Annotated in this window: 48 protein-coding genes and 2 pseudogenes (2 of these 50 cut by a window edge); 13 read left to right on the top strand and 37 right to left on the bottom strand. The window is 61.2% G+C overall.

Translation table 11 applies throughout. From position 1 onward, the window contains the following. Positions 1-4,069 carry the 3' portion of an RHS repeat domain-containing protein gene (locus tag POF45_RS29445; protein ID WP_282317400.1) on the top strand. 755 nt of this gene lie to the left of the window's left edge, so 4,069 of the gene's 4,824 nt are visible here — the last part of the coding sequence; its start codon lies off the left edge, out of view; its stop codon occupies positions 4,067-4,069. A 44-nt stretch (positions 4,070-4,113) separates the two neighbouring features. Here POF45_RS29445 and POF45_RS29450 read toward each other — a convergent pair whose 3' ends face one another. Beyond that, the gene (locus POF45_RS29450; RefSeq protein ID WP_282317401.1) at positions 4,114-4,791 is read right to left on the bottom strand and encodes a response regulator; all 678 of its coding nucleotides are present in this window, start codon (positions 4,789-4,791) and stop codon (positions 4,114-4,116) included. Positions 4,792-4,915: 124 nt separating this feature from the next. Continuing rightward, positions 4,916-5,200 carry a LuxR family transcriptional regulator gene (locus POF45_RS29455; RefSeq protein WP_259494526.1) on the bottom strand — a complete coding sequence of 95 codons (285 nt, stop codon included), beginning with the start codon at positions 5,198-5,200 and terminating at the stop codon, positions 4,916-4,918. Positions 5,201-5,707: 507 nt separating this feature from the next. Here POF45_RS29455 and POF45_RS29460 point away from each other — a divergent pair. Both POF45_RS29460 and POF45_RS29465 read left to right on the top strand, forming a co-directional pair. Further along, entirely contained in the window at positions 5,708-6,901 is a 1,194-nt protein-coding gene (locus POF45_RS29460; RefSeq protein WP_259494525.1) for a pyridoxal phosphate-dependent aminotransferase, read from the top strand. Between the two features lie 150 nt (positions 6,902-7,051). Beyond that, on the top strand, positions 7,052-8,818 hold the full coding sequence (locus POF45_RS29465) for a fibronectin type III domain-containing protein (RefSeq protein WP_282317402.1): 1,767 nt from the start codon (positions 7,052-7,054) through the stop codon (positions 8,816-8,818). A 29-nt stretch (positions 8,819-8,847) separates the two neighbouring features. On the opposite strand, the gene POF45_RS29470 is transcribed toward POF45_RS29465, so the two are convergent. The 10 genes from POF45_RS29470 to POF45_RS29515 all read right to left on the bottom strand — a co-directional run bounded on the left by POF45_RS29470 (position 8,848) and on the right by POF45_RS29515 (position 20,932). Continuing rightward, on the bottom strand, positions 8,848-9,822 hold the full coding sequence (locus tag POF45_RS29470; RefSeq protein ID WP_282317403.1) for a 2-hydroxyacid dehydrogenase: 975 nt from the start codon (positions 9,820-9,822) through the stop codon (positions 8,848-8,850). Between the two features lie 21 nt (positions 9,823-9,843). Beyond that, on the bottom strand, positions 9,844-11,142 hold the full coding sequence (locus POF45_RS29475) for an MFS transporter (RefSeq protein ID WP_282317404.1): 1,299 nt from the start codon (positions 11,140-11,142) through the stop codon (positions 9,844-9,846). Between the two features lie 45 nt (positions 11,143-11,187). After that, positions 11,188-12,162 (bottom strand): sugar kinase, encoded by a 975-nt coding sequence (locus POF45_RS29480; protein ID WP_282317405.1) that lies wholly within the window; start codon positions 12,160-12,162, stop codon positions 11,188-11,190. Continuing rightward, on the bottom strand, positions 12,155-12,937 hold the full coding sequence (locus POF45_RS29485) for a sugar phosphate isomerase/epimerase family protein (protein WP_282317406.1): 783 nt from the start codon (positions 12,935-12,937) through the stop codon (positions 12,155-12,157). The genes POF45_RS29480 and POF45_RS29485 overlap by 8 nt, the downstream gene beginning before the upstream one ends. Before the next feature lie 155 nt (positions 12,938-13,092). Next, complete coding sequence (locus POF45_RS29490) at positions 13,093-14,118, bottom strand: LacI family DNA-binding transcriptional regulator (RefSeq protein ID WP_282317407.1); 1,026 nt, start codon at positions 14,116-14,118, stop codon at positions 13,093-13,095. A 139-nt stretch (positions 14,119-14,257) separates the two neighbouring features. Continuing rightward, positions 14,258-14,866 (bottom strand): LysE family translocator, encoded by a 609-nt coding sequence (locus POF45_RS29495; protein ID WP_282317408.1) that lies wholly within the window; start codon positions 14,864-14,866, stop codon positions 14,258-14,260. 52 nt (positions 14,867-14,918) lie between these two features. Further along, a complete protein-coding gene (locus POF45_RS29500) occupies positions 14,919-15,758 on the bottom strand; it encodes an AraC family transcriptional regulator (RefSeq protein ID WP_282317409.1) in 840 nt (279 codons plus the stop codon). A 76-nt stretch (positions 15,759-15,834) separates the two neighbouring features. Next, positions 15,835-16,476 (bottom strand): DUF1345 domain-containing protein, encoded by a 642-nt coding sequence (locus POF45_RS29505; RefSeq protein WP_282317410.1) that lies wholly within the window; start codon positions 16,474-16,476, stop codon positions 15,835-15,837. Positions 16,477-16,660: 184 nt separating this feature from the next. Then, the gene (locus POF45_RS29510) at positions 16,661-19,759 is read right to left on the bottom strand and encodes an efflux RND transporter permease subunit (RefSeq protein WP_259494516.1); all 3,099 of its coding nucleotides are present in this window, start codon (positions 19,757-19,759) and stop codon (positions 16,661-16,663) included. A gap of 15 nt (positions 19,760-19,774) precedes the next feature. Next, on the bottom strand, positions 19,775-20,932 hold the full coding sequence (locus POF45_RS29515; RefSeq protein ID WP_259494515.1) for an efflux RND transporter periplasmic adaptor subunit: 1,158 nt from the start codon (positions 20,930-20,932) through the stop codon (positions 19,775-19,777). A 293-nt stretch (positions 20,933-21,225) separates the two neighbouring features. On the opposite strand from POF45_RS29515, the gene POF45_RS29520 reads away from it, so the two are divergent. The 3 genes from POF45_RS29520 (at position 21,226) to POF45_RS29530 (ending at position 23,809) form a co-directional block, all read left to right on the top strand. After that, entirely contained in the window at positions 21,226-21,927 is a 702-nt protein-coding gene (locus POF45_RS29520) for a response regulator (protein ID WP_052964682.1), read from the top strand. A 4-nt stretch (positions 21,928-21,931) separates the two neighbouring features. Beyond that, positions 21,932-23,233, top strand: coding sequence for an ATP-binding protein (locus POF45_RS29525; protein WP_282317411.1), 1,302 nt, complete (start codon positions 21,932-21,934; stop codon positions 23,231-23,233). A gap of 66 nt (positions 23,234-23,299) precedes the next feature. Beyond that, complete coding sequence (locus POF45_RS29530; RefSeq protein ID WP_259494513.1) at positions 23,300-23,809, top strand: GNAT family N-acetyltransferase; 510 nt, start codon at positions 23,300-23,302, stop codon at positions 23,807-23,809. 34 nt (positions 23,810-23,843) lie between these two features. Here POF45_RS29530 and POF45_RS29535 read toward each other — a convergent pair whose 3' ends face one another. Further along, positions 23,844-24,536 (bottom strand): aspartate/glutamate racemase family protein, encoded by a 693-nt coding sequence (locus tag POF45_RS29535; RefSeq protein WP_259494512.1) that lies wholly within the window; start codon positions 24,534-24,536, stop codon positions 23,844-23,846. A gap of 77 nt (positions 24,537-24,613) precedes the next feature. Between POF45_RS29535 and POF45_RS29540 the strand changes: the two genes are divergently transcribed. Then, complete coding sequence (locus tag POF45_RS29540) at positions 24,614-25,381, top strand: AraC family transcriptional regulator (protein ID WP_282317412.1); 768 nt, start codon at positions 24,614-24,616, stop codon at positions 25,379-25,381. Positions 25,382-25,451: 70 nt separating this feature from the next. Then, on the top strand, positions 25,452-25,946 hold the full coding sequence (locus tag POF45_RS29545; protein ID WP_259494510.1) for a hypothetical protein: 495 nt from the start codon (positions 25,452-25,454) through the stop codon (positions 25,944-25,946). Positions 25,947-26,027: 81 nt separating this feature from the next. On the opposite strand, the gene POF45_RS29550 is transcribed toward POF45_RS29545, so the two are convergent. Further along, positions 26,028-26,249: a cbb3-type cytochrome c oxidase subunit 3 gene (locus POF45_RS29550; RefSeq protein WP_259494509.1), complete on the bottom strand. Its 222-nt coding sequence runs from the start codon at positions 26,247-26,249 to the stop codon at positions 26,028-26,030. Between the two features lie 14 nt (positions 26,250-26,263). Continuing rightward, positions 26,264-27,691, bottom strand: a complete 1,428-nt coding sequence (gene ccoN, locus POF45_RS29555) for a cytochrome-c oxidase, cbb3-type subunit I (RefSeq protein WP_282317413.1) — start codon at positions 27,689-27,691, stop codon at positions 26,264-26,266. Between the two features lie 409 nt (positions 27,692-28,100). On the opposite strand from ccoN, the gene POF45_RS29560 reads away from it, so the two are divergent. From POF45_RS29560 to POF45_RS29570, 3 genes are all read left to right on the top strand, one after another. Next, positions 28,101-29,774 (top strand): nitrite/sulfite reductase, encoded by a 1,674-nt coding sequence (locus POF45_RS29560; protein WP_282317414.1) that lies wholly within the window; start codon positions 28,101-28,103, stop codon positions 29,772-29,774. Further along, on the top strand, positions 29,771-30,265 hold the full coding sequence (locus POF45_RS29565) for a DUF934 domain-containing protein (RefSeq protein WP_259494505.1): 495 nt from the start codon (positions 29,771-29,773) through the stop codon (positions 30,263-30,265). Before POF45_RS29560 ends, POF45_RS29565 begins: the two co-directional genes overlap by 4 nt. Positions 30,266-30,533: 268 nt before the next feature. Beyond that, positions 30,534-31,502, top strand: a complete 969-nt coding sequence (locus POF45_RS29570; RefSeq protein WP_282317415.1) for a hypothetical protein — start codon at positions 30,534-30,536, stop codon at positions 31,500-31,502. 134 nt (positions 31,503-31,636) lie between these two features. Here the strand turns inward: POF45_RS29570 and POF45_RS29575 are convergent, their stop codons facing one another. Beyond that, positions 31,637-33,997: a tetratricopeptide repeat protein gene (locus POF45_RS29575; protein ID WP_282317416.1), complete on the bottom strand. Its 2,361-nt coding sequence runs from the start codon at positions 33,995-33,997 to the stop codon at positions 31,637-31,639. Between the two features lie 227 nt (positions 33,998-34,224). Here POF45_RS29575 and POF45_RS29580 point away from each other — a divergent pair, with 227 nt between their 5' ends. Further along, positions 34,225-34,890, top strand: coding sequence for a DUF3313 domain-containing protein (locus tag POF45_RS29580; RefSeq protein WP_259494502.1), 666 nt, complete (start codon positions 34,225-34,227; stop codon positions 34,888-34,890). A 60-nt stretch (positions 34,891-34,950) separates the two neighbouring features. On the opposite strand, the gene POF45_RS29585 is transcribed toward POF45_RS29580, so the two are convergent. The 20 genes and pseudogenes from POF45_RS29585 to POF45_RS29680 all read right to left on the bottom strand — a co-directional run bounded on the left by POF45_RS29585 (position 34,951) and on the right by POF45_RS29680 (position 56,105). Next, entirely contained in the window at positions 34,951-37,467 is a 2,517-nt protein-coding gene (locus POF45_RS29585; protein ID WP_282317417.1) for a fused MFS/spermidine synthase, read from the bottom strand. 212 nt (positions 37,468-37,679) lie between these two features. Beyond that, complete coding sequence (locus POF45_RS29590; protein WP_259494500.1) at positions 37,680-39,269, bottom strand: arylsulfatase; 1,590 nt, start codon at positions 39,267-39,269, stop codon at positions 37,680-37,682. A gap of 73 nt (positions 39,270-39,342) precedes the next feature. Next, positions 39,343-40,365, bottom strand: coding sequence for an HAD family hydrolase (locus POF45_RS29595; protein ID WP_259494499.1), 1,023 nt, complete (start codon positions 40,363-40,365; stop codon positions 39,343-39,345). Beyond that, complete coding sequence (locus POF45_RS29600; RefSeq protein WP_282317418.1) at positions 40,362-41,807, bottom strand: hypothetical protein; 1,446 nt, start codon at positions 41,805-41,807, stop codon at positions 40,362-40,364. Before POF45_RS29600 ends, POF45_RS29595 begins: the two co-directional genes overlap by 4 nt. After that, complete coding sequence (locus POF45_RS29605) at positions 41,804-43,384, bottom strand: VWA domain-containing protein (protein ID WP_282317419.1); 1,581 nt, start codon at positions 43,382-43,384, stop codon at positions 41,804-41,806. Before POF45_RS29605 ends, POF45_RS29600 begins: the two co-directional genes overlap by 4 nt. Position 43,385: 1 nt before the next feature. Beyond that, positions 43,386-44,378 (bottom strand): vWA domain-containing protein, encoded by a 993-nt coding sequence (locus POF45_RS29610; RefSeq protein WP_282317420.1) that lies wholly within the window; start codon positions 44,376-44,378, stop codon positions 43,386-43,388. Next, positions 44,365-44,940, bottom strand: a complete 576-nt coding sequence (locus POF45_RS29615; RefSeq protein ID WP_282317421.1) for a DUF4381 domain-containing protein — start codon at positions 44,938-44,940, stop codon at positions 44,365-44,367. Before POF45_RS29615 ends, POF45_RS29610 begins: the two co-directional genes overlap by 14 nt. Next, the gene (locus tag POF45_RS29620) at positions 44,937-45,875 is read right to left on the bottom strand and encodes a DUF58 domain-containing protein (RefSeq protein WP_259494494.1); all 939 of its coding nucleotides are present in this window, start codon (positions 45,873-45,875) and stop codon (positions 44,937-44,939) included. The genes POF45_RS29615 and POF45_RS29620 overlap by 4 nt, the downstream gene beginning before the upstream one ends. An 8-nt stretch (positions 45,876-45,883) precedes the next feature. Then, positions 45,884-46,864 carry an AAA family ATPase gene (locus tag POF45_RS29625; RefSeq protein WP_259494493.1) on the bottom strand — a complete coding sequence of 327 codons (981 nt, stop codon included), beginning with the start codon at positions 46,862-46,864 and terminating at the stop codon, positions 45,884-45,886. 27 nt (positions 46,865-46,891) lie between these two features. Continuing rightward, positions 46,892-47,929: a hypothetical protein gene (locus POF45_RS29630; RefSeq protein WP_282317422.1), complete on the bottom strand. Its 1,038-nt coding sequence runs from the start codon at positions 47,927-47,929 to the stop codon at positions 46,892-46,894. Between the two features lie 15 nt (positions 47,930-47,944). After that, positions 47,945-48,898: a SphA family protein gene (locus POF45_RS29635; protein WP_259494491.1), complete on the bottom strand. Its 954-nt coding sequence runs from the start codon at positions 48,896-48,898 to the stop codon at positions 47,945-47,947. A gap of 40 nt (positions 48,899-48,938) precedes the next feature. After that, a complete protein-coding gene (locus POF45_RS29640; protein ID WP_259494490.1) occupies positions 48,939-50,345 on the bottom strand; it encodes a DUF1254 domain-containing protein in 1,407 nt (468 codons plus the stop codon). A 159-nt stretch (positions 50,346-50,504) separates the two neighbouring features. Continuing rightward, positions 50,505-51,200, bottom strand: a pseudogene (locus POF45_RS29645) (DUF1214 domain-containing protein); the annotation flags it as partial. A gap of 88 nt (positions 51,201-51,288) precedes the next feature. Further along, positions 51,289-52,392 (bottom strand): phage integrase Arm DNA-binding domain-containing protein, encoded by a 1,104-nt coding sequence (locus tag POF45_RS29650; RefSeq protein ID WP_282317424.1) that lies wholly within the window; start codon positions 52,390-52,392, stop codon positions 51,289-51,291. After that, positions 52,373-52,615, bottom strand: coding sequence for an excisionase (locus POF45_RS29655; RefSeq protein ID WP_259494486.1), 243 nt, complete (start codon positions 52,613-52,615; stop codon positions 52,373-52,375). The genes POF45_RS29650 and POF45_RS29655 overlap by 20 nt, the downstream gene beginning before the upstream one ends. A 482-nt stretch (positions 52,616-53,097) precedes the next feature. Next, positions 53,098-53,763, bottom strand: coding sequence for a hypothetical protein (locus POF45_RS29660; RefSeq protein WP_282317425.1), 666 nt, complete (start codon positions 53,761-53,763; stop codon positions 53,098-53,100). 4 nt (positions 53,764-53,767) lie between these two features. Further along, complete coding sequence (locus POF45_RS29665; protein WP_259494484.1) at positions 53,768-54,079, bottom strand: hypothetical protein; 312 nt, start codon at positions 54,077-54,079, stop codon at positions 53,768-53,770. 208 nt (positions 54,080-54,287) lie between these two features. Beyond that, complete coding sequence (locus POF45_RS29670) at positions 54,288-54,440, bottom strand: hypothetical protein (protein ID WP_282317426.1); 153 nt, start codon at positions 54,438-54,440, stop codon at positions 54,288-54,290. Positions 54,441-54,557: 117 nt separating this feature from the next. Beyond that, positions 54,558-55,148 carry a phiTE_072 family protein gene (locus tag POF45_RS29675; RefSeq protein ID WP_282317428.1) on the bottom strand — a complete coding sequence of 197 codons (591 nt, stop codon included), beginning with the start codon at positions 55,146-55,148 and terminating at the stop codon, positions 54,558-54,560. 369 nt (positions 55,149-55,517) lie between these two features. Next, entirely contained in the window at positions 55,518-56,105 is a 588-nt protein-coding gene (locus tag POF45_RS29680) for a hypothetical protein (protein ID WP_282317429.1), read from the bottom strand. Between the two features lie 106 nt (positions 56,106-56,211). Between POF45_RS29680 and POF45_RS29685 the strand changes: the two genes are divergently transcribed. Further along, positions 56,212-56,544, top strand: coding sequence for a hypothetical protein (locus tag POF45_RS29685; protein ID WP_282317430.1), 333 nt, complete (start codon positions 56,212-56,214; stop codon positions 56,542-56,544). On the opposite strand, the pseudogene POF45_RS29690 reads toward POF45_RS29685, so the two are convergent. Then, positions 56,528-57,671, bottom strand: a pseudogene (locus POF45_RS29690) (DNA cytosine methyltransferase); its annotated part runs 599 nt beyond the window's last position; the annotation flags it as partial. The gene POF45_RS29685 and the pseudogene POF45_RS29690 overlap by 17 nt on opposite strands.

The raw sequence follows: 57,671 nt of genomic DNA on the forward strand, positions 1-57,671 counted from the left end.
CAAGAACGTCTGGACGCCGCTGGGCGCTCACGAAACGATCCAGTACAACGATGCAGGCCATGGTTTTCCCGGCAATACTGACTATCTGAAGGTGCCCCGGGTCACGGACCATATCACCGACCCGGGCGATGGCCAGTCACCGATCGTGGTGACATACCAATACAGCAACAACGGCAATAACTTCCTGGGCTGCAACGCCGCGATCAATTGGGATGAATCGGGTGAGGATAACCTCTACAAGGTCATCGGTGCTTACACCTATGGCTCCACCGAAATCCTGATGGTGAATAACGCGCCGGTGCGTTCGGTCAACCGCACCTTCAACCGGTTCCACCTGCTGACATCGGAAATCACCACCCAGGGCACGCATCGCCAGGCGGTAACGACCACCTATCATGCCAACGACACCGACACGTTCGACAAGCAGGTCCCGCAATGCCAGTTGCCGGCAAAAGTCGTGACGCTCTGGGACCTGGTCGGCGATCCGCGGCAGCCACGTGAAGACACGGAGTTCAGCGAATTCGACATTCACGGCAATCAGACCCTGAGCGTTCAAGCCAGCGGTACCCGCGAAGTCACCACCTGGTACCCGGCGGACGACATCAATGACGAGAAGGACGACGATAAACAGATCGAAGGCCTGAAAGACCCCTACGGTTTCGTCCGGCATATGCGCGACAAAACCGTAGTGCCAACCTCGGACACGACACTGGTGCCCGACGTGCAACCCGGCGCGCCGACCTTGCGCACCCATTATCGTTATATACAACAGGATCCACTCAGCACGGGCACCAAGCCCTGGATTGCGCTGGCGGAGGAAAGCTTGCTGCAAGTCACAGGCGAAACCGAAAAACCGCTGGAGCGCACCGTCTACAGTTACTTCGATGTTCCGGGGACGGCCTTTCTGCACGGGCAACCCAAACGCCTGGCGGTGACGCTCGGCGTGGCACCGGGTTACACCACATTCACCAAATATGAATACACCAAGCCCGACGCCACCTTTGCCAGCTTTGCGGGTGAGGCGGTGTTGCGCACCACGCAGACCTTGAGCACCGATTTTGATGCGGTCACCAAGGACATCACCGAGGAGCGTTCGCTCATCAACGGTGAACCGGTGCTGACCAGCGACAAGGACGTCAAGATCCGTTACACCTATGACGCCCTGGGCCGGGTGCTGACCGAAACGGTTTCCCCGGACAAGCCCGAAAGCCTGGCGACTCGCACTTACACCTACGGCCTCATTCGTCCGGCAGGCCAAGGCGAAGAGCCTGTCAAGGGGCGCGCCAGCCAGGAACAGGAAAACGTCAAGGGGGTGAAAACCCGCACATGGCTGGACGGCCTGGGGCGTGCGGTAGAGGAGGAGCGCCAGGACATCGACAATGGTAGAGACGCCTATCGAAGCCTCTACAAGGCCAGTTATGACGCCTTGGGTCAGATGAGCACTGAAACCGAAATCGACTGGCTGGAAACAAAGGATCTGCCACTCACCAGCCGCTTCACTTATGACCTCTGGGGCCAGCAATACAGCGTCACCGGCCCGGACGGGGTCACCCGCTACACCGATAACAATCCGTTGACCTTCACCACCGATGAGTGGACCGAAGGCATGGGCAAGACCAGAACCGTGACCAACCGGCTGGAGAAACCGGTCACTGTCGAGCGTTTTGCCTTGAACGGCAGCACACGAATCAGTTTGCACAGTTACAAGTATGACGGGTTGGCGCGTACGGTTTCGGAGAGAAATGCCGGCAACTTTGAAACCGCCTACCTCTACGATGCATACGACCGTCTGGTTGAAACCACATTGCCTGATCGCAACAAGGTGGTACGCGAATTTGCACCGCACAGTCGTGGTGATCTGCCGACGCTGATTCGTGTCAACAGCACTGTGTTGGGTACGCAGGCCTTCGACGGTCTGGAGCGGATGATCGAGTCGGTCACCGGTGGCCGTCTGACCCGTTATGAGTTTGAAGCCAGCCAAAGCCAGCCGGACCGGGTGGTGCGGCCTAGCGGTGATGTTATCGCTTACAAATACCTGCCCGAGTTGACTGAAGAGCCGATCAAACGTACCACGCAGCCCAAGGCCGGTGCCCTGGCCGTCATCGACGCGACTTACGTGTATGACAAAAAAAACGCGAGGCTGCTCGAGTCTTCAGAGCAGGGGCTGGCGCTCAGCCGTACCTACAACAGCAACGGCGAGGTGAGCAGCGAAACGCGAATTCACGACGATGTGACTTACCAGATGGCATACGTGTACAGCCGGATGAGCCGGTTGATTCGTTACACCGACGTCCTCGGCCAGGTGCAACGCTATGAGTACGACAACAAAGGCCGACTTGAGTGGACGGCCCTTGGTGAAACAGGAAAGCCGGGCTATATCAAGACTGACTTTACCTACACGCCTCAAGGCCAGACAGCGAGCATTGATACGAGCGATGCGACAGCCGGGCAGAACCTGAAAATCACCCTGGAATACGACGTATTGGGGCGTGAGACCGGCCGCGTCTTCGACTTCGGTGCGTCGAAGACGCGCTTGAGCCAGACCTGGAATGGCCTTGACCAGGTGACGGGCCGTCTGCTGAGTGAAGGCGCCGACAAGGGCGGTCCGACGCTGCGTGACGAAGAGTACGAATACGAGTCTCGTGGCCGTCTTGAGTTCTACGCGTGCAGCGGGCCGCAGTCGCCGGTGGATCCGTACGACAAGACGCTCACTCAGCAGATGTTCTTCTTTGACGCGCTGGATAACCTTGAGGAAGTCCAGACCCGCTTTGTCGGAGGCACCAACACGGCGTTGTTCTACTATGAAAATGACGACCCGGCGCAGTTGAGCCGCATCAGAAATAGCCATGCCGACTATCCGGCCATGGCATTCAGTTACGACGAAAATGGCAACCTGCTTGAGGACGAAGCAGGACGCAGGCTGGCTTACGACAGCCTCGGCCGGCTGGAAAGTGTCAGTGAAATGAATGGCGGTTCGCCTAAAGGTTACCAGTACGACAGTGAAGACATCTTGTCGACCGTGCGCGGCTCGAGCAGCGACGAGCAGCGTTTTTACAAAGGCGATAACCTGGTAAACCGGATCGACGGTGATCAGCAAAGTACCTTCCTGCGTGCCGGTGGAGTCGTGCTCGCCGAGCACCAGGAAGGTGCAGTCCCAAAGTCCCTGTTGCTGGCCGTTGATCATAAAAATACGGTGATGAGCGAGTCCGCCAAAGGCGCGACCAACCCTGTCGCGTATACCGCCTACGGACACCCCAGCGCAGGCCAGCCGGTCAGTTCACGCCTGGGCTACAACGGCGAATTCACCGAAGCGCAAACGGGGTGGCAGCTGTTGGGTAAGGGCTATCGGGCTTATAACCCGGTACAGATGAGATTTCACAGCCCCGATAGTTTGAGCCCGTTTGGGGAAGGGGGGGTGAATGCTTATTCGTATGTGTCGGGGGATCCGGTGGGGTATTCGGATCCGAGCGGGAATGTACCTTTTTGGAAAGTCATGGGGATGTTGATGTTTAGCAGCGGCTCTTCTCGTTCTGCTTCCGGTGGGGCGACTTCCTCACTGGCACGCACAACATTTGCTCCGGATGACCTCCTCGCGAATTACACAATGAGCACTGCAGCGCGACCGTCTGCTTCGGGTCCAAATGTATCTGCTGGTGGTTTGCAGGGAGCGCCAACGCCGCGTGCAGGTGCTGCTGGAGACGTCGGCCTGCAGAGTAGTTCGCGTCTGGGTGCAGTCGGTTCATCCAACAAACCCAAAGTGAAAGTTAAATTCGATGAAAGAGTGAACCTCAGGGACGGCTACGAACAATACCCGACTGATTTTTGGACGAAAAACGATGTGGCTCTTGCTTCAAGTGAATACAAGGAATCAGGTGGAATGGCAGCAATGGATCAATTTTTATATAACGGTGCTCCGCCATTTCCTCCAAAAAACCTTGCTGTAGAAGGCGATGCAATAAGAAAACAACTTCAGCTCTCAAAACGAGTTGAAAAAGCCAGGACGCCAGTTCCAAAGCAACCAAAAAAATCCAGTGTATTATCGCAAGCCAACGCAAGACGATCCCAGTAATCCGTATGTAACACCCCTCAACACCCACCCAGAGCAAGCGCGGGTTAACCCTTCAACCCACTGACCCGCGCAAACTCCACCAACCCACCGTCATGGCCAAGTCCCAACTTGTCCATGGCGGTGCGTTTTTGCCGGCTGATGGTTTTTTCGCTGCGGTTGAGTTGCGCCGCGATCTGCCGGCCGGACATGCCCTGGACAAACATTCGTACCACTTCCAACTCTCGATCCGATAGCTTGACCAGTGCCGCACCGGTGCTTGAAGCCGACGGGTTGTGTGCATCCAGAATCCCGGCAAACGCAGGACACAGGTGCCGACGTCCCTTGATAACCGTACGCACCGCCCGTTCCAGCCCGTCAAAGGGACTGCGCTTGTCGAACAGGCCGCTCACGCCGGTATTGAGCAACGCCTGCAACAGCGAAGGGTTGTTCAACATGGTCATCACGATCAGCGGTATGTGCTCGAAGTTGCGCCGCAGATAACCCATCAATGCCAGACCATCGGGGAAGCGCCCGCAAGGCATCGAGTAGTCGCTGATCAGCAAGTCGCAAGGGGTGCTTTCCAGGTGGGCGAGCAGCTCATCGGCGTTTTGCGCCTGCGCGACAATCGAGATGGCCGAGCCGGCATGCTGACGCAAGGCCATTTCGGCACCGATCAGCACCACAGGATGGTCATCGGCGAGGATGATGCGCAACGCTGTGCCCGGGCGGTGCCCGTACGACACAGGCGTGTCGTCACAGGCACATGGGGGGGAAGAGGCAAGCAGTGTGGGACGGGGCGTCGTTTGCGGGTTCATCAGGTGTCTCTCAGTGCGCTATGACACGCGGACCACTGAGCTGGGGGCTGGCTCAAGGCAATTGAATCAAGCCTTGTTCCAGCGCCATCATCACGGCGACCCAGCGCGACCTCACGCCGAATTTTCGGCGGATATTGGTGAAGTGGTAATTCACTCCTGCCTCGGTACAGCTGACGATCTGGCCGATCTCCCACGAGGACTTGCCCGCGGCGCTCCACTGCAAGACTTCCTTTTCTCGGGTGGTGAGTGTTATGGCCGGGGACTGTTTGCTTTCCTGAGGCTGAAAATTGACCAGAGCGGGGGATGACCGAACTGAAGTGTTAGTGGCGCGGTACATAATCGAGTCTCCCATTCATCATCATTGACGGCGTGGGCGCGGCAGAATCTTCCTACATCAAAATGGCATGGTTCTCGCGACCGTCCTTCAGACACCAGTGTCGGAGCTGTAGGCACGGTTCGTTATATCGCTAATCAACGTCCTTGGAACCTGTCAGAAATTACAGGTAGGGCACTTTAATTAGATTTTATGGAAAAGACTGTCGGTAGAATCGTGACTGTACGTAGGACAAATCCCGTACTCCGGCGGTTGGCCGTCACAGGGCATAAGTTTATGATTCAGCGTATTTTTCATCAGCCGCATGTTCATGGGCCAAGCAAAAAAAACGCGGGCAGGGGCCGGCGCCACGGCCACTTATCCGCCCTTCATGCCAGCGCATCAACGGATGAACGGACAAGGTCATGCGGCCATGGCGGCGCCTGGGCACTATCGATTTGAATGCCGCGCTGGCGCCTTTGCCGATTTGAGATAGGGTTGAGGCTGGAGCCCGCGCAACTGGAGAGACACATGCGCTATTCAGCCATGACCCAACGCATCGCCGGCGACGGAGCGGCGGCCTGGCAGATTCATGATCGAGCGCTGCAAATGCGCGAGCAGGGTGTTGACGTGCTGTTGCTGTCGGTCGGCGACCCGGACTTCGATACCCCGCCGCCTATCGTCCAGGCCGCCATTGACAGTCTGTTGGCTGGCGATACCCATTACTCGGACGTTCGCGGCGACCGCGCATTGCGCAACAGCATCGCCAGCCGGCATCGGCGGCGCAGCGGCCAGGTGGTGGACGCCGATCATGTGATCGTGCTGCCGGGCGCGCAGTGCGCGGTGTATTCGGTCGCGCAGTGCCTGCTCGACCCGGGTGACGAGGTGATCATCGCCGAACCGATGTACGTGACGTATGAAGGCGTGTTCGGCGCCTGCGGGGCCAAAGTCGTGCCGGTGCAGGTGCGTCCGGAAAACGGTTTCCGGGTCGACCCGGCGGACGTCGCCGCACTGATCACCCCGAAGACCCGCGCCCTGCTGATCAACAGCCCGAACAATCCTTCAGGCGCCAGCCTGTCGTTGATGATCTGGGTGGAACTGGCGGCGCTGTGCATCCGCCACGACTTGTGGCTGATCAGCGACGAGGTCTATAGCGAGCTGCTGTATGAAGGCGAGCACATCAGCCCGGCCAGCCTGCCCGGTATGGCCGAGCGCACGGCGACCATCAACAGCCTCTCCAAATCCCATGCCATGAGCGGTTGGCGCGTGGGGTGGGTGATCGGGCCCAAACCGCTGGCCGAGCATCTGGTGCACCTGTCGTTGTGCATGCTGTTCGGCATTCCGGATTTTGTTCAGCGCGCCGCGCAGTTGGCGCTGGATCAGGACTTGCCGCAAGTGGCGTTGATGCGCGAGCAATACCGCCAGCGTCGCGACCTGGTGTGCGCGAGCCTGAGCCATTGCCCGGGAATTCGCCCCGTTCGCCCCGATGGCGGGATGTTCGTGATGGTTGATATCCGCCAGACCGGTCTCGGCGCCCAAGACTTTGCCGAGCGTTTGCTGGACGGTTATGGCGTCTCGGTGTTGGCCGGCGAGGCATTCGGGCCGAGCGCGGCAGGGCATATTCGCATTGGCCTGGTGGTGGATCAGCCACAACTGGCGGATGCGTGCCGACGAATTGCGTCTTGTGCGGCAGACCTGCTGCAACCTCGGGCGGTTTTTGGCTAGATGTGCGGTGCGCAGCTGCAACGTTCATGGGCACCTGGCGCCAGTAGCATTGAATTCGCCCGGCCGCCACTAACAGTTCTGTCAGGTGGTGCAAGCGGGTTGAACGGCTTTAAATGGAAGGTATAAGTCCCTTGTCCGAGACCTTCTGAAATGAGCGAGCATGACGCACCATCGCCTGAAATCCTGAGGGTCGTTCCTCCGGCCGCTTTCGTTGTCATGTCCAAGACCGAGACGTCTATCCGGGTCCAATGGGCATACTCCGCAGGCCCTGTCACCCAGACCCGGCTGAAGTGGCAGATCGGTGACACGATGATTGACCAGGTCGATCTACCGATCGGAACGGCTTCGTACATCGTCAGCAATCTTAATCCGGGGACCCGATACCGCATCCGTGCATACGGGCTTGAGAATGATGAAGAGTCTGCTTCAGGCCCGTACGTGGATGAAACGACCAAGCCCGCGACAGCACTGCCGGCGAGCCCGACACAGCTGGTCGCCACGCCTGCCAGCGATGCCATGGTCCTGACCTGGACTGGCGTCGCCAATGCTTCCAGCTACAAGCTCGTTTATGGACTGGCCCCCAGCGGGCCGGTGATCAAGACCGACGTTTCGCTCAGTACCCGCCACGCCTTCACTCACCTGGCGCCCGATACCAACTATTACTTTGAAGTTTGTTCATCAAACGATATTGGCGACTCGGCACCCGTGCGGGTGGTCAAGCAAACCCTGCGGCCACCGGCAGCACCTGCGAGCGTTCGCGCAACGCCAGCAGTCACCACGATGGACCTTCAATGGTCCGCCTCGCCGGACGCGTTGGACTATGTCATCCGTTTCGGAGTCGAGCCTGGCGGTGCGGTCAATACGGTCATTACAGAGCTTTTACGAGCAACACTGAAAGACTTGAGCAAAAACACCCTCTACTTTGCCGAGGTGAGTGCGCGCAATCACAATGGAGAATCAGCGCCGGCCCGCGTGATAGAGAAAACCCTCGACGGCCCGCCGATACCCTCGCGCCCGGGCCCTTTGCACACGGTCACTACTCACCACACTATTCGTGTCGTCTGGGCATCGTACCCAGAGCCGCCCTACAAAGTCAGTTACGGTCTGGACGATGGGCGACATGAAATCATTGCCACCGAAACAACGGAGTACTTGACTCATCTGATTCAGCATCTGCGACCTGAAACCCGGTATTTCATCGAGGTCCGGGCGTTCAACGCCAGTGGTGAATCCGCGCCGTCCACGATCAGCGCCACGACAGCGGTTTTTGACGCACCATCCAGTCTGACGCTGGATGAGCTGACGGACGAATCAGCCTCTTTCAGTTGGTGGGCGCCGGCAAATCATCCGGGCGGCAGCCTGTATGAAATTTATCTGGACGACCGTCACTTGGCGACGCAGGCCGAGAAAAAATTCCAGGTAACCGGACTCAAGGAAAGGACCGGGCACGTTTTCAAAGTTCGCGCCAAAGGGACAAGCCGGCAGGGTGGCGATTATTTTTCGCCTTATGTCTCGACGCCGTTCACCACCCGCGCCTACACGGGAGACCGCATCTGCGCTCCGGGCTATCTGAGATCCGGTCGGCCTGTTCCTACTTCAATCGTGCTCTACTGGGACGAACCTTATGCGGCCTGTCTTTTTTGCCCGGATGCATCGGGTTACGAAATATCCGGCGAGGGTATCGGGCTCATTGAAATAGCACGGCCGCCTTGCGTGATAACCGGGCTCAGTGCCGAGCGCGAATACAGATTTGCAGTGCGAGCGAAAGCCACTGGCAACAATATATCGAAGGCAAGCGAGATACTGGTTGGTCCGGCGTTGCCTGATAAAAAACCCGCTCCACCGCAAAACCTTCGTGCCACGGTCAATGAAAATCGAACCGTGACCATCGCCTGGGACGCACCGCCAGGACCGTGATCGCTGGGCTGGCGGTGGGTATCGACGACTTAGCTCCAGGCCTGCGAATTCACCAGATTCGCCGGCCGTTCACCTGCCAGCGCCGCCAACAGGTTTTCCACCGCACAGCGCGCCATCGCTTCGCGTGTCTCATGGGTCGCCGAACCGATGTGCGGTGTGGCGACCACGTTATTCAACTGCAACAACGGTGATTCAGCGCTCAGCGGCTCACGCTCGAACACATCTAGCCCGGCGGCGCGGATCTGGCCTTTGCGCAGGGCTTCGATCAGCGCGGCTTCGTCGACCACTTTGCCTCGGGAAATGTTGATGAAGATCGTCTCGGGCCGCATTAGCGCGAACTGTTCCGTGCCGATCAGACCTTCGGTTTGCGCGGTCAATGGCAGCGTCAGACAAACGAAATCGGCTTGCTGCAACAGCTGCGGCAGGCTGCGGTATTGCGCATCGAATCGTTTTTCCACCGCTGGCTTCGGCGAATGGCTGTGGTAGATCACCGGCATGCCGAAACCGAAATGCCCGCGCTGGGCCAGCGCCTCGCCGATGCGGCCCATGCCGATGATGCCCAGGGTCTTGCCGTGAACGTCGGTGCCGAACTGCGCGGGACCGATGTTGCGCTTCCATTGCCCGTCACGAACCATGTTCGCCAGCTCTACCACGCGCCGAGCGCTCGCCAGAATCAGCGCGAAGCCGGTATCGGCGGTGGTTTCGGTGAGGACGTCCGGGGTGTTGCTCAGCAGGATTTTCCGCTGGGTCAAATAGTCGATGTCGTAGTTGTCGACGCCCACTGACACGCTGGCGATGGCCTGCAGATTCGGCGCCAGGTCGAGCAACGTTGCGTCCAGTTTCAGGCTGGCGCCGAGCAGGCCCTGGGCGCGGGGCAGGGCGGCGCGCAGCTGTGCCAGGCCCTCGGCGTCGAGGCTTTCGACCAGCGTCACCTCGGTTTTCTCATGCAGGCGAGCCATGAGTGCTGGCGAGAGTTTCTTGTACAACACGACCTGCTTTTTCATCGCTTTGATCTCAATATCGATTCAGGAATGGGCAACGATTGGCCGCTTCGGTGCGGCCTCGGTCTGCACCCGGTCACTGGCGCCGGGCTTGAGGAAAATCGTCAGCACCACCGACACCAGCAACGCGCCACTCATCAACAGATAGGAGGCGCCGGGCGAACCGGTGGAGCTGTTCAGGTAGCCGACCAGATAAGAACCGCCAAACGAACCGAGGGCGCCCATGCTGTTGATCAGCGCCATGGCACCCCCGGCGACGTTGGCCGGCAGGATCTCCGGGACGATGGCGAAAAACGGACCGTAGGGTGCGTACATGCAGGCCCCGGCGAGCACCAGCAAGCTGTAGGACCACCAGAAATGTTCGGCGCCCAACGCGTAGGAGCCGTAGAACGCAAACGAGGCGATCAGCAGCGGCGGCCAGACGAAGCGTTTGCGCTTTTGCAGTTTGTCCGAGCCCCAGGACACCGCGAGCATGCCGATCACCGCCGCCAGATACGGCAACGCCGACAGCCAGCCGGCCTCGACCATGTCCATCTTCAGGCCGGCCTTGAGGATCGACGGCAGCCACAGCACAAAGCCGTAGACGCCGATGCTCCAGCAGAAAAACTGCAAGGCCAGGATGATCACCTTGGGCGAGCGAAACGCCTCGGCGTAGTTCTTCACCGCCTTGATGCCGACCTGCTCGGCGGCCAGGGCGCTTTCCAGGTCCTGCTTCTCCTGCTCGCTCAGCCACTTGGCCTGGGCCGGACGCTCGTCCGCCAGGCGCCACCAGATAAACGCCCAGATGATCGCTGGCATGCCTTCGATGATGAACATCCAGCGCCAGCTGAAATGCTGCACCAGATACCCCGAGACCACCGACATCCACAGCATGGTCACCGGGTTGCCGAGGATCAGGAAGGTGTTGGCCCGCGAACGTTCGGCACGGGTGAACCAGTAGCACAGGTACACCAGCATCGCCGGCATGACTGCCGCTTCGACCACGCCGAGCATGAAGCGAATGACGATCAGCCAGTAGGCGTTGGAGACGATCCCGGTCAGGGTGGCCAGGCCGCCCCAGAAGATCAGGCTGACGAAAATCAGCTTCTTGACGCTGTGTTTCTGCGCGTAGATCGCCCCTGGCACCTGGAAGAAAAAGTAGCCGAGAAAGAACAGCGCGCCGAGCAGCGACGACAGGCCGGGGGTGAGCATCAGGTCTTCGGCCATGCCCGAGGCGGTGGCGAAGCCGTAGTTGGCCCGGTCCAGGTACGCCAGGCTGTAGGTGATGAACACGATGGGCATGATGTACCACCAGCGGCGGGTGGCGAGTGAGGCAGTTGTCATGATGGTGCTCCTGAGCTTGTTGTTTTTGTCGCAGCAGGTAACGGTTTAGAAATCTTCAGTGATTGGATTACCGACGATGACGGCCTCAAGTTCGACAGTCATTTCAAGGCGGGTCGGCAACCCTTCCATATCCCCTCGACTCTGCACCGCTCGGCTACCAATCCAGTTGCCGCGCTGTACCGCCTCGGCAAAGCAGTGGTTCTCCAGCAGCGCGCTGATCATGCCGACGGCAAAACCATCGCCGGCGCCGACCGTGTCGACCACGGTCTGCACCGCGAAGCCCGGCACAAAACCCTGATGCAACTGCGTGCGGTAATAGGCACCGTGCGGCCCGAGCTTGATCGCCACGGCCTCGACGCCCTGATCCAGATAAAACGCCGCAATGTCCGCCGGGTCTTCGAAACCGGTCAGCAAGCGGCCTTCGCTCAAGCCCGGCAGCACCCAGTGGGCGAGGGCGGCGAGGCGGTTGATCTCGCCGATCATCTGCTGCTCGCTGGCCCACAGGCTCGGGCGCAGGTTGGGGTCGAAGGACACACTGCGTCCGGCCTCGCGCATGCGGGTCATCAATTCGAAAGACATTTGCCGAGCGGTCGGCGACAGCGCCGGGGGAATGCCGGTGGCATGCAGGTGCCGCGCAGTCAGTAGTGGCGGCGCGATTGACTGCGGCGACAAGTGACTGGCCGCCGAACCTCGACGGAAATACTCGACCACCGGGTCGCTGCCATCGTCGGCACGCGACTTGAGTTGAAAGCCGGTCGGGTGCGCGGCGTCGACGGCCACATTGCTGCAATCCAGGCCTTCGTTTTCCAGCGTGTCGACCACGAAACGACCGAGGGAATCGGCACCCACCCGGCTCAGCCACGCCACGTTGAACCCGAGCCGCGAAAGACCAATGGCGACATTGCTGTCGGCCCCGGCAATGCGCTTGTGAAACTGACCCACGTCAGCCAGATCACCGCTTTGCTCGGCCACGAACATGGCCATGGTTTCGCCAAACGACAGAACATCGATCTCAGACATGGGCACTCTCCAGGCGGGACTGACCGAGGTGGGCGAGGGTGGCGACGGTGTCGGTCGTCAGTTGCAGCAGATCCTCGGCTTGCAGCGGGTACTCCGCCGCCCGCATGACACCTTGGGCCATGTGCCGAAGCAGTTGTTCCCACTCATGCAGGTCCGTGGCGCCCGGCGGTATCGCCACCCGCTTGCCGTCAGCGCGACGGGTCACGGCTTTGCAGTGCACGTAACCGACATGGCGCCCCAGCAAACGTGCGGCGCTGGCGGCGCACTGGTCCTGCCACTGCCAGTTGCCGATGTCGAAAGTCATCCTGACTGGCAGGTTGTGGTGTTCGATGGCGCTGAAGAAACGCTGGAACGGCTCGAGACGGCCGCCGTGCAAGGTCTGGTCGTTTTCTACCAGCAACTGGACCGGGCTCTGGCTCAATTGGCGGGCCAAGGCCTGGAGGTCGTTGTTGTCGGTGAAATAGCCGAGCGAGACTTTCAGCCATTTCGCCCCGAACGCCTGGGCGTGTTGCAGGGCGTCGGCCAGCTCCGGGTTGGGCCTGGACTGGCCGGCCAGCCACAGCTCGGTGGGCGAGGAATAGATGCTTTCCAGGCCTTGGGCCTGAGTGTCGGCGGCCAGCTGCGCCGGGTCTTCGGTGGTCAGCAACTCTTCGCGCCATTCGATACGTGTGGCGCCGGCGGCGGCAAGGAGTTCGATGAAACTGCCTTGGCCGCGCTGGCGAACCAGATCGGCGCCGTAGCTGGACAGGCTGATGGAAACGGGTGGTTTATTCATTGTTATCTACCTCTGAAACCGGTTTCATTTTTGTTCAAAAAAATAGTTTGGTGGGCTTGCCGGCCCCATCGCGAGCAAGCTCGCTCCCACAGGGGATTTATGTGCGCTGAAAATCCCCTGTGGGAGCGAGCTTGCTCGCGATGGGGCCACTCCAGTCACCGCAAATCCCCAACGGTTGAACCTCGAACAATCAACTGCGCGGCAAAATCCAGCGTCCGCACCGGCCCCTCATCCCCTCGCAAGCGCCTGAGCAGACACTCAAACGCACTGGCGCCAATCTGCGCCGTCGGCTGCGCCAGCGCGGTAATCCCGCTGCCCACCAACGGATACCAATCCAGATCATCCAGGGCGATCAGCCCGACATCCTCAAACAGTTTGCACTGCAACTCACGCAACGCATGGGTGCTGGCCAATGCGGCGATCCCGTTGGCACAGAACAGCGCTTTCGGCCCATGACCGGTATCTGCCAGAAAGGTTTTCAGGTGTCGGGTCAGATCGCTGCCGGTGTCCAGCACCGCGCCGCGCAACGCCGGACGTTGCTCGATTTGCGCCTTGAAAGCACCGACCCGCTCGATCCGCGAGCTGGTGCCGTCAAACGGTTCGGTCACCAGCAGCACGTCCCGATAGCCCCGTTCCTCAAGGTGACTGAGCGCCATCTCGACTGCGGCCGGGTTGTCCAGCCCCACCAGATCGCTGTCCAGCTGATCGACCTTGCGATCCACCAGCACCATGGGCATTTCCCGGTGCAGTTCGCGCAGTTCGTCACGGTGATGGCCCAGGGTATTCACGATCAGGCCTTCGATGTTGTACGAGCGCAACAGCGCCAGGTGCTGGCGTTCCTGTTCGTCGTCACGGTCGGTGTTGCACACCACCAGGCTGTAGCCGTGCTGACGGCAGGCGGTTTCCACACCATGCATCACGGCAATCGAATAGGGGTTGCGGATATCGGCCACCAGCATGCCGATCAGGCGGGTACGCCCGCGTTTCAGGCCGCGGGCCATCTGGTTGGGGCGGTAGCCCAGTTCATTGATCGCCTGCTCGATGCGCAGGGCGATGGCCTCGGAGAGCAGGGCGCGGTCGTCGCCGATGAAACGCGAGACGCTGGCCTTGGAAACGCCGGCGCGTTCGGCGACATCAAGCATGGTCACGCGGCTACGCTGGGCGGCGGAAAAGGTGTTCACGGTGGCAGACCTTCTTATTGGATTTATCGGGTTTGGCGTCATGACTCACACGCTGAAACCGGTTTCAGGAAACACTAAAAACAAATCCGCCGTCAAGTGAATGCTCAAGACCGAGTAGTCGACTAACGACCAAAGGCAATCAAACCCACAGGCTGGCCCAGGCCGATACCAGCAACAGCAGGGCCATCAACCGGTTGAAGCGTTGCATCGCCTTGGGCGAGTGCAACCAGCGCGCGGAGCCGGCGCCGAGCAAGGCCCAGACGCCAAGGCAGGGCAGGGAGATCAGGAAAAATACCAGCGACAGCGATGCCACGTGCAGCAGACGCTGCTCGCCAGCTCCGGCGAAAACGCTGACCACCACCAGCGCCATCATCCAGGTTTTCGGGTTGATCCATTGCAGGCCGGCGGCGCCCGCCATGCTGAGCCTGGGCTGATTGTCCCGAGCACTGATGGCCTCGGCCGGCGCGCGAAAAATCCGCCACGCCAGATAACTGAGCCAGGCCACGCCGCCCCATTGCATCGTCGCTTGCACCCCGGGCAGCGAGGTCAGCCAGGAGCCTGCGCCGCTGCCCACCAGCAACATCAGGATGGCCGCACTGGCACAGGCGCCAAAGATGATCGGCACCGCCGCCGCCAGGCCGTAGCGGGCGCTGTTGCTCAATATCAGGATATTGGTCGGGCCGGGGGTGATCGAAGCGACCATGGCGAACAGCAGAAAAGGCAGCAACGTCGGGAAAGAGGACAGCATCGCAGGCAAACTCCAGTGAAGATCAATGACCCGATCTTCCCGGTCGTGGCGCTCAGCTGTCTGGAAGATTTGAGCAACGCTTGCGGTACATCGCCGGCGTCATGCCATAAGCGCGAACGAACCAGCGCCCAAGATGACTCTGATCGGCAAAGCCCAATTCCATGGCCACTGCCGCCGGTTGCAGGCCGCCGGCAAGCAGGCGCCGGGCCTTGGACAGACGCAGTTGCACCAGATAGGCGTGGGGCGCCAGTCCGTAAGCGGCCTTGAAGGCGCGGCTCAGGCGGAAGCGATCCACCCCGGTGGCCGCCGCCAGTTGATCGAGTCCGATGTCGAGGTGGGCGTTGGCGTGCAGAAATTCCCGCGCCCTGTGCGCCACCAATGGCAGGCGCGGGTCTTCGCCCTGGCGGGTGCGCCAGCGCAGGTGCCGGGTCAGTTGTTCCAGCAAGCCGTCGAGGGCACTCTGGCGGACGATTTTCAGTTCACCGCCATGCAAGCTCTGGAAGGCCAGGCTGGTGGCGGTGGCCAGTCGCGGGTCGGTGGTCAGGATGTTGGCAACACTCAACTGGCTGCTCGGCGGCGCTTCTTCGAACAGGGCACTCAGTTCCCGCGCCAGCCACTGGGGGTCGAGGTACAGCATGCGGTAGGTGAAACCGAACTCGGTGGGTGCGTCGCCGTCGTGAATGTCGCCCGGCTCCAGCAAAAACACCTTGCCCGGCGTGCTGTGATATTTGGCCCGACGGCAATTGAACTGCTGCACGCCCTGTTCGGTGACGCCCACCAGATAACTGTCGTGCCAGTGCGGGTCGTAGGCGTGGCCTTTGAAGTGCGCGCGCAGGGTCTCGATGCCGGTGTCGGCGTCCTGGTTCAGGTCGATCCAGTTGTGAGTGGTCATGCAGCACCTGCGCAGCGGTTGGCCGGTGTATTTGACGCCCGTCCCGTGATCATCTTCTAGAAGATTTGTGCAGCCATCAGCCGAACAGCCCCGCCGCGATATTGATTGAAAAGCCGAGAATCGCCGTGTTGAACAGAAAGCCGATCAGCGATTGCGCCAGCACTATCTTGCGCATGGTGCGGGTGCCCACGCCGACGTCCGCCGTCTGCACCGCCACACCGATGGTGAACGAGAAATACAGGAAGTCCCAGTAGTTGGGCGTGGTCAGGCCTTCGGCGAAGCGCAGTGCCGGTTCCTTGCCGTCCCAGGTGTAGAACAGCCGGGCGTAGTGCACGCTGAAAATCATCCCGATCAACAGCCAGGAGCCGATCACCGTCGCAGCGGTAAACCCGTAGTGCAGCAGCTTGTGGGTGGTGTCCAGGTCTTTGGTGCCGACCAGTTCCAGGGTGATGGTCGCCAGACTGGCCAAGGCCGCAATACACACCACGAACAACACCAGCCCGGCATTTTCGTCCTCGACCTCGGCGATGCGCTTCACGTCCGGCGCCTTGGCGCGGATGGTCAGCCAGAGCATCAACACCAGATACGTCCAGACCCCGGCGTTCCAGCCGATGAGGATTTTGCTGATCAGCGTGTCGGCGGGTACCAGGATGCCGACGCCGAGACCGAGAACGGTGGCGGCGGACAGGCGAGGGTGGGTGCGGGCGAGGAAGGGCATGGCGGCTCGATGAGTCAGGGTATTGCCACACCTTAGCCCAAGGGGGTGTGGTGTGACCACACCCGGGGAAACGATGATATCCCCCTGTGGGAGAAGACTTTTGTGGTGAGGGGATTTAGCGGAGCGCCGCACCGCTAAATCCCCTCGCCACACAAGCCCGCTCCCACATGGGAACCCTGTTGGGTCAGAGGTTCTTGTGGCGCTTGCCCACCAGTTTCATCACCACCACAAAGAACACCGGCACAAACAGCACCGCCAGTGTCGCGGTGATCATCCCGCCGATCACCCCGGTGCCGATGGCCTGCTGGCTCGCCGAGCTGGCGCCCGTGGCAATCGCCAGCGGCACCACGCCGAGGATGAACGCCAGCGACGTCATCACGATCGGCCGCAAGCGCAGGCGTGCCGCTTGCAGGGTCGCATCGATCAGGTCGTGGCCTTCGTCATACAGGCTCTTGGCGAACTCGATGATCAGGATCGCGTTCTTCGCCGACAAACCGATGATGGTGATCAGCCCGACCTTGAAGAACACGTCGTTGGGCATCCCGCGCAACGTCACCGCCAGCACTGCACCGAGTACACCCAGTGGCACCACCAGCAGCACCGAGGTCGGAATCGACCAGCTCTCATACAGCGCCGCCAGGCACAGGAACACGATCAGCAGCGACAGGCCCAGCAGGATCGGCGCCTGACTGCCGGACAGCCGCTCTTGCAGCGACAACCCGGTCCATTCCTGGCCCAATCCCGCCGGCCCTTGCGCCACCAGTCGTTCGATTTCCGCCATGGCTTCACCGGTACTGTGGCCGGGGGCCGGTTCACCGGAAATGCTGATCGCCGGATAGCCGTTGTAGCGGGTCAGTTGCGCCGGGCCCTGCGTCCATTTGGCCTGGACGAATGCCGACAGCGGCACCATTTTTCCGGCGTTGTTGCGTACGTGAATTTTCAGCAGGTCAGCCACCTGGCTGCGCTGATCGCCTTCGGCTTGCACCACCACCCGCTGCATCCGCCCCTGATTGGGGAAGTCGTTGATGTAGCTGGAACCGACCGCCGTCGACAGCACGTTGCCAATGTCGGCAAAGGAAATGCCCAGGGCGTTGGCCTGTTTACGGTCCACTTCAAGCTGCACCTGCGGCGCTTCGGCCAGGGCGCTTTCGCGTACATTCGTCAGGACCGGACTTTTCTCGGCAGCGGCCAGCAGTTGCTCGCGTGCCGCCATGAGCGTGGCATGGCCGAGGCCGCCGCGATCCTGCAAGCGGAACTCGAAACCGCTGGAGGTGCCCAGGCCATCGACTGGAGGCGGCAGCACAGAGAAGACCATGGCGTCCTTGATCTGGCTCAGGGCGGCGTTCGCCCGGTCGGCAATTGAACTGGCCGAATCATCGTGCCCGCGCTGCGACCAGTCCTTGAGCGTGGTGAACGCCAGTGCGGCGTTCTGCCCGCTGCCGGAGAAGCTGAAGCCGAGAATGGCCGTGGTATCGCCCACGCCCGGTTCCTTGGCGTTGTGCGCTTCGATCTGTTCCACCACCTGCACCGTGCGGTTCTTGCTCGCGCCCGGTGGCAGCTGGATGTCGGTGATGGTGTAACCCTGATCTTCCACCGGCAGAAACGAGGAGGGCAGACGGCTGAAGCACACGCCCAGACCGATCAACAGCACGCCGTAGATCAACAGATATCGCCCGGTGCGCTTCAGCGCATAGGCGACCCAGCCCTGATAACGTACGGTCAATTGCTCGAAGCGGCGGTTGAACCAGCCGAAGAAACCGCCTTTTTCGTGATGTTCGCCCTTGGCAATAGGCTTGAGCAGCGTTGCACACAGCGCCGGGGTCAAGGTCAGGGCGAGGAACGCCGAGAACAGGATCGAGGTGGCCATCGACAGGGAGAACTGGCGGTAAATCACCCCGACCGAGCCCTGCATGAACGCCATCGGGATGAACACCGCCACCAGTACCAGGGTGATACCGATGATCGCGCCAGTGATCTGTTTCATGGCCTTGCGCGTGGCCTCTTTGGGCGACAGGCCCTCGCTGACCATGATCCGCTCGACGTTCTCCACCACCACAATGGCATCGTCCACCAGAATGCCGATGGCCAGCACCATGCCGAACATGGTCAGCACGTTGATCGAAAAACCCAGCGCGAGCATGGTCGCAAAGGTGCCCATCAGCGCCACCGGCACCACCAGTGTCGGGATCAGCGTGTAGCGGATGTTCTGCAGGAACAGGAACATCACCGCAAACACCAGCAGCATCGCCTCACCGAGGGTGTACACCACTTTGGTGATCGAGACTTTGACGAACGGCGAGGTGTCGTACGGGATCTTGTATTCCACGCCCGCCGGGAAGTAGCGCGCCAGCTCGTCCATCTTCGCCCGCACCAGCGTTGCGGTGCTGAGAGCATTGGCCCCCGGCGCCAGCTGCACGCTGACGGCGGTGGATGGCTTGCCGTTCAGACGGGTGCCGAACTGGTAGTCCTGGCTGCCGATCTCCACCCGCGCCACGTCGCCGATGCGCACGGTGGAACCGTCGGGGTTGGCCTTGAGCACGATGTCGGCGAACTCTTCAGGCGTCGACAACTGGCCCTTGACCAGAATGGTTGCTGTGATTTCCTGGGTGCTGCGGGTCGGCAGATCGCCGATGCTGCCCGCCGACACCTGCGCGTTCTGCGCGACGATGGCGGCATTCACGTCAGCCGGGGTCAGGTTGAAACCGATCAGCTTGCGCGGGTCGATCCAGATCCGCATCGCCCGTTCGGCGCCATACAGCTGCGCCTTGCCGACGCCGTCCAGACGCTTGATCTCGTTCATCACGTTGCGCGCCAGGTAGTCGCTGAGCGCCACGTCGTCGAGCTTGCCGTCGCTGGAGGTGAGGGTGATCAGCAGCAGGAAGCCGGAGGAGACTTTCTCCACCTGCAAACCCTGCTGATTTACTGCTTGCGGCAGGCGTGACTCCACCACTTTCAGGCGGTTTTGCACATCCACCTGGGCCATTTCCGGGTTGGTGCCCGGCTGGAACGTGGCCTTGATCGTGGCGCTGCCGAGGCTGCTCTGGGATTCGAAATACAACAGGTGATCGGCGCCGTTGAGTTCTTCCTCGATCAGGCTGACCACGCTTTCGTCCACGGTCTGCGCCGAGGCGCCTGGGTACACGGCATAGATTTCGATCTGCGGCGGCGCGACATCGGGGTACTGCGCCACCGGCAACTGCGGGATGGCCAAGGCGCCGGCCAGCAGGATGAACAGGGCGACGACCCAGGCGAACACCGGGCGGTCGATAAAGAACTGCGGCATAAAAATGCGTCCTGCTTACTGCCCGGAAGTCTGGGCGAGGGGAAGAGGGGTGTCGTCGATCTGGACTTTTTCGCCGGGCTTGGCGTGCTGCAAACCCTCGACGACGATGCGGTCGCCGGACTTGAGGCCGCCGTTGATGATCCAGCGATCGTTTTGCACCGCGCCCAGCTCGACCGGCTGCAAGCCGACCCGTTGCTCGCTGTCGAGCAACAGCACGTGGGCGATGCCGGCGCTGTCACGGGAAATGGCCCGTTGCGGCACGCTGATGCCTTCGCGGTTCACCGCTTGCTCCAGTCGCACCCGCACAAAGCTGCCGGGCAGCAGGTCGAGGTCCGGGTTGGGGAACTCGCTGCGCAGGATGATCTGGCCGGTGCCCGGATCGACACTGATGTCGGCGAACAGCAGCTTGCCCGGCAGCGGGTACAGGCTGCCATCGTCCTGAATCAGCGTGGCTTTGGCCTGGTCCTGGCCGACCTGCTGCAACTGGCCGGAGCGGAACGCGCGGCGCAGGTCGTTGAGTTCGCGGGTCGACTGGGTCAGGTCGGCATGGATCGGGTTCAACTGCTGGATCAGCGCCAGCGGCGTGGTTTCGTTCTGGCCAACCAGCGCGCCTTCGGTGACCAGCGCACGGCCCACGCGCCCGGAAATCGGCGCGGTGACGGTGGCGTAGCCGAGGTTCAGCTTCGCCCGTTCCACGGCGGCTTTATTGGCCGCCACGTCGGCGGCGGTTTGCCGGACGCTGGCGCGGGCGTTGTCGTAGTCCTGGCCGCTGACGGCATTGCCTTCGATCAACTGCGAATAACGCTGCTCCTGCAACTTCGCCTGATACGCATTGGCCTCGGCCTTGCGCAAGGCCGCCTGGGCGCTGTCCAGGTCAGCCTTGAACGGCGCCGGGTCGATGCGAAACAGCACATCGCCCTTTTTTACGTCGCTGCCTTCATGGAAGGTGCGTTGCAGCACGACGCCGGCTACCCGGGCGCGGACTTCGGCGATACGCGGCGCGGCAATCCGCCCGCTCAATTCGCTGTTGATGGTCAGGGGCCGGGCCTCTATGGTTTCGATGCGCACGGTGGCCAGGGGCGCCTTTTCCTCGGCGGTCGAGGACTTGTCACAGGCGCTCAGCGTCAAGGCCAGAACCATCAGGCTGAGCGTGGCAAGCAGATTCTTTGACATGTGAATACCCCAATAATGACCCCGGCATCCTACGGGGAGGGGGCGAGGGTAGCGGTTAAGCTTTGTAGGCGCTGTGTGAAATTGTGTAAGGGTTTTACTCGAAGACGAGTGAGGGCGTATATCCTTCACTCCTTGATTTTTATTGCGCCTGATAGATTGCTATCGCCAGCAAGCTCGCTCCCACAGTGGGCGGTGGTGTTCACCAAATGTGTGATCACCTCAAACCCTGTGGGAGCGGCTTGCTCGCGATGAGGCCCTGCCAGTCGCCACCGCACTCTCTGGAAACACCCCCCATGCCCAACATCCTCCTGGTCGAAGACGACACCGCGCTCTCCGAACTGATCGCCAGCTACCTGGAACGCAACGGCTACTGCGTCAGTGTGATCAGCCGTGGCGATCACGTGCGTGAACGTGCCCGGGTCAATCCGCCGGACCTGGTGATCCTCGACCTGATGTTGCCGGGCCTCGACGGTCTGCAAGTCTGCCGCCTGCTGCGTGCGGATTCGGCAACGCTGCCAATCCTGATGCTCACTGCCCGTGACGACAGCCATGATCAAGTGCTGGGCCTGGAAATGGGTGCCGACGACTACGTCACCAAACCCTGCGAGCCACGGGTGCTGCTGGCCCGCGTGCGTACCTTGTTGCGCCGCAGCAGCCTCAGCGAACCGCTGACCGCCAACGACCGGATCCTGATGGGCAACCTGTGCATCGACTTGTCCGAACGCACCGTGACCTGGCGCGAGCAACTGGTGGAGCTGTCCAGCGGCGAGTACAACCTGCTGGTGGTGCTGGCCCGGCATGCCGGCGAAGTGCTGAGCCGCGACCAGATTCTGCAACGTCTGCGCGGGATCGAATTCAACGGCACCGACCGTTCGGTGGACGTGGCAATCTCCAAGCTGCGGCGCAAGTTCGACGACCACGCCGGCGAAGCGCGCAAGATCAAGACCGTGTGGGGCAAGGGTTATCTGTTCAGCCGCTCCGAGTGGGAATGCTGAGCCGATGTTCAGAATCCTTTTCCGCCTGTACCTGGTGACCATCGTTTCGTTCAGCGCGGCGATCTACCTGGTGCCGGACCTGGTGATCAAGGTGTTCCATGAGCGCTTTGTCACCTACAACCTCGATTACTCGCGTGGTTTGCAAACCCTGATCGTCCGCCAGTTCCATGCCGTGCCCGAAGCGCAATGGCCGGCGCTGGCGGCCGAGATGGACAGTGACTTCCAGCCGCTGCACATCGTGCTGACGCGCAAGGACGACGACGCATTCACCCTGTACGAACGCGAACGCCTGCAAGCCGGCGAGAACGTAGTGCGCATCGGTGACTGGGGCTGGCGCACGCTGGCGGTGGCACCGCTCAACGAGCAGATGGCGGTGCAGATGGTGGTGCCGCCGGACCCGATGGACGTCAGCCTGTTGTACTGGAGCATCAACGTACTGATCGGCGCGACCATGCTTGCCTGCCTGCTGCTGTGGCTGCGCCCGCACTGGCGCGACCTGGAACGTCTGAAAAGCACCGCCGAACGCTTCGGCAAAGGCCATCTGAGTGAACGCACGCAGATTGCCAAAAGCTCCAACATCGGCAGCCTGGCCAACGTGTTCGACACCATGGCCGGCGACATTGAAAACCTGCTCAACCAGCAGCGCGACCTGCTGAATGCGGTGTCTCACGAATTGCGCACACCGTTGACGCGCCTGGATTTCGGCCTGGCCCTGGCGCTGTCCGAAGACTTGCCGGTCGCCAGCCGCGAGCGCCTGCAAGGCCTGGTCGGACACATTCGCGAGCTGGATGAGCTGGTGCTGGAATTGCTCTCCTACAGCCGCCTGCAAAACCCGGCGCGTGTGCCGGAACAGGTCGAAGTGCTGCTGGACGAGTTTATCGACAGCATTCTGGGCAGCGTCGACGATGAACTGGAGTCCCCGGACATCGTCATCGACGTGCTGCTGCATGGCCAGCTAGAACGCTTCTCCCTCGACCCGCGCCTGACCGCCCGGGCGATTCAGAACCTGCTGCGCAACGCCATGCGCTACTGCGAAAAGCGCATTCAGATTGGCGTGCGGGTCTGTCCCAAAGGCTGTGAAATCTGGGTCGATGACGACGGCATCGGCATTCCGGACGATGAGCGTGAGCGGATTTTCGAACCGTTCTACCGCCTGGACCGCAGCCGTGACCGGGCTACCGGTGGTTTTGGCCTCGGTTTGGCCATCAGCCGCCGGGCGCTGGAGGCCCAGGGCGGGACGCTGACCGTAGAAGCATCGCCGCTGGGAGGGGCGCGTTTCCGGTTGTGGTTGCCGACGCCGGTCTGAGGCTCGCCATCGACGCGGCCGCCGGTTTACAGTAGGCGGCCACACACGCTTCATGGAAGAAAGAGCATGCCCGACGCCATCACCCTCGCACGCTTCAACGAATCCCACATCGAGGGGATTACCGCGCTCTACAACGACCCGCTGATCACCCGCCAGGTGCTGCAAATGCCGTTTCAGTCCACCGAAGTCTGGCGCAAACGCCTGGCGCCGGATAACGAGCGGGTGGTGCAACTGGTGGCGCTGCATCAGGGCAACGTCATCGGCAACCTGGGCCTTGAGCAATTCTCGCGGATCCGCCGCAGCCACGCCGGCAGCATTGGCATGGCCGTGGCGCGGGAATGGCAGGGCAAGGGCGTGGGCTCGATGTTGCTGGCGGCGGCGCTGGACGTGGCCGATAACTGGATGAACCTGCGGCGGGTCGAACTGTCGGTGTACGCCGATAATGAGGCGGCCATCGGCCTGTACCGCAAGTTCGGTTTTGTGGAGGAGGGCCTGTTTCGCGACCACGCGGTACGCGATGGCAGGCTGGTGGATACGCTGAGCATGGCGCGGTTGCGCAGCATGCCCCAAACCTGAGGTGCACCGTCTGTGATATCCCAAGGTCTAGTGATCACTCCCCCAACGCAAACCCGACCGCCGCCCGCGCATGCAGTTCTGTGGTATCGAGCAACGGCAACTCACTGTGCTCCGGCTTGATCAGCAGTGTAATTTCAGTACACCCCAGAATAATTGCCTGAGCCCCGCGTTCAGCCAGTGATTCAATGACCTGCTGATACACCCGTCGCGAGTCCTCGCTGATCACCCCGACACACAACTCGTCGTAGATGATCCGGTGCACCGCCGCCCGTTCTTCAGCGTCCGGCACCAGCACCGTCAAGCCCTTGGCCGCCAGCCGGTCCTTGATGAAATCCTGTTCCATGGTAAACGCGGTGCCCAGCAAGCCGACTTTCAGCGCACCCGCCGCCACAGCCGCGTCGCCAGTCGGGTCGGCGATGTGCAGAAACGGAATGCCGATGGCCGCCTGAATCTGCCCGGCCACCTTGTGCATGGTGTTGGTACACAGCACCACGCAGTCGGCGCCACCGGCCTCCAGCCTGCGCGCGGCATCCACCAGAATCGCCGCCGCATCGTCCCAGCGCCCGGCGTGCTGAGCCTGTTCGACAGGCCCGAAGTCGACGCTGTACATTAGCAATTGTGCTGAACGCAACGGCCCGAGACGGTCGCGGACCTGCTGGTTGATGAGGCGATAATATTCGACGCTGGACTCCCAGCTCATGCCGCCGATAAGGCCGATGGTACGCATGTCGTGCTCCCGTTGATGGATACCTTGTGCAGCGAGTGTCCCGTGGTTTCTGGTCCCGATCTATCAGGAAATTTCACATGCTGAGCCAACGCCTGCTGGACGGCAAAATCACCCTGCAACTGTTGCCGCGTGCCGCCTACAGCGCCCGTGACCCGGCGCGATGGCGCACACTGGGCATCACCCTGGAACGCCAGCAGGGCGTGCACGCGATCGACAGTGACCGGCGGGTGGATTTCGACACCTTGCCCGGCGTGCTGGCGTACACGCCGAGGGGCGTCGAGGTGTTTTCCGAGTCGGGCAGTGGCGGTGAGTACCTGCTGCTGCAACTGGATGACTCGTTCGCAGAGCAGCATCTGCCCCCGGTGAATCATCGCCTGCAGTCTGCCGGCAATCGACAGGCGTTGCGCCTGGCCCACGAGGTGCGGCGGCTGATGCTCGCTGCGCAGGTGGACCGCTTGGCGCTGGAACAGTGCGCTTTGGGTTTTGTCGACCTGACCGGCTCGGACATCGCCAAGCCACAGCGCTCTCGGCCGAAAGCGTTGATTGAGGTGCTGGACCAGATCGCCGAACACTTTCACGAGCCCTTGACGCTTGAGCAGTTGGCCGCCACCTATGGGCAGAACGAGCTGCGTTTGCTGCGCGATTTCACCCGGGTTATCGGCCTCACGCCCCATGCCTATCTGGTTGAAGTCCGGCTTCAGGCCGCCCGCCAGATGATCGAACGTACCGATCTGCCCCTGTCCAGCATCGCCCTGGATGCCGGTTTCGCGCATCAGTCGCACATGGGCAGCGCCTTTCGCAAGCACCTGGCCATGACCCCCAGCCAATACCGCTCACGCTTTTAGTCGTACGCTGGCGGCGTGCATCTGCCATGCTCAAAGTCCGCAGCAGCGCTTCAACCAAAGGAACACCGCAATGGACGACGTACAGCAACTGGGCGAAATGCTTCGCCACTACGCAGAAAGTGAAGCGCACAAGAAGCAGGTGTTTGAATCGCAATCGGCCGTGTGGGCGACGCGCATTGGCGAGTTGTTCGATCAGATCCAGCTGTGGCTGGAGCCGGTACAGGTGCCGAATCTGCTGGAAGTGAGCCGCGAGGCGTATGTGGCATTCGGGCCGAGTGTTGCAGTTGAGACGTCGACCTTCAAGACCGAGAAATTGACGGTGGTGATTGCCGGCAAACCGGTGGAGTTCGTGCCGGATGTGATGGGCGCGGGCGGACAGATTTCGTTGGCGGTGATGGGGTTGACGGCGGCGCGCTATGGCAGTGTTTCACTGGTGTGCCTGCCACCGGCCAGTCATTGGCAGTGGCGCAAGACCAATGGCTTGAAAGACCCGGACACCTTTGCATTCGATGCAAATTTCCTGGCGCAGCAGTTGCAGAGCCTGATCCCGCGCGAACGCGGCTGAGTTCTCCCGAACCGCACATATAACCCCTGCGGGAGCGAGCCTGCTCCCACAGGGGGTCTGGTGTTGATCGGAAATGGGTGATCAGGCTTCGATATTCCCCCATCCCGGCTTCGCTTCCTCTGGCGCAACCGCTTTAACCGTCTTGCCCGTCGCCAATTCCACCCGTTTTGCCACCTCCGGGTCGTCGGCAAACGGGATCAGGCTGGCCTCATCCAGGCTCTCGCGGGTCTGGTGTTTCAGGCAATACTCGATGCTCAGCCAGAACCCCACGACGCCGAACAGATTCAACACGAATTCACTCATCTCAAGCTCCTCGCTCAGGCGATCTGCGCATCGCGCTCAGCCATTCTCACGTCCGCCACCCGCACGGTACGCCACACGTTGTAGGCCATCAGCAGCATGCCGCTGAGGAAGAACACCCCGCCAATAAAGCGCACCAGAAACCCAGGGTGGCTCGCCTGCAAGGCCTCTACAAAAGAATAGGTCAAGGTGCCGTCGTCGTTGATCGCCCGCCACATCAGGCCCTGGGTGATGCCGTTGACCCACATCGAGGCGATGTACAGCACGGTGCCGATGGTTGCCAGCCAGAAGTGCGCGTTGATCAGCGGCGTGCTGTGCATCTGCTCGCGACCGAAGACTTTCGGCACCATGTGGTATGTGGCGCCGAAGGTGATCATCGCCACCCAGCCGAGCGCGCCGGCGTGGACGTGGCCGATGGTCCAGTCGGTGTAATGGGAGAGGGCGTTGACGGTCTTGATCGCCATCATCGGGCCTTCGAAGGTTGACATGCCGTAGAACGCCAGGGACAGCACCAGAAAGCGCAGGATCGGGTCGGTGCGCAACTTATGCCAGGCGCCGGACAGGGTCATCATACCGTTGATCATGCCGCCCCAGCTGGGTGCCAGCAGGATCAGCGACATCGCCATGCCCAGCGACTGCGCCCAGTCCGGCAGTGCGGTGTAGTGCAAGTGGTGCGGACCGGCCCAGATGTACAAAGTAATCAGTGCCCAGAAATGCACGATCGACAGACGATAGGAATACACCGGCCGGCCCACCTGTTTCGGCACGAAGTAATACATCATCCCGAGGAACCCGGTGGTCAGGAAAAAGCCCACCGCGTTGTGCCCGTACCACCACTGCACCATGGCGTCGGTGGCCCCGGCATACACCGGGTACGACTTGAACCAGCCCACCGGAATCGACAGGTGATTGACCACGTGCAGCATGGCGATCACCAGGATGAACGCGCCGAAAAACCAGTTGCCGACATAGATATGCCTGGTTTTGCGCTGCACCACGGTGGTAAAGAACACGATGGCGTACGCGACCCAGACCACGCTCATCCACACCGCGCCGGAAAATTCGATCTCGGCGTATTCCTTGGTGGTGGTGTAGCCCAGGGGCAGGGTGATCAGCATGCTGACGATCACCGATTGCCAGCCCCAGAAGGTGAACGCGGCGAGCTTGTCCGAGTACAGCCGTACCTGGCAGGTGCGCTGTACCGCGTAGTAGCTGGCGGCAAATTGCGCGCTGCCGGCAAAGCCGAAAATCACCAGGCTGGTGTGCAGCGGGCGCAAGCGGCCAAAGGTGGTCCACGGCAGGTCGAGGTTCATCTCGGGCCACACCAGTTGCGAGGCGATCCACACGCCCATGGCCATGCCAACCACACCCCATACCACGGTTGCCACGACGAATTGGCGGACGACCTTGTAGTTATAGGCCTGTCCGATTGTTGCTGTGCTCATGGTCAGTTCATCCATGCAAAGACTTGCCAGGCCACCCGGTCTGGCATGGGATGCACTGTAGAAACATGACCGAAAACAAAACAGACTCAGGAAAAATCAATTTATGCGGATCAGATGCAGGGCATACCTGCGGCCTTCTGTCGCGTACTGATACGGTTTTTTGGCTTTCAGGTGGGTCTGTAACGTGCTGCGCTGGGGGTTCATAGTCACCCCCTCGAAAAACGGGCCGCAGAGCTTGATGCCCACGGCAATCCTTCAAGGACAGAGGGCTGTTGTGGCGAGGGAGCTTGCTCCCGCTGGGCTGCGTAGCGGCCCCATTTTGTGAGTGCTGCGCACTCAAGCGGGACAAGCTCCCTCGCCACAAAGTCCCGCGTCCGCAGGTTTTGCGCCATTGTGATGAGGTAGCAAGATGTATCAGTACGACGACTATGACCGGGCGCTGGTGTTCGAGCGGGTCGCGCAGTTTCGCGATCAGGTCGAACGCTTTCAGGCCGGGGAGTTGAGTGAAGAGGAATTCCTGCCGCTGCGTCTGCAAAATGGCCTGTACCTGCAAAAGCACGCCTACATGCTGCGGGTGGCCATTCCGTACGGCACCCTGAGCGCCCGGCAGATGCGCACCCTGGCCAGCATCGCCCGGGATTTCGACCGTGGCTACGGCCACTTCACCACCCGCCAGAACATGCAGTTCAACTGGATCGAACTGGCCCGGGTGCCGGACATCCTCGAACGCCTGGCCCAGGTGGAAATGCACGCGATCCAGACCTCCGGCAACTGCGTGCGCAACATCACCACCGAAGCCTTTGCCGGTGTCGCGGCGGACGAGTTGATCGACCCGCGCCCGCTGGCCGAGATCCTGCGGCAATGGTCGACCATCAACCCCGAATTCCTGTTCCTGCCACGCAAGTTCAAGATCGCCATCTGCTCGGCGAAACAGGACCGCGCCGCGATCATGATGCATGACATAGGCCTGTATCTTTACCCCGGCATGGATGGGCAAATGCTGCTGCGGGTGATCGTCGGTGGCGGGTTGGGGCGCACACCGATCCTCGGTTTGCAGATTCGCGAAGGCCTGCCGTGGCAGCACCTGCTGTCCTATGTCGAGGCGGTGCTGCGGGTCTACAACCGCCACGGCCGGCGAGACAACAAGTACAAGGCGCGGATCAAGATTCTGGTCAAGGCGCTGGGCATCGAGGCCTTCGCCAAGGAAGTGGAAGACGAGTGGCAGCACCTCAAGGACGGCCCGGCGCAGTTGACTGGCGCCGAATATCAGCGCGTGGCCAGCGCCTTCGTGCCACCGGTTTACCGCCTGTTGCCCAACACGGATCTGGACTTCGGCACGCACCTGGCCGACAGCCCGGCCTTCGCCCGCTGGGTGACGCGCAACGTGCAGCCGCACAAGGTGCCGGGTTATGCCTGCGTGGTGCTGTCGACCAAAACGGGTGCCGCCTCGCCACCGGGTGACGTCACCGCTACACAAATGGACGCCGTGGCCGACTGGTCCGAGCAGTTCGGCTTCGGTGAAATCCGCATCGCGCACGAACAGAACATCGTCCTGCCGGATGTGCCCAAGGGGGCTCTGCATGCATTGTGGTGCCTGGCCTGCGAGCAAGGCCTGGGTTGCGCCAACATCGGTTTGCTGACCGACATCATCGCTTGCCCCGGCGGCGACTTCTGCGCGCTGGCCAACGCCAAATCGATCCCGGTGGCGCAGAGTATTCAGGCGCGTTTCGCAGACCTGGATTATCTGCATGATCTGGGCGACATCAGCCTGAACATCTCTGGCTGCATCAACGCTTGCGGCCATCACCACATCGGCAATATCGGCATTCTGGGCGTCGATAAAAACGGCAGCGAGTGGTATCAGATTACCCTCGGCGGCGCCCAGGGCAGAAACAGCACACTGGGCAAAGTCATCGGCCCGTCTTTCAGTGCGGCTGAAGTGCCGCAGGTGATCGAGAAAATCATCGGTACCTTTGTCCGTTATCGCGAGAGCGAGGAGCTGTTTATCGACACCCTGGCACGCATTGGTCTGGAGCCGTTCAAGGAACGCATCTACCCCAAAGTCATGGAGGTGTTGGCATGAATAATCTGTTGCGGCTGGAGGAGGGCGAGGCGCGGATTGTCACGGATGATCCGTGGACGCTGGTGCGTGATACTGGCGGTCTGTTGCCGTCGGGGCCGTTGATGTTGCCGTTGACCGTCTGGCTGCATCGCCGTCTTGAACATGAGCCGGCGCGGGATGCGGTTTGGCTTGGGCCGGACGACGAGGTGGAAAACCTCAAGCCGTGGCTGAAGTTGCTGCCACTGATTGCCCTGGATTTCCCGAGCTTTCGCGATGGCCGCGCCTACAGCCAGGCGTACCTGCTGCGCACGCGGTTGGGGTGGCTGGGGGAGTTGCGGGCTGTGGGCGATGTGCTGCGCGATCAGCTCAGCCATATGCGTCAATGCGGATTCGACAGCTTTGCGGTGCGCGAGGACAAGTCGGTCGAGGATGCGCTCAAGGGGTTGGCGGGGATGAGCGTGTTGTATGGGCGCTCGGTGATTGAGCCGCGGCCGTTGTTTCGGCGGCGTTGAATCACCGAAGTATCTACCTGGCGCAATGCAGTACCTGTGGGAGCGAGCTTGCTCGAGACGACGGCTTGGCAGCCAACAAATGTGTTGAATGTGCAACCGCAATCGCGAGCAAGCTCGCTCCCACAGGGGATCTCCCACAAAAGAATTTCCCACAGGGGGATCTTCATCGCCCTGGTGTTTTTGCTTGGGCCAGTACTGGCATTTTGGTAGAGTCCGCCCACTCAGCGGTTTTTGGCTGAATGGACGATACCAAGAAGGGAGTCTGGCGGTGACTGTGGGCAAGAAGATTTTGGGCCTGACGGCATTTCTGTTGATGCTGGTCCTGTGGGGCAGCTACGTTTATATCTTTCAGGAAAACCGTAGCGGGCAGTTGGGCGGCGCATTCGACAGCACCGCCTGGTGCGGCACGCCACCGTCGGCCGATGCCTTGTCGCTGGGCAAGGATCAACTGACCCTGCGCGTCACCAACAACCTGCGTGGCGAGTTCATGCTCGGCGGCTCGATCATCGTTTCCGAACGCACCTTCAACCGCTACGACCTGGGGCGCAATCAACTGCGCCTGCGTCTGGAACCGTTGCCATGGTCATACGGCGCCATGCCGGTCTTGCTCGAACAGGTCGCGATCAAGCCCCTGAGCCGCAACCTGGCCTCGGACAATAAAAGCGCCTACGCCGAGCTCGAATCGCGGCCGATCAGCGTGCAGGGCCGCGCCACGGAATTTCCTTTCGACACGTATCGCTACGGCTACAAACCGGTGCTCTATTACCTCAAGGGCAACGAGCGCATCGACCTGCGCTTCAAGCACATCACCACGGTGATGGAGATGTCGAACACCTTCACCCCGATCCAGAAATACAACCGCGTCGAGTACATCAACGAGAAAAATTCGATGGTGCGCGACGAAGACTACAAACCCTATGCCGCACAGGAGTGCGCCTTCAGCGTCGAGCGCAAGGGCTCGTTCAAGGTGATCGTCCTGTTGTTGCTGCTGGTGATTTGCCTGCCGTTGCTGCACGTGTTTTATCGTGACGAACCGGGGATTGATTTCCTGGCAACGCTGGTGAGTATCGGCGCGATCCGCTTGCTGCTGGTGGGGCCGATGCATGACTTCCAGCTGTACAACATCGACTTCCTGTTTGGCGCCGCGATCCTGTTGGTGGGCACGGTGTCGCTGATCAAGGCGATGCGGGCCAACAGCCGGCGGGAGCTGGCGGCGAAGAGTGGGTCGTCGTGGTGAGCCTCGGCTGAGATTTTTTTGTAGGCTGTACCGGCCTCTTCGCGAGCAAGCCCGCTCCCACAGGTTTTGCGTACACCGCAGATCCAATGTGGGAGCGAGCCTGCTCGCGAAGAGGCCTTCGAATCAGCCCCCCATCATTTCAGCGCCGGATCCCCCATGTTCATTTTCTTCCAGCCCTGCAACAGCACTTGGGCCTTGGGTTCCTGGCCGTTCTCCAGGTAGTACTGGATCAACGACAACCGCGCATTGCGATTGGCCGGTTGCAGGCTCAGCAGGCGTTCCAGCTCGTCACAGGCTTCGGCCACCTTGCCACTGTCATGCAACGCCACTGCCAGCACATATCCGTATTGCGCGCTCTGCGGTTCCAGGGTGGCGGCCTTGCGCAGCAGCGGCATGGCCTGGGCGGTTTTGCCGGCGCGGATCAGTGACAGCCCCTGCGTGTGCAGCAGCAAGGCCGAGTCCGGGTGGTCCTTTATGCTCTGTTCCAGCAGCGCCTGCGCCTCTGGCCCACGGCCACTGGCTTCCAGCCATTGCACCAGCGTCACCCGCGCCGGGTAGAAATCCGGGTCGCGTTTGATTGCGCTACGCAATAGCGGTTCGACTTCGCTGCTGCGACCACTGGCCTGATACAGCATCGCCAGATTGAGGTTGGCTTCGGCCCGTTCCGCCAGGCTTTTCTGCACGGCTTCGTACTCGGCAATCGCTGCTTCCCAGTTGGCCTGGGCCGTACCCAAACCATTGCGCGCGACGCTCAGCAGATCCCGCGCCGCGACAATCCGCACCGCCTTCACCGGGTCGCTCAGCAACGGCGTCAACAGCGGCGCACGCTCCGGGGGCGGCAGGAACGCGCTGATCGCCCGCACTGCGCTTTCACGCACTTGCGGCGCCGGGTTCTGCAAGTCCTGGGTCGCCAGTTTCAGCGCCTGGTCGCTGGGGTACAGCGCCAGCTCGGCCAATAGCGTCGCGCGTTGAATCGCCGGCAGATTGTTGCGCTGCAATTGCTCGTACAACGCATTGGCCGCTCCCGGCTGACCGTTGCGGATCAGCCACAGGCTTTCGTCATAACGCGCTGCCTGGACGGGGGACGCCGAAGCGGTATTCCACAGCTTGAACTGCTCGGTGATCTTGTCGCCGGCCTTGCCTTGATGGCAGCTCAGGCAGGCGTCCGGCGTGCCGAGTTTTTTCGCCCGCTCGGGGTTGGGAATGCTGAAGCTGTGGTCATGCCGCAAGTCGTTGCCCATGTAGAACTTGCCGGGCATGTGGCAATCCACGCACTGCGAACCCGGCTGGCCCATGGTGTGGCGGGTGTGTTCGATGGCGTCGTAGTTCTTCGCTTGCAGGCCCTTGCCATCGACGCCTTGCACCGCCGTCTTGCCGGCGGTGTTGTGGCATTGCAGGCACACCCCGTTACCCGGCGCCTTGAGTTCGGTGCTGTGGGGGTTATGGCAGTTGCTGCAGCGCACGCCCTTGTCGAACATTTTGCTTTGGGCGAAGGAGCCGTGTTCGAACACTTCGTCCTTGATCTTGCCGTCCAGCGCATACAGCTCGCGGGTCAGCACGCTGGGCAGGTAGTCGTCCATCAGCCGTTTGCCGACGGTGTAGCCATCGCCCAGCGGGGCGCGTCGGGCGTGGCAGCGGGCGCAGGTTTCGATCTCGACGGTGGCGTTCTTGTCCTTGAGGTCGACAGCAAAACCGGCGTGGATCAGGTCGGTCTTTTTCGCGATCGATTCCAGGTGATTCGACGCCGGACCGTGACACGCCTGGCAGCCGACACCGAGGCTGTTCCATTGACTGTCGAAGGTGTTTTTTGCCGCATCGAAATTGCGCTTGTAGCCCGTGGTGTGGCACTCGACGCACATGAAGTTGGCGTTCTGGCTCGGCTTGCTCCAGTGCAGTGGGTTCTTGAAGTTGACCCCTTGACCTGCATACAGGTGAAACCAGCGATTCTTTTGGGTATCCCAAGCCACGCCCAGTGCCTGCAACCGGCCTTCGCCGACCTCGATCAGGTACTGCTGCAACGGCGCGATGCCGAAGGTGTAGGCCACCTTGAAGTCAGCGTTCTTGCCATCGATGCCGGGGGTGTTGACCCAGAACTCGTCGCCTTTGCGCGAGAATTTCGTGGTTTCGTTTTCGGCCTTGAAGGTGACGTTGTTGAAGTCACCGAGCATCGTCTGCGCGTTGGCTTGCTGCATCGCCAACTGGTGATGAGAGCCTTGCCAGTCCTTGACCTGCTCGCTGTGGCAGCCCTGGCATTGTTGCTCATCGACCATTTTTGCCGGAGCCATGGCCACGGGTGCCGGTTTGGCCGGTTGGACCGCGGGCGTAGGCGGCGGGGTGTACACCTGAGGCGCCGGTTTGCTGCTCAATAGAAACCAGCCGATGCCCGCCACGGCCAGCAGCAATGCGGCAATGGTGACGGGGAACAGATAACGGGAAATCGGGGCGTTCGGCGAATCAGGTTCTGGGGTGGCAGCTTTATTTTTATGCGTGCGCATTGCGACTTCCGTAGTCCGAGTGCGTTGGCCGGTGAGGGCGCGCTTTGAAGCTTTTTTTTCAGGCTGACGCAGCTTTGCCGGATGACCGGCTTCTGTCAATCCAGTGTTGTGCACTGGGCCACAGGCTTATATGAATATTCGAAGTTCAGGCGGCAAGTGGCTGATTTTTGTCTATAACTAACGTTCCTATTTCCAACACCGTGTCGACCTCGTAAAGGAGTTACAGGATGAAGTTTGCGTTAATGATGAGCACACTGTGCATTGCCTCTCTGGGGGTGGTCGGCTGCTCCAGCAAACAGGTTGAGCCGGACCAGTATTCCGGATTTCTCGGCGACTACAGCCGGCTCCAGGCTGCCAAGTCGCCGTCGGGCGCTGAAGTCATGCGCTGGGTCGATCCTTCGCTGAAGGTCAATCAGTTCACCAGCGTCTACATCGAGCCGACCCAGCTCTACCCACAGCCTCAGCCGACGGTGAAAATCCCGCAAAGCACCCTCAGTGGCATCACTCATTATTACGACCAGGCGCTCAAGCGTGAGCTGGGTAAATCCTTGCCACTGGCCGCAGGTCCAGGGCCGGGCGTGATTGTGGTGCGTGCGGCGATCACGGCGGTCAGCAGCAAGACCGAAGGCCTCAAGCCGTATGAAATCATCCCGGTTGCGCTGGTCGCCGCTGCCGTCAGTACTGCCAGTGGCATTCGCGATCAGGAAACCACCCTGGCCACCGAAGCAGTGTTCCTCAATGGCAACACCGTGGTCGCCCAAGTGGTGCGCAAAGGCACTGGCAAGCCGCTGGAAAACGACACGCAGGTGATGAAGGCCGATGACGTCAAGGCCGTGATCGATGGCTGGGCTTCGGATATGCATCAGTCGTATCTGCAATTGAAATCGCACTAAAGCCTGAAAGCATCGCGAGCAATTCGATTTGCTCGCGATGACTGACTGTCAGACGCCACATCACTCCCCGACAAACCACCGGTAATACGGATTCCCCGAATCCCCCGACATCACCTCCCGAATGTCCCGCGCCCACGCATCGCGGTCGCCATCGTACGCATGCAGGCTCGCCCGATAAAACTGCATCAGCCGCTGCTGGTGGACGTTCATCCGCTCCACGAATCCTGCATCGGCATTCACCAGTGGCGGCGCGATATGCAGGTCCAGCAACGCCGGCAAGACCCGACTGATTTCCTTGGCCCGCACCCACGGCGCGTACTCGATGCGCGGCTGATCGTCCGTCACCGGCAACGCATTGGCGGCGAAGCGTTCGAGCCCGGCACGGTCGGTGACCCAGGTCGCCATCAGCGCCGCCGCCGAGCCGATGCCCACGTCCTGCAAGGTGCTGCGCACGCTGTCTTGCTGGAAGCGCCGGTTGATGATCGCCGCGTCCAGTTCGATCGGCTGCAGCGAACCTACCAGCAGCATTTCGTGAAACTCGCTGGTCCAGAGCGTGGCGTAGGGGAAGACATCCAGAAAGCTGCGCACCAGGGAGCGCGAGTCATCGATGTTCTGGGTCGGCAGCGGCAACCACTGGGCGACCAGGCCTTGTTTCTGCAGACGGCTGGCGGCCAGTTGATAGAAGTCCCGCGAATACAGATTGACCACGCCGGCAGCGGAGGGCGGCGGCGGTTCGAGGGTAATCAGGTCATAGGTTTGCGGGCTGCGCAACAGCTCCTGGCGACCGTCGCGCAGGCGTACGTCCACGCTCGGATCGGCAGCGGCATTGAAGTTGCCCTTGAACAGCGGCGCGGCCTTGACCACCGATGGCAGCAATTCGGCGACCACCCGATGTTCCAGCCCCGGATAACGCGTGAGGGCGCCTGCGGTGATGCCGGTGCCGAAACCGATCACCAGCGCCGAACGTGGTTCGCCGCTGTGAATCAACAGCGGCAGCAGCGCCTGAATGCGCATGTAGCGCAGCGATGGCATGGCATCGCCGGTGTTGGAAACCCCTTGAATGTACAAACGCTGGAAGGCCTTCTGACCCCGGCCCTGAGTGACCACGGCGACCGTGCCGCCGCGACCTTCTTCATAGAACGCCAGGGTGCCGTTGCGCGCGCCCGGCAGCAGGCTGGCGAGCTTGTCCATGGGTGTCAGCAATGCCACGGCCACCGACAGCAAGCCGAGGGCGACCACCGCCTGACGCCGGCCTTTTTTCACATGATGACCTTTGCGCACCGCAAAATAACCGACGCCGGCAGCGACAATCGCCAGCAGCCCGAGGGTGCGCACCAGCCCCAGCAGCGGGATCAGCACAAAGCCGCAGAGCATCACCCCGATAATCCCGCCCAGGGTGTTGAATGCAACCACCGCGCCGACATCCCGACCAACCTGTTCACGCCCGACACTCAGGTGCAGGGCCAGCGGAAACGCCGCCCCCAGCAACAGTGTCGGCACGAACACGATACTCAGCGCCGCGACGGCAAAGCGGGTGCTCATGCCCAGCAATTCGCTGGCGCCCAGCGACAACATCCAGCCTTCGGCCACGCTCTGGGCCAGCACCAGCCAGCGGCCAAGCAGGGCGATTTCCAGCAGCGCGATCAACCCGGCACCGGCAATCAACAGACCGAACACGCCCCAGGGATCGCGTATGCGATCAACCCGACGGGCCAGCAACAGACTGCCCAGAAACAGCCCGGTGAGGTAAGTCGCCAGCACCACCGCGAAGGCGTAGGTGCGGGTGCTCATGAACTGCACGATCGATTGCGACCAGACCACTTCATAGCCCAGCGCCACGCCGCCAGCGATGGAATACAGCCACAGGGCCAGACGGTCGTGGGCTTTGTCGCGGTGCGGATGGGCAGGTGCTTGGGCCAGGGCAATGCGCTGGCGCTGAAACCACAAGGCCCCGGCAGCGGCCAACAGGTTGAGCATGGCAGCGGCCAGTGCGCTGCCGCGTACGCCGAGGGCGGCGATCAGCACGAAACCGGCGAGCAAGGTGCCAGCGATGGCGCCTGCGGTGTTGGCGGCATACAGCTGACCACCGGCCTTGCCCAGTTGCCCAGGGTCGGTGGTCAGCGAGCGCACCAGCACTGGCAGGGTGCCGCCCATCAACACGGCTGGCAGGCCGACCAGGGCAAACGGCAGCACCCAGGCCAACACGCCGACCTGTTGTTGCAGCCAGGCGAACGGGGCGGCGGCGAGGCTCATGGCAACAGTCGCGCTGACGCCGAGCACCGCCACCAGCACTTCCAGCCCGGCGTACAGCAGCACCGGTTGCTGCAAGCGGTCTGCCCAGCGTCCGAACAGCCAGCCACCGAGGGCCAGCCCGGCAAAAAACGCACTGATCCCGGCGGTAATGGCATACACCTCGACGCCCACCACCAGCGACAGCTGCTTGATCCACAGCACCTGATACACCAGCGCTGCGGCGCCTGAGACGAACAGCAGCAGGGCAGGGGTCAGCAGCGCTGGCGCTGCAACGGCTTGAGCGGCAGGTATGGCCGACGACTTGCTGGCGACACGTGAGGACATTGCGGACGGCCTTGTTCCAATTCTTGAAAACCAGTGACTGTGCTGGCCTCATCGCGGGCAAGCCCGCTCCTACAGGGATCTATGCTGGTCACACATTTTGTGTACACCAAAGATCCCCTGTGGGAGCGAGCCTACTCGCGAATGGGACCGACACAATCCCAGGTCGAAAATAAGGCCACCCGCCAACAAGGGCGGGCGGCGGTCCAGCGGTCTTACTGTGCAGGCTGTGCAGCTTTCATTTTTTCAGCAATTTTTGCATCGACCGCAGCGCGGATCTGGTCAACGCTGAAGCTCGCCGGTTTCTGGCTCGGCGGGTACTCGATGAATGTTTGCAGGAACTGTGCGGACTTGGTCACTGCGACAGCGACCAGGTAGACGTTCTTGGTGGCCCAATCGTAATACTGATCGGAAACCACGTCGGCACGTTCATACGGGTCCATCCTCAGGTTGAGGATTTTCGGCACGCGCAAGCACACGAACGGCTCGCTCCAGACCTTGAAACCACCGGGTGCACGTTGTTCGCAGAACACCGCTTTCCAGTTGTCGAAGCGCATCGACACCAGCATGCCGTCGTCGTTGAAGTAGTAGAACTCGTGACGCTCGCCTTTAGGCTGTTGGCCGGTCAGGTAAGGCAGCTGGTTGTAGCCGTCCAGGTGCACCTTGAAGTTGGCGCCACCGGACACGGGTGCCCAGCCTTTGAGCAGCTTGTCTTTCACACCGGTATCGCCAGCGGCGGCCAGCAGGGTCGGGAACCAGTCCATGCCCGAGAACATCTCGTTGGACACTTCGCCAGCCTTGATCTTGCCCGGCCAGCGGATAATCGCCGGTACGCGATAGGCGCCTTCCCAGTTGGAGTTCTTCTCGTTGCGGAACGGCGTGGTCGCCGCGTCCGGCCAGGAGAACTGGTTCGGGCCGTTGTCGGTGGTGTAGACGACGATGGTGTTGTCGGCGATTTTCAGGTCGTCGAGGGTCTTCAGCAGTTTGCCGACGTCACCGTCGTGCTCGAGCATGCCGTCGGCATATTCGTTGCCGGGCATGCCGCTCTGGCCCTTCATCGAATCGCGAACGTGGGTGAACACGTGCATGCGGGTGGTGTTCATCCAGACGAAGAACGGCTTGTCCGCCTTGGCCTGTTTCTCGATGAACGCCTGCGCGGCGGCGGTGGTTTCGTCGTCGATGGTTTCCATGCGCTTGGCGGTCAGGGCACCGGTGTCTTCGATCTTGCCGTCAGCGAAGCTGTGGATCACGCCACGTGGCGAGTTGTTCTTGACGAACTCGGCGTCGTCCTTGGGCCAGTACGGACGCTCAGGCTCTTCTTCGGCATTGAGGTGATACAGGTTGCCGAAGAACTCGTCGAAACCGTGGTTGGTCGGCAGGTATTCGTCCTTGTCGCCCAGGTGGTTCTTGCCGAACTGGCCGGTGGAATAACCCTGGGACTTGAGTGCCTGGGCGATGGTGATGTCACGTTTTTGCAGACCGACCGAGGCGCCGGGCGCGCCGACTTTCGACAGGCCGGTACGCAACGGCGTCTGGCCGGTGATGAAGGACGACCGTCCTGCGGTGCAGCTGTTCTCCGCATAGTAGTCGGTGAACATCATGCCTTCCTTGGCGATGCGGTCGATGTTCGGAGTCTTGTACCCGACCACACCCATCGAATAGGCGCTGATGTTGGTCTGGCCGATGTCGTCGCCGAAGATCACGAGAATGTTGGGTTTTTCAGCGGCTCCGGCAGTTGCCGAAATCGCCATCACCGAGGCTGCCACCAGGGCGAGTTTCGGTAGCCACTTGCGTATGCGAGTCATCTGACTTGCTCCTTTTGCTCACTTGCGTCGCTTTTTGCGACATACGTTTTTTGCGGTCCTGCAGACGTTTTTCTTATTGCACTTGCTCGGGTGTGGCGGCCTCGAACGGGTAGATCCGGCGCCATTCGGCGGCCATGTCCACGATAGTCCAGCCACGGGATTTTGCTTCGTCCAGCGCCTTGTCCAGCTTGCCGACCTGAGACTGGCGGTCGTAGGCCCATTCGCGCTTGGCGTCGGTGTGATGCACCAGGCCCATGAAGCGCTTGCCGGTGCCGGCGGCGGTCCACTGCAACATCTGCAGGTCACCGTCGGAGTTGCCGAAGGCGAGGATCGGGCGTCGGCCAATCACCGCGTCGATGCTTTCCGGTTTGCCCGGGCCGTCGTCGTTGTGCGCCAGTTTGGCGGTGCGCAGGATCGACGGTTTACCGTCCTTCAACTGGTAGGCGGTGACGAACGTGGTGCCGATCACTTGTTCTGGCGGGATGCCGTAGACCTTCTCGGCAAAGGCGCGCATGAACGCGGTGTCGCCACCGGAGACGATGTAGGTCTTGAAGTCCTGGCTGCGCAGGTAGTCGAGCATCTCCAGCATCGGCTGGAAGATCATCTCGGTGTACGGCTTGCCGGTTTTCGGGTGACGTGCCTGGGTCAGCCAGGTCTTGGCAGCGTCATCGAAGGCTTCGGTGGTCATGCCGGTGTGGGTAGCACCGAAGATCTTCAGAATGCCGTCCATGCCGGCGGCCGCCAAAGCCTTGTGATCATTTTCCAGCACCGCTTTGAACGGTTGGGTGGTTTTCCATTCCGGGTGCTGCGGTGCCGTGCGCTTGACCTCGTCGAACGCAAACAGCAATTCGAAGTACGCCGGCTGCTCGCTCCACAGGGTACCGTCGTTGTCGAACACGGCGATGCGTTCAGCCGGCTGGACGAAGTCCTTGCTGTTCTGGTCGGTCACGGCCTGGACGAATTCGATGATGCTTTTTTTCGAGGGGCCGTCGTTCCATGAGGGCAGGGGCTCGGCGGCCTGGGCCAGAAACGGCAGGGCCAGTGCCACCAACAGCGTCAGTCCATAACGACGGCGGATCGATAACGGGAGGGTCATGGGAATTCCTTTTCGTGAACAGGGTTGAGTGGCCGTAATGCCGGGGTGGCCGGGGCTTTGTGGGAGACGGCCTGACTGTGCAGCGTCGTCAGGGACTGCTTGAGCTGTTGCAGCGCCTGACCTTCGTTCGGCTGACGGCCATAACAGGCGCGCAGCAGCGCTTGCAGACGCGGGCCGATCCCGGTCAGTTGCAGGCCCAGGCGACGGCGGCGGGTCCACAGGTACAGCGCGCTCAGCTGCGCCGGTTGGGCGTCCAGTTGCGTGGGGATCTGTCGCCACGCGTAGTCGGCCGATTGCAGCCACGCGGCCTGTCGCGCCGCACGCCGTGCTTGCCAGTTGCGGCAGGCACGCTGGGCAAGCGGACGGGCGAAGTAGACGAGCAGCGCCACGATCAGCAGCAACAGGGTCAGCGCAGGCCAGTGCGCAGAGACGTGGAGGCGGCTTTGCTGGCCGAGTTTTTTCAGGTCTTCAGTGATCGAGAACACCGGTTGATTGGCGCTGCCGGCCGCGGCTTCGATCAATATCGCCGGCACCTCGGCGGTACGGGTTTGTCGGGTGCTGGCGTCCCACCATTTCACCTGGACGGCGGGCAGGGTGTGCCGGCCTTCGCTGTCGATGCGGTACGTCACGCTGTCGATGCGCTGGCCGCCGGTGAAATTGCCACGTCCATCGTCGAGGTTGCTGATTTGCGGCGATTTCGGGTAGGCGCTGAGTCCGTCGACAGGTGGCAGCGTTGGCGCCGGCAGCGACATCGCCAAGGCTCCGTCGGCTTGCAGTGTCAGTTGCCGGGTCAGGCTGTCGCCGACTTTCAACGGTGTGGCCGACGGCAGGATTTTTTGTGTGAAGCGCAGCGCATTGGCCACCAGCACCGCTTCGCCGGGTTGGAAGCCCGGTGGCTGGGCGGCGCTGAAGTGCAGCGGGGCGGTTTGCGCCGTCAGCGGTGCGCTGGCCTGGCCTGGGGTGGCGTGCACGGTCAGGGCCGGGATGTTGAAATCCTGCGCCAGGTTCGGGGTAATCAGGTAGCTGTAGCGCATGCCGTTGAAGGCCTGGCCGTCCACGGTCTGGTTCAGGTGCTGGGCGTGGCCGTCGGAGGGCATGACCAGCGCGCCGTTGAGCTTGAGCTCGGGCAGTTCAGGGGCGTCGGTGAACCAGGTGTCGGTGAGGACGTCGAGTTGCAGCTCGACGAGGCTGCCGACCATGATTGAGTCGGTGGGGTTCAGGTGGGCCTGGACCCTTAGTTGGGGTTCGGCAGCCAGGGTGAGGGTGCTGAACAGGCAGAGGAGCAGGGTGCAGAGTTTTGTGCTGATTGATCTGGCCTCATCGCGGGCAAGCCCGCTCCCACAGTGGCAGGTAGTGTTCACAAAATATGTGTTCACCTCAAATCCTGTGGGAGCGGGCTTGCCCGCGATGATGGCGACATGGACTGGCAGACTGTCAATCATGGCTGGCCTTCCACCTGATCCTGCAAACTGAACTTCTGCTTCAAGAACTTCGCCGGTGATGTGCTCAGGTTCTGCAACCACACTTCATCGGACGCTGCCTGTTCAGTCTTCACTGCCCGGCTCTCGCCCTTGCCCTTGGCCAGGTCCATCTTGATTGCGTTGGGTTTGACCTGCGGAGTGTTTTTCTCGGCGCTGTCGGTGTCTTTCAGCAGCGCAATGGCCAGCGCCAGATTGGCCGTGGCTTCGGGGAATTGCGGCTGCAACTTCAACGCCTGAGTGTAGGCAGCAATGGCCTCGTCGAACTTGAACCGGCGCACGTAAATATTGCCCAGATAGAAATACGCCTGTGGCGTGTCCAGTCGCGCAAAGCTGGCCAACGCCAGGTCGAAATCCGCGGCGTCATAGGCGGCGACGCCTTTCCAGTACGGGTCGACAAACAGTGCGGCGGCCTGCGGGAAGTGCTCGTGTTCGAACGCCCAGCGGCCTTGTTGATCCCGGGTGAAAAACGCATCGGTCAGCGCATTGGCCTCAGCCGGCGCCGGTTGCAGGCCGATGCCCAGCGCCAGCAGCAACCCGGCCATCCAGTTCAGGCTCCAGCCCTTGCGCACGCTGAAAAACGCCAGCAGCAACATCGGCCAGCACAGCCAATACCCGGCGTCTTTCCAGTGCAGTTCGCGCTGTTCGTCACTGGCCGCCTGGAAATGTTGCTGCGCGTGCAGCTCGATCCAGTCCAGGTCGTCATCATTGAGCGTCAGGCTGCCCAGCGGTGCGTCGACGGCGGACGCCAGTTGCTTGAGCGCGTCCGCATCGAAACGGCCGAGTTCCGGGCGACCATTGCTGTCGGTACGCGGCTGGCCGGCGGTCGTGCGGATGATGCCGCCGTCGGTATTTCCCACGGCGAGAATCAGCACTTGCAACGGACTGTCGTCGAGCTGTTTGTCGAGGCCGTTCAGTTGCGTGGTGTCGGCGCCATCGGTGATCAGCAGCAGCGTACCGGGCGTTTTCTCTGCCACCAGCATGCGCTTGGCTTGCTCGATCACCGCGCCGACGTCTTTGCCCGTCTTGGCGATCAGGTCGGTGCTCAGCGCCTGGATAAAGCTGTCGAGCAGCGCTGGGTCGTCGGTGGGCGGCAACACCAGGTGCGCGCTGCCGGCATAGGCGATCAAGCCGCTGCGGGCGCCGGCGCGGCGTTGAATCAGGTCGTGCAGTGTGTGCTTCGCCGCCTCCAGGCGACTGGGCGCGACATCGGTGGCGTCCATCGACGGCGACAGGTCGAGGGCGATGATCAGCGGCGCGCGGTTCTCCAGAAAATCCGGACGATCCTGTTCCCAGGTCGGCCCGGCAGCCGCCACGGCACCGAGGATCAGCAACGCACACAGCAGATGCACCGGGCGCAGGCGATGCGGGTCATCAGGCGTGATCAGCAAATGCGGCAACAGGTGCTCGGCAATGTTGCCGCGCAAGCGCCGTTGCAGGTCGTGGCTACGGCGCCATAGCAGCGGCAGCAGGGCGCCGAACAGCGCGAGCAACAGCCACAGCGGGCGCAGGAAATGGAAGTCACTGAGGTTGATGTCCATCTCAGGCCTCCTGCCGTTGGCGGGCAATCGACAGCCGTGGACGCAGCAGGGCGCCGAGGTGATACAGCGCCAGCACGCCGAGGGCCGCGCCCAACGGCCACCAGAACAGATCCCGCTTGGGTTGATGGCTGAGTGTCTTCACCTGATGCGGCGTCAGCGTGTCGAGGGTGTTGTAGACCTGATCCAGCGCCGTGCGGTCTTCGGCGGGGAAGAATTTGCCGCCCGTAACCTCGCTGATCTGCTGCAGGCCTTGCAGATTGACCCGCGCTTCGCCTTCCGCACTCGGGTCGCCGATGCCGATGGTGTGAATCACCACGCCTTTGGCCGCTGCCATGGCCGCGGCGTGTTGCGGGGTGATGGCGCTGCTGGTGTCGTTGCCGTCGGTGAGCAGGATCAGCACTTTTTCCTGCTCGTGGGCCTGATCCAGCAGTTTCAGGCTCAGGCCGATGGCGTCGCCGATGGCCGTGTTGGGCCCGGCCATGCCGATGCCGGTGTCGTCCAGCAGCAAGGAAAGGCTGGCGTGATCCAGCGTCAACGGTGCCTGCGGGTAGGCACCGCTGCCGAACACGATCAGGCCCAGGCGGTCGTCCTTGCGCTTGTCGATGAAGCCGTGGACCACCTGTTTGACGGCGTCCAGGCGATTGATCTTCTGGCCGTTGGCGTCGGTAAAATCGGTGGTTTCCATGGACTGCGACAGGTCAATGGCGAGCATCAGGTCGCGCACCGGTTGTTGGCGTTCGATGGGTTTTTCGACGAACACCGGACGCGCGGCGGCCACCACCAGCAAGGCCCACACCAGCAGGTTGAGCAGCAACTGCCAGCGGTTATGGCGGCTGCCGGGCGCACTCGGCGCCTGACCGATGGCGCGACTCATGGCCCCGAAAAACGGCACCCGCACCGCACTGCGCGCCTCGCGATAGGCGGGCAGGTAGCGGTAACCGAACCACGGCAAAGGCAGCAGCAGTAACAGCCAGGGGTAATCAAACTGCCACATGATGCGTCTCCACCCAGGTCTTGCAGGTGTTGAAAATCTGTTGGCGCTGTTCTTGCGCCAGTTCGAGCAACCGGGCATCGGGGGCGTAGGCCAGGTGCGCGAGTTGTTGGCTGAAGTCGGATGGCAGGGGTTGGGCGCTGTGTTGCTGGAGAAAGGCTTGCCACTCCATACCTCCAAGCGCCGCAGGACCCGGTGGGAGCAGGCTTGCTCGCGAAGAGGCCGTGTCGGTCGATACCGATGTTGAATGACCCACCGTTTTCGCGAGCAAGCCCGCTCCCACAGGGGGTATCGACAGGGCTACTCTCTTCAGCAATTCAGGGAGCTCGCGCAGCGCAGCCAGATCATTACTGCGGCTCTGCAACTGCGCCAACCGCACCAACGCCTCGCGCCGATACCGATCCCGCCGCCATTGCCAGACCTTGCGCGCACTCACCAGCGCAATCGCCAGCACCAGCACGCCCAGCAGCACCCACCACCCCCAGGTCTGCGGCATATAGCTGACCGGCGCAGGCAGGCGGCTCAATTCCTTGAGCTGATCAATGCTCGGGATACCCGGATTCATCGGCGTCCGCCCCCGAGTTTGCCCAGTTCTGCGCGCAGTTGTTCCTGTGCATCGCTGGCGGTGCTGAACATCATCAGCGGCACCTGGCTGCGGCGCAGCAGGGTGGCGACGTCCTTGAGCCGGCCGCTGAGAAAGTCCCCCAGCGGTTCATGCACCTGGCGCCGTTCCACTTCCAGTTCGACCTGCATCTGTCCCTGGGTTACCAGCAAGCGGCCGTTCTTCGGCAGGTTCAGCGCCAACGGGTCATAGACCTGCATGGCGATCACGTCGTTGTGAGTCGCCAGTTGCCGCATCAGTTTCAGGGTGCGTTCACCGGCACCGGCAAAGTCGCTGACGATGCAGATCAGGTGATCGTGCCCGGCCACCGCCAGGCAATGCTGTAACACCTTGTCGAGCTGGTCTTCACCTTCGGCGTCCGGGTTGGCGGCGCTTAGTTGCCGGTTCTGTTCGGCGATGCGGCTGCACAGCGCTTCGATGCGTTTGCGGCTGCGCAGTGGGGCAACGGCATCGATCCGCGCATCGTTGAACACCAGGCCGCCGACCCGGTCGCCGGCACCAAACACCATCCACGCGGCGAGCGCGCCGAGTTCGGCGGCGATGGCGGATTTGAAACTGCGTTGCGAGCCGAAGAACATCGACATGCGCTGGTCCACCACAATCAACGCCGGGCGGTCACGTTCCTCGGTAAAGGTGCGCACCACCGGTTTGCCGGTACGCAGGGAGGCGCGCCAATCGAGGTGGCGCAAATCGTCCCCCGGCTGATAGCGGCGCAGCTCGTCGAAATTCAGGCCACGGCCACGCATGCGCGACGCATGATTGCCGGCGAGGATGCTGCCCTGGGGCTGACGGGCGACAAAACTCAGGTCACGGGCCTTGAACTCCAGCGCCATCAATTGCGCGAGAGAGACGTAGACCAGACCGTCGACACTGTCCATGTTCAACCTCAGGCCGGAATCGCCACTTTATCGAGCAGGCGGTCCAGCACCTGATCGGCAGACACGCCGTCGGCCACCGCGTCGTAGCTCAGTTGCAGGCGATGACGCAGCACCGGGTGCACCACGGCGCGCACGTTGTCCGGCGAGACGAAATCATGCCCCTGCAACCAGGCGTCGGCCCGGGCGCAGCGGTCCAGGCCGATACCGCCGCGTGGGCTGGCACCGATGGCGATCCAGCGCCCAAGGTCGGCGTCGTAGTCGGCGGGGTGGCGGGTGGCGTTGATCAGGTCGATCAGGTAGCGGTCAATGGCCGGCGACACATGCACGGCGCTGACTTCACGCCGCGCGGCAAAAATCACCTCCTGTGGCAGGGAAAAGCCTTGGGCGGCCGGGGTCTTGGCGCCTGCGGCAAACTCTTCTTCGCGCAGCAGGCGCAGTACCTGGCTTTCATTTTCCGGGCTCGGGTAATCGAGCAAGACCTTCATCAGGAAACGGTCCATCTGCGCTTCCGGCAACGGGTAAGTGCCTTCCTGTTCGATAGGGTTTTGCGTGGCGACCACGATGAACAGTTCCGGCAGCACATGGCTGTTGCCGGCCACGGTGATCTGCCGTTCTTCCATGGCTTCGAGCAACGCCGCCTGGACTTTGGCCGGGGCGCGGTTGATTTCGTCCGCCAGGATCAGGTTGCCGAACAGCGGACCCGGCTGGAAGCGGATCTCGTTCTTGCCTTCGACCTGATGCAGCACCTCGGCGCCGGTGATGTCCGAGGGCAGCAAATCGGGGGTGAACTGGATGCGACTCATCTTCGCGTCCAGGTGCTTGGCCAGGGCCTTGACCGTGCGGGTCTTGGCCAGCCCCGGCAGGCTTTCGAGTAGCAGATGCCCGTTGGCCAGCAGGCCGAGCAGGATCTGGCGGATGACCTGATCCTGACCGAGCACGGCTTCGGCGATGCTGGCTTGCAGGGCGTTGAGATCGCTGAGTGTGGTCATGGGCGATGGCTCTCTCGAAGTCATGGTTCAGAACATGAAGGTCGGAATGACCGGGATGAACGACAGGCGGAAGTTCCAGCGGCTGCTGATCAGGTCTTCGGGGTGAATCGCCGAGTACTGGATCTCCCCGGAAATGCGCACCGGCAGCTTGCCGAAGTTGAAAATACGGCCGGCGCCAAGGCCGATCGGGAAGGTGACTTTGTTGCCGCCTTCGGCTTTCCAGTTGACCGTGACGTTGGGGGTCATGCCGATCCGCCATTGCTCGGGGCCGGGGATGTTGCGCTGGATGAAGTACTGGATGTTGGTCAGGCTCACGTCCTTGCGCTTGCTGTCGCCGGCGACTGACCACCAGTGCTGCGGGAACAGGCCGAGGGTCCAGTCTTCACCCAGGTAGGCGGCAACGAATGCCGGGCCCAGGGAATATTTGCCGGTACCGAGCACGTCCTTTTCGGCGGTGGGGAACATCGCGGTCGGGCCGAAGCCCCAGACCATCTTGCCGCCCCCGGCGAAACGGATCGGTTCCTTGGGCGAGAACACGCCGACATAGGCCAGGTCGCCGAAGCCGCTGGTGCGGTCGAACGGGTCTTGCACCACCGAGGCAAAGTCACCCCGGTCGCTGAGAATTTCGTTCGGCCCCATGCCGATCAGGTTGCCGGCCTTCTGGTTGACCGGGGCGCTGACGTAGCTCATCGGCAGGCGGTTGATCAGGTTCCAGTCTTCGCCCAGCGAGATCGGGAAGGTCGGCATGAAGCTGTACTTGCCGAGCATGCGCGTGCCATTGCTGTTTGGGCCCTTGAGCGCGGTGTAGTCGTACTGGTTGAACAGCAGCACCAGGTTGCCCACCGGGTTGTCCATCAACTTGGCGATCTGCTCGGTGGACGGGTCGCAGCCGGCCCGCACGACTTTTTTCAGGTCGATGTCGAAGTCCTGCTGCAGGCGGTGGCAGGTTTCGGGGTCACCCTGGGCGACGGGTTTGGCCGGGGCCGTGCCCAGCGTCGGCAAGTCGCCACTGGCGCAGGCCAGGCCGCTGAAAAGCAGGCTGCATAAGCTCAATCTGGAAACCATCCCTGGTTACTCCTTCTAGAAAAACGCCAGGGTGAGATTGACGCTGATGCCATTGCCTTCGGGGCGATTCTTGGTGTCGAACTCCGGCACCCAACGGGCACTGACACTGGCCTGGGAGTCGGCGAACTTGCCGCTCCAGCCCACCACCGGACCCGCGCCGAAGGAGCGACCCCGGAAGCCATTCAGCGAATCGGCGGTCTGGCCCTTGTCGTCGGTGGTCTGCGCAATGTAGCCGCCGACCACGCCTGCGCTCCAGCCGTTGCCGAAGCCGTGGGTCCACATCGCATCGAGCGTAAACAGGTTGCCGTTGCGATAGTCGGTGGCGGTGTTTTCGGTGTAGAACTCAAGCCCGCTGGACAGGGTGAACTCGCCGCCCTTGCCATCCAGATGGGTGAACGCCACGGTGGGCATGAAGGTGTAGGTGTTCTGGCCGGCGTTGGCCAGGCGATTGTCGTCGTAGGCCCCGGTCGGCACGTAGATCGGCAGGGAAAACGAGATATGGTTGAGCGCGTCGAAGTGGTAGCCAGCGGCAATCGGGGTCACCAGCATGTCGGCAAACTGGGTGCCGGTGTCTTCGCTGCCCAGGGTGCGACCACGAGGCCCGGTGATGCTGATGCTGGCGTCGGTGTACTGCACCGGCACGCCGATGGCCGAGGCGTAATTCCAGGCGCCCTTGCCGGTGTCCCAGACATGGGTGAAGTTGGCCATGGTGTAGGACACTTTCATGTCCAGCCCGACCCCGACCGCACCGGAGATGGGCACCGGTTTACTGCCCTTCAAGGTGCCGTCGTACCAGATGCTGGTCAGGGACATGATCCAGCCCGGTTCAGGCGGCACCACGCCGGCATCGGAGAACACCTGCTGCCCGGTAATCGGCCGGCCCACGCCGCCCTCGGTAGCCCAGGCCATTGGGCTGCAGCCCACCACCAGCAAGGCCAGCAACGGCCGAAAAGCGATATCCCTACCCATGAAAACTGCTCCGGTCATGGTTGTTTATTGTGTTGTTGCGTCATTGGCCGATAGGCGTCAGCAGCGGCATTTTCCATTGGCCGTTGACCATTTCAGGCTTGGGCAGATACACGCGCAGCACCGAATAGAACGGTCCGTGGGGCGCCGGCAGCCAGTTGCTCTTCTTGCCGTCCACCGGTTCCGAATGCTGCACGTACAGGGTCAATCCGCCGTCGGCATCCAGCTTGAGCTGGGGCAACATCCGCGAATTGATCAGGTAGCGTTTCTTGTGGTTGGCCACCAGCAATTTGCTCTTGCCGTCGTACATCGTCAGCGACCAGAAGGCGTCGGCTGGCGGCAGCTCTCCCTTGTTGAAGTGCAGGGTGTAGCTGTGACGCGCACCGTTGAGCGGTTTGCCCTGGTTGTCGACGAAGTAGCCGATGTAGTTCGCCTCTTCGGCGGAGTTGCCGAAGATCCCCATGTTGGCGCCGGCGTAGCGGTACAGATAATTGCCATTCAAGTGCTCGCGGGTGCCGAAGAAGTCGCCGCTGGTGACCTGATGCGTGTCGACCTTGTCCTTTTTGAGCTGGGCGAATTCGGCCTTGGCGTCGCTGATGCCGTCGTCCAGCGCCTTGCGTTGTTCGGCGTTCAGTTCGCTGTATTTGAACGGCTGGCCGGCAGCGATGCCGATTTTCGCGAAGCGCGTCAGCAGGTCTTTTTCCACGTCCTGGGGTGGGGCGAAGCCGAGCATGAAATTCAGGTAGCGAAACAGGTCAGGGCCGTCGCTCATGGTCGGCGTCGGTTTCGGCCAATCGATTTTCGGCGCGGCGGCCGGTGCCGGTTGTTTCAGGTACTGGCTCAGGGTCTGGACTTTGTAGGCGTTCTGGATCTGCTTGACCTTGCGCAGGTCTTCGTTATCGAACAGCTGCGTTCGGTACAGCGCATAGGCGATGTTGCTTTCGCTGCGCACCAGGCGGTCGATGTTCACCGGCTGCTGACCCTGCCAGTCGGGGCCGACGATCATGAAGTTGCCGCCCTTGTTGCCGGTGCTGCGGGTGCCCAGGTAGGCGAAGTTCTGCGTGTAGAGATCGATCAGTTGCACCGAGTAGTAACGGCTTTCGGCAATCGGCGGCAGGGTCAGCACCACCGGTTCGGCGCGCAGGTCCATCCAGACGAAGGAGTAGGGTGTGTCGGAGTTGGGCGTGACGAACGCGGTGTCCTTGGGTGTGAACACCTTGGCGGTGTTGCCGATCCTGTTGAACGGCGCCTTGAAGTTCGGCCCGCCCTTGTCCACGGCCTGGCTGTAGAGCGTCTTGTACATTTCCACCACCGGGAAGCCGTACAGATAAGCCTCTTTGGCGATGCCACGGGCCTCGTCCGGGGTCGCGGTGAAATCTGCCCAGGCGCTGCAACTGAGCAGCAGCGAGAGACCGGCGAGCATCAGGCGTGGAGCTTTTTCAAAACGCATGGTGTGTCCTTTTCAGATGATGCCGTTCAGTTGCACCGCAATCCCTGTGGGAGCGGGCTTGCTCGCGACAGCGGTTTAACATTCAACATTTATATTGGCTGACCCACCGCATTCGCGAGCAGGCTCGCTCCCACAGGTTTTTGCGTTGTTCTTGTTTGGTCATTCCACCGCTGCAATGTCATCAAGCTTCCAGCTCTTGTCGAAATACGCCTCGGTCGGTGCATACAGCCGGAAGTAGCTGAACCAGTGTTTGCCCGGCAACGTCTGCACCCAGTTGTTTTCGAAGCCTTTGGGGGCGGTCGGGCCGAAGTACAGGTCAACCGAGCCGTCGGCGTTTTTCTTCAGGTCCTGGCGCGACGACAAGTCGGCCTTGCGTTGCGGGTTGTCGATCAGGCAACGGCTTTCAATGTCGTACACGGTCATCGACCAGAACTGTTTGGCCGGCGGGTTGGCGCCGACGTGCAGGCGATAATTCTTGCCGCCGTCGAGCCAGTTGCCCTTGGCATCGGTGTAGGCGCCGAGGTAGGTCTGGCCCAGCCCCGGGGTTTTCGAGACCATGCCCTTGGTGTTGGTCACGGCTTCGTAGAACCAGGCGCTGCGCTCCCACAACTGGTCGTAAAACGGCACTCGCTGAGACGGCTCGGTGATGTTGAGCACCACGTCCCACTGCCGGTCTTTCCAGTACTGGGCGCCGGGGAAACGCTTGGCGAAGCTGTTGGCCTTGGCGATCAGCTCGCCCAGTTGCGCACCTTGTTCCAGCGCCTTGCGCTGGTTTTCGTTGGGGTTGAACGGCTTGCCTTTCTCGATACCCAGGCTGGCGAGCATGGCCATGTAGAAGCGGTCACGTTCGTTGACTGACGCAACCACGTAAGTGCTTGATATTGAAAGAATAAAAATTCCTCCCCAAACAATCCCCAAAACTCCCCCAAAACTCGCGCGGCTTCTAGGCCACGTCGATCCATTCCGCACCTCGAATATCCTGGTACAGGTTAGTCATGGTTGAAGATTTGTGCCCGAGCAATTTTTGGGCATCACGGCCTTCGGCTTTGTGCAGTCTGGCTGCCAGCGATCGCATTTCGTGGAAGGTGGGCGGCTGCTTGCCGAGGACGATCCCAAGCTTGATAGCGGCCCTGTCTCTGGCGTTCGCAAACTCCCGAGTCATTGCTTGTAGCGCCACTGCCTGTCCTGCTTTTCCGCGGCTCGCAGATCTGAAATAGTGGATCAGGTGCTGCGACACAACCCGGTCTCGACAGGCCTTTATGACCGTTGCAAGTTCGAGGTTTAGGGCTTCAAGCCGAAGCGTCGTGCTGATCCGCAAGCGGGTGCCGGTCTTGGACTGAACAACGTGCAGATACCCATCCCGATCGTCCTTGAAAACCATAGATCGAATATCGTCCCTTCGCTGTCCAGTCAGGACAGCCAACTCCATAGCGCGCTTGAGCCAAGGAATATCGGCCTCAGCGTAAATGGCCTTCCAAAAATCAAGCGTCAGTCGCTCGCGCTTGATCGTCACCCGTGCGGCCTTCGTGGCATCGACCGGGTTTGACTCACACCATCCCGCAGCAATAGCCTCAACAAAAACGTCACGTAGCAGCGAGCGCAGTGCCTTTGACATCTGCGCTTTACCTTCCTTGGAAAGCCCGGACAAGAACTGCGCGATGTTCATCGTGGAGATGTCTCGAATGTCCCTGACACCAAACTCCCTGTCGATTCGCTTCAAGCGCGTATTGACTGTGCTGACCGTTTTGGGTGACTGGCTCCGCTCCTGATAGATCGATTTGTACTCCGCGATCCAGTCTGAAAAAGCCCGCTGTGGGGCGGAAGGCTTTTCTGCAATTCGTTCTTTTAGCGTTGGCCGAACATGATCGGCATGATTTGCCGCCACGGCCTCGCGGATGGCTGCCTCCTTGTCTTTACCCAAGCCGAACACCCGGCCATTTACCGGGTCGCGGTAGGTGTAATAGGTGACGCCGTTACGGGCGTCGGTCTTACGGTAGAGATTGGGCGGAAGGTCCTTTGACCCAGCGTTACGCGGCCTCGGCGCCATTGCGTGCTCTCTCTATTCTGCTGATCAGGCTGCCGCCCACGATCCGGACGGGCTGCCGCTCAAGTTCTTTATAGTGGGCGTCAGACTCTACATAGTAGCTTCGCCCGTGCTTTATGGGTGCTGGTGCGATACGGCCTTCCCGCGCCCATTTGCGCAAGGTGTTGGGGCTGGGCGGCGTTTTGAATTCGGCCGCAGCCCATTCGTCCAGGGTTACTTTGCTCATGATTGATCCATGCCGCGCTTGGCAGCAGAAGGTGAAAAAATGCGGAAGCTCTACGCCGGCCGCGCTTTCTGAATGAGGTGAATGAACAAGCAGGCCGTGAAGATGAGCCAGACGGCCATGCCAACGACGAAGATGAATAGGGATGCCTCGGAGCTCTCGGTAAAGAGCCAGGGCGCTGCCCGAACGAACCAGAGTGCGGACAGGACCAGGTAGGTCAGGACGCCCATGAGGAGGGCGAACAGCTTTGTTGCGAACACGGGAATTCCTCGCCTGCCGTACGCCGGCAGGTTTATCAGTGTGTTTATTGAAATACGACGAAGGGGCATTACGAGTTGAGCAAGTGAGCTATCGTTGAAGCTTGCGTCTCATCAGTTGCCGGACTTCCTGTCTGGTTCATTCGGTGACTGATGAGGCGGTTTGTCTTTATCGCGGTCCCTTGTAGCAATACACATAGGCAAACCAGGTTATGGCGAGTACAGGGATCATGGCGTCACCTGCTTGAATTTGACGACCCAGACCCAGGGGTTGGCGTCCCAATCGCCGCCGGTTGACTGCCAAAGGCCCGCGAACCCGTGGATTACTGCCTCGTTGCAGGCGAACCGACTCGGTGAAGTCTCGACAAACTGCTGGCACATCGCGGCATCAACGCCTTCGGCTTCAGCCTGATCACCGCTGATGTGCTGCAAACGCTCGACGCGCACGTCGGTGATCTCCAGCAGGATGCGGCTGGCCCAGCGCGGCATGTGGATGCTCGGCTTCCAGACTGGCTGCTCTTGTTCGTAAGGCGTCAGGCCATCTGCTGCGTAGACCAGCGTTCCGTCGTCGCGCGCCGCGCCGATGTCCAGGTCATCCGGCTTGAGGTAAGGGCCGCGCATGACCTCCAAGTGGTTACAGAACCAGGTCTCGCGCACCCACAACCGTTCGCCGGGTTGGCCAAAAGGGCAGAAGTCGTTGTAGTACCCGATGCTGTTCGGATGCAGCGCGCCTTCGGTGGGGAGTTCGTGGCACTCACCGATCTGGGCGCCGATGCTGATGTTCTTCAGTGCTCGATCATTCAGCGGTCGCCGTGTGACCGTCTTCCGGCCTTCCAGGATGGCGCGCACCATCGGGGCCGAGAACAGGATGGGGCGTTCTTTGATTTCGCTCATGAGGTCACTCCGTACCCATCAGGTAGGTGGGCTCAGTTGCTTCAGCCAGCCAATCACGGAGACAGCCGCATTCGGCGTGCGGTGGGTCTTCATCGAGCCACTGCTGGTCGAGCATCTTCTCGCTGGTCAGCTCCACATCCCAATCCGCATAGTCGGATGGGGCATCGCCGTTCATTTCAGCCAAGACACGACGTGCCTCGTCCTCGCTTGTGGCGGCAACCCAGTCTTGATCGCCGACGCTGTAGCAGCGCAGATCAGGACGTGCAGGTTGGGAGCCGTCCAGTTCGAACTCAGGGTTTTGGTTTTCAGTAGTCATGACTTCGTCCTTGCCGCTATCGCGGCTGACTTTGAAAGGGGGAGGGAGCAGCGGTGGCCGGGATGCGTTACCGTTTGCTGCTCAATTGTTGTCTAATCATTCGTGGATTAGCGGCTGACTTTGAAGAGGGAGGGGTAGAAGGGAAGCGAATGAGTGAGGCGCTAATTCCAGCGAACGTCGAGTTCTAAAATCTGTTGCTGCAACTGCTCTATGAGTTCAAACCAAGAGTCGAAACCATTTGATTCTCCTGCACCATGAACAGGTAATAACCACCAGTTTCACCTGCGCGGTCATCCTGAATTTCTATCTTCCAACCGGCGTATTCGCCAGTTAAAACTGTTCCTGTTCGGATGATCTGCATGTGTTGGCAGGAATCCAGTGGTTGCTTGAAATGGCAATTGTACTTTTTACATCAGCTTGGAAAATGTTGGTACTGCAGCATCCTCCCTCGTTACCAGATCATGGGCATTCACAACCGTCATGCCGCCACCTGCTGCTGTTCTTGGCGCAGCGCTTGCTGGACTGCCTCGACAATGCGGCGCAGGTATGTGAATTCGTGGTTTTCTTCGACAGCCTTGCCATCGAGCGGGTAATGCCATTCCTCGCCGAACAGCTCGGTCAGCAGCGCGCTTTGATGCCAGCATTCGTTTGAATTCTCGATGCTGCGCAGAACATCGATGTCGCTCCAAAGCTCGCGAGCTTCGCCCTTGCTCAGCTCGCCCAGTTCCCAGTTGTGGCGGCCGGTCTGTTGCCGGCGGCGCTGGGCAATGCACCTCTTGGCCAAGGCGTACAGCGCATCACCGCTGAAGACGGTGGGGCTGATGCCCCGATCCAGGCAGTTCAGGACGTAGTCCCAACCGCAGTCGGCGACGAACTCCGCGACGGTGCGCGGTCCCATGCCGCCCCAGTAAGCGTTCCAGCTCTTGTCCCAGCAGTTGATGGTGATCTTGCCCTGGGCGCTCTGGTAGTTCGGGTGGGATTCGGTCGGGCAGTCCCGGCGGCCGAAGTCCTCGAGGAACACGGTGATTGCGTCGAGTCGCGGCGCGCCAGTGATTACCAGCTTCGTCACTGTTGAACGTTCAATCTTCAATGAGTGCGCGATTGGGTTGTCTTTGGGCATAGAAGGGGCCTTAGCCGGTGATCGACTACAGTAGATAGGTCATCGAAATGGAGATCGGACATGCAATGCTTTATTTGCGAGGCTGCCGCTAAAATCGTTCACATGGCAGGCTGCTGGGCCGAGGTTAGATGCTCGGCCGGATGTGGGCACTTTAGGGTTTCAGCGAACCTTATTGCGAAAACGAAGCTCAAGAACGAATCCTTTGACGTTGAACGAACAAGGCAATGGCTCAAGATGGCCCGGCTAGGAGGGCCCACGCCATTGATATCAACCTACGATTACAACGTCTCTCTATTGGCTCGCTGAGGTAGATGCGCTTCATGCGGCCACCTTCGGCGTGTAGGTCAGCGTGCCGTCGAGGATCGCTTCCTTGATGGCTTCGAACTCCCAGGCGTAATACTGCGACTCCACATAGACGCGCATCTCGCCGTAGTCATGCTGCTTGCGCCGGATGAATGCCTCGGCCGCGTCTTTCGTGAAGTAGCTGTTCACTATCTCCCAGCGCTTGTTCCAGCCGGTGACGGTGTGGTCATCACACTCGGCGAGATATTCCCACTGGTCGTCCTCGTCCAGATCCATAAAGCTGCATTCCCGATCAGCCATCAGAGCCTGGTCGATTTCTGCGCGCTCCTCGTCGTCGAGGTCGTCCCAGTATTCTTTCAGGCTGAACCACCGGCGATCCTCCAGACAGACAACTCGACCTTCCGAGTAGTCGATCTCGTAGCCGTAATCGATTCGATTGGTCTGCACCGTGAAAATCGCGGACGCTGTGTGGTGCCACTTAACGCCGGCGCCGTTGCAGTGATAACGGAGGCGTTCGACGAAGTCGGTCCAGGTCGAAGCATCAAGCGCGGCGCCGGTCGCCAAGCTCGGCGAAGGCTCGGCCGGTTTGTTTTCTGTGGGCATGGGGAATCCTCGACAAGATGGCGTTTTGCCTTCGCTAAGGTTAGGGTTGGGTCCGGTCCGTTTTATGCAGACCGTGGGCAAATTACGATTTTGTTGGAGATATCGAATGTTCGAAGCTGTAGATGTGAAGCAAGAAGTGGTGAACCTTCCCGGTCAACAACTCCTGACCTTCGGAAACAGCATCATTAATCTTGATGATGTCTCTGAGATTTTGAGAGACCCACAAGCTCCAAATTATAAGATTGTGTTCATTTTCAAGAACGGAAGGGAACGAGAGTACAGCTACGATACAAGGGCTGAGCACTCTTGGGCTCTGCGTTGGTTGGATCATTGCATCGAAAAGAATTTGCTGCGTCTGGAGCTCACTTCAGAGTGTTTTGCAAAATGGGATCGATACCGAGTCGATGAAGTTAATCTCCTGTCTAAGCAGCGTACTTAAGCCGCACCGACTTCCAAGGGTCATTGGCCCGAGCCAGTGCTGCCATTGGCGGCGGACTGACGCTATTGCCGCACATGTGGACCTGCTGGGTTTTGGTGAACGGCTTGCCGTCAGCACCGTGGCTTATGATGTAGTCGGCCGGGAAACCCTGAGCCTTGTACAGCTCGGCCGGTTGAAGCATTCGCAGGCAGATATCAACGATTACGTACGGCGTGCCCTTGATGGTGACGGTGACCAGGCCCAGTCGATCTTTGGTGGTGATGGTCGGTGCCGGTTCGTTGGCGCCGCTCACGTTCTCGGTGCCGTAGTAGCTGATGAGGAATGCCGCGACCCGCAGTGCTCCAGCTTCGATCTCTGGCGAGAGCTGGAACTCGACAAGCGAGCTCTTTCCGCCGCCGCCCGCCGTAATGGTCGGCGCTGGCTCATCTACGGCTTGGCCCACGCTGGCGCCGAACTGGCGCTCCATAAAGGCAGTGACCAGCCCGTGGTGGGTGCCGCCTGCGCTGACGGTATACAAGGGGGCGGCGGCGTCCCGCGCATCGCAGTTGCCGCGCAGATGCACCAGGTTCGCCGTCACCAGCTGCTGCTGGCTGCCGGTGTTGGTCACCGTGGTCATTGGGTCTTCGATGCTCTTGGCGTCTGTAGTGTTGAAGCCGCCATTCATCTGGGCCATGAAGGCCGTGGCCACGCCGTATTTACCGCCCGAAGCCATGATTGTTCCCAGAGGCTGGCCAAGGTCGGCGCTGCGCGGTGCAGACCCAGGCTTATCACCATTACCGAGTTGTACAAGCGCCGCAGCGGCGATCGCGCGATGGTTCTGGGTCATCAGTGTTCCTGCGGGCTGATCCAAGGACGCCGGCTTGCCGGAGTACTCTGGGCCGCCGGCACCAACCAATACAGCAGTGGCGACTGAATGACCGCCGCTCGCGGTTACGGTCCCGAGTGGATCAGCAGCAGACTTGCTGCCGTCTCCCCACCGCTTAACGCCTCCGGATTTTCCCTCGCCGTGTGCGGCGGTAACCATCACAGGGCTGATCAGCGTCAGTTCGCCACGGTTGGCGCAGGTCACCGTCGGCAGCGGCGCGTGTGGGTCGTTAATCCGGTCGCTACCCTGGTGCGTGGCCGGG

Origin of the sequence: Pseudomonas fungipugnans (genome assembly GCF_029955235.1) — a bacterium.
In the GTDB taxonomy this organism is placed as follows: Bacteria; Pseudomonadota; Gammaproteobacteria; order Pseudomonadales; family Pseudomonadaceae; genus Aquipseudomonas; species Aquipseudomonas fungipugnans.

Coding starts and splice junctions, on each gene's coding strand:
- POF45_RS29455 (WP_259494526.1), bottom strand. CDS start 5,200: ATGTACCGCGCCACTAACACTTCAGTTCGGTCATCCCCCGCTCTGGTC.
- POF45_RS29460 (WP_259494525.1), top strand. CDS start 5,708: ATGCGCTATTCAGCCATGACCCAACGCATCGCCGGCGACGGAGCGGCG.
- POF45_RS29465 (WP_282317402.1), top strand. CDS start 7,052: ATGAGCGAGCATGACGCACCATCGCCTGAAATCCTGAGGGTCGTTCCT.
- POF45_RS29470 (WP_282317403.1), bottom strand. CDS start 9,822: ATGAAAAAGCAGGTCGTGTTGTACAAGAAACTCTCGCCAGCACTCATG.
- POF45_RS29475 (WP_282317404.1), bottom strand. CDS start 11,142: ATGACAACTGCCTCACTCGCCACCCGCCGCTGGTGGTACATCATGCCC.
- POF45_RS29480 (WP_282317405.1), bottom strand. CDS start 12,162: ATGTCTGAGATCGATGTTCTGTCGTTTGGCGAAACCATGGCCATGTTC.
- POF45_RS29485 (WP_282317406.1), bottom strand. CDS start 12,937: ATGAATAAACCACCCGTTTCCATCAGCCTGTCCAGCTACGGCGCCGAT.
- POF45_RS29495 (WP_282317408.1), bottom strand. CDS start 14,866: ATGCTGTCCTCTTTCCCGACGTTGCTGCCTTTTCTGCTGTTCGCCATG.
- POF45_RS29500 (WP_282317409.1), bottom strand. CDS start 15,758: ATGACCACTCACAACTGGATCGACCTGAACCAGGACGCCGACACCGGC.
- POF45_RS29505 (WP_282317410.1), bottom strand. CDS start 16,476: ATGCCCTTCCTCGCCCGCACCCACCCTCGCCTGTCCGCCGCCACCGTT.
- POF45_RS29510 (WP_259494516.1), bottom strand. CDS start 19,759: ATGCCGCAGTTCTTTATCGACCGCCCGGTGTTCGCCTGGGTCGTCGCC.
- POF45_RS29515 (WP_259494515.1), bottom strand. CDS start 20,932: ATGTCAAAGAATCTGCTTGCCACGCTCAGCCTGATGGTTCTGGCCTTG.
- POF45_RS29520 (WP_052964682.1), top strand. CDS start 21,226: ATGCCCAACATCCTCCTGGTCGAAGACGACACCGCGCTCTCCGAACTG.
- POF45_RS29525 (WP_282317411.1), top strand. CDS start 21,932: ATGTTCAGAATCCTTTTCCGCCTGTACCTGGTGACCATCGTTTCGTTC.
- POF45_RS29530 (WP_259494513.1), top strand. CDS start 23,300: ATGCCCGACGCCATCACCCTCGCACGCTTCAACGAATCCCACATCGAG.
- POF45_RS29535 (WP_259494512.1), bottom strand. CDS start 24,536: ATGCGTACCATCGGCCTTATCGGCGGCATGAGCTGGGAGTCCAGCGTC.
- POF45_RS29540 (WP_282317412.1), top strand. CDS start 24,614: ATGCTGAGCCAACGCCTGCTGGACGGCAAAATCACCCTGCAACTGTTG.
- POF45_RS29545 (WP_259494510.1), top strand. CDS start 25,452: ATGGACGACGTACAGCAACTGGGCGAAATGCTTCGCCACTACGCAGAA.
- POF45_RS29550 (WP_259494509.1), bottom strand. CDS start 26,249: ATGAGTGAATTCGTGTTGAATCTGTTCGGCGTCGTGGGGTTCTGGCTG.
- ccoN (WP_282317413.1), bottom strand. CDS start 27,691: ATGAGCACAGCAACAATCGGACAGGCCTATAACTACAAGGTCGTCCGC.
- POF45_RS29560 (WP_282317414.1), top strand. CDS start 28,101: ATGTATCAGTACGACGACTATGACCGGGCGCTGGTGTTCGAGCGGGTC.
- POF45_RS29565 (WP_259494505.1), top strand. CDS start 29,771: ATGAATAATCTGTTGCGGCTGGAGGAGGGCGAGGCGCGGATTGTCACG.
- POF45_RS29575 (WP_282317416.1), bottom strand. CDS start 33,997: ATGCGCACGCATAAAAATAAAGCTGCCACCCCAGAACCTGATTCGCCG.
- POF45_RS29580 (WP_259494502.1), top strand. CDS start 34,225: ATGAAGTTTGCGTTAATGATGAGCACACTGTGCATTGCCTCTCTGGGG.
- POF45_RS29585 (WP_282317417.1), bottom strand. CDS start 37,467: ATGTCCTCACGTGTCGCCAGCAAGTCGTCGGCCATACCTGCCGCTCAA.
- POF45_RS29590 (WP_259494500.1), bottom strand. CDS start 39,269: ATGACTCGCATACGCAAGTGGCTACCGAAACTCGCCCTGGTGGCAGCC.
- POF45_RS29595 (WP_259494499.1), bottom strand. CDS start 40,365: ATGACCCTCCCGTTATCGATCCGCCGTCGTTATGGACTGACGCTGTTG.
- POF45_RS29600 (WP_282317418.1), bottom strand. CDS start 41,807: ATGATTGACAGTCTGCCAGTCCATGTCGCCATCATCGCGGGCAAGCCC.
- POF45_RS29605 (WP_282317419.1), bottom strand. CDS start 43,384: ATGGACATCAACCTCAGTGACTTCCATTTCCTGCGCCCGCTGTGGCTG.
- POF45_RS29610 (WP_282317420.1), bottom strand. CDS start 44,378: ATGTGGCAGTTTGATTACCCCTGGCTGTTACTGCTGCTGCCTTTGCCG.
- POF45_RS29615 (WP_282317421.1), bottom strand. CDS start 44,940: ATGAATCCGGGTATCCCGAGCATTGATCAGCTCAAGGAATTGAGCCGC.
- POF45_RS29620 (WP_259494494.1), bottom strand. CDS start 45,875: ATGGACAGTGTCGACGGTCTGGTCTACGTCTCTCTCGCGCAATTGATG.
- POF45_RS29625 (WP_259494493.1), bottom strand. CDS start 46,864: ATGACCACACTCAGCGATCTCAACGCCCTGCAAGCCAGCATCGCCGAA.
- POF45_RS29630 (WP_282317422.1), bottom strand. CDS start 47,929: ATGGTTTCCAGATTGAGCTTATGCAGCCTGCTTTTCAGCGGCCTGGCC.
- POF45_RS29635 (WP_259494491.1), bottom strand. CDS start 48,898: ATGGGTAGGGATATCGCTTTTCGGCCGTTGCTGGCCTTGCTGGTGGTG.
- POF45_RS29640 (WP_259494490.1), bottom strand. CDS start 50,345: ATGCGTTTTGAAAAAGCTCCACGCCTGATGCTCGCCGGTCTCTCGCTG.
- POF45_RS29650 (WP_282317424.1), bottom strand. CDS start 52,392: ATGGCGCCGAGGCCGCGTAACGCTGGGTCAAAGGACCTTCCGCCCAAT.
- POF45_RS29655 (WP_259494486.1), bottom strand. CDS start 52,615: ATGAGCAAAGTAACCCTGGACGAATGGGCTGCGGCCGAATTCAAAACG.
- POF45_RS29660 (WP_282317425.1), bottom strand. CDS start 53,763: ATGAGCGAAATCAAAGAACGCCCCATCCTGTTCTCGGCCCCGATGGTG.
- POF45_RS29665 (WP_259494484.1), bottom strand. CDS start 54,079: ATGACTACTGAAAACCAAAACCCTGAGTTCGAACTGGACGGCTCCCAA.
- POF45_RS29670 (WP_282317426.1), bottom strand. CDS start 54,440: ATGCAGATCATCCGAACAGGAACAGTTTTAACTGGCGAATACGCCGGT.
- POF45_RS29680 (WP_282317429.1), bottom strand. CDS start 56,105: ATGCCCACAGAAAACAAACCGGCCGAGCCTTCGCCGAGCTTGGCGACC.
- POF45_RS29685 (WP_282317430.1), top strand. CDS start 56,212: ATGTTCGAAGCTGTAGATGTGAAGCAAGAAGTGGTGAACCTTCCCGGT.